This is a genomic window from Streptomyces sp. NPDC031265 (assembly GCF_055570295.1).
The window spans coordinates 316,336-365,843 of record NZ_JBVIHM010000001.1 but is presented as its reverse complement, the minus strand read 5'-3'; the positions used below and the strand labels follow the sequence as shown (position 1 = coordinate 365,843).

The 49,508-nt window shown below is 72.4% G+C and carries 47 protein-coding genes and 3 pseudogenes (1 of these 50 running past the window's edge); 20 read left to right on the top strand and 30 right to left on the bottom strand.

Annotated features, from left to right (window positions below):
* The coding region (locus ACZ499_RS01715) for a TetR/AcrR family transcriptional regulator (RefSeq protein WP_468671082.1) at window positions 1-569 on the bottom strand (569 nt) is incomplete at its 3' end.
* A 130-nt stretch (window positions 570-699) separates the two neighbouring features.
* Between ACZ499_RS01715 and ACZ499_RS01710 the strand changes: the two genes are divergently transcribed.
* On the top strand, window positions 700-1,380 hold the full coding sequence (locus tag ACZ499_RS01710; RefSeq protein ID WP_468671080.1) for an FMN-dependent NADH-azoreductase: 681 nt from the start codon (window positions 700-702) through the stop codon (window positions 1,378-1,380).
* Between the two features lie 2 nt (window positions 1,381-1,382).
* Complete coding sequence (locus ACZ499_RS01705; protein WP_468671078.1) at window positions 1,383-1,706, top strand: DMT family transporter; 324 nt, start codon at window positions 1,383-1,385, stop codon at window positions 1,704-1,706.
* 12 nt (window positions 1,707-1,718) lie between these two features.
* Here ACZ499_RS01705 and ACZ499_RS01700 read toward each other — a convergent pair whose 3' ends face one another.
* The 3 genes from ACZ499_RS01700 to ACZ499_RS01690 all read right to left on the bottom strand — a co-directional run bounded on the left by ACZ499_RS01700 (window position 1,719) and on the right by ACZ499_RS01690 (window position 3,990).
* Entirely contained in the window at window positions 1,719-3,080 is a 1,362-nt protein-coding gene (locus tag ACZ499_RS01700) for a cryptochrome/photolyase family protein (protein WP_468672059.1), read from the bottom strand.
* Between the two features lie 66 nt (window positions 3,081-3,146).
* Window positions 3,147-3,605, bottom strand: coding sequence for a pyrophosphohydrolase domain-containing protein (locus ACZ499_RS01695; RefSeq protein ID WP_468407978.1), 459 nt, complete (start codon window positions 3,603-3,605; stop codon window positions 3,147-3,149).
* 55 nt (window positions 3,606-3,660) lie between these two features.
* A complete protein-coding gene (locus ACZ499_RS01690; protein WP_468671075.1) occupies window positions 3,661-3,990 on the bottom strand; it encodes an alpha/beta fold hydrolase in 330 nt (109 codons plus the stop codon).
* 355 nt (window positions 3,991-4,345) lie between these two features.
* Between ACZ499_RS01690 and ACZ499_RS01685 the strand changes: the two are divergent.
* From ACZ499_RS01685 to ACZ499_RS01670, 4 genes and pseudogenes are all read left to right on the top strand, one after another.
* Window positions 4,346-4,823, top strand: a pseudogene (locus ACZ499_RS01685) (hypothetical protein).
* Between the two features lie 281 nt (window positions 4,824-5,104).
* A complete protein-coding gene (locus ACZ499_RS01680; RefSeq protein WP_468407984.1) occupies window positions 5,105-5,671 on the top strand; it encodes a toxin in 567 nt (188 codons plus the stop codon).
* Window positions 5,672-5,752: 81 nt separating this feature from the next.
* Complete coding sequence (locus tag ACZ499_RS01675) at window positions 5,753-7,000, top strand: MAB_1171c family putative transporter (protein WP_468671073.1); 1,248 nt, start codon at window positions 5,753-5,755, stop codon at window positions 6,998-7,000.
* Window positions 6,997-7,614, top strand: coding sequence for a hypothetical protein (locus ACZ499_RS01670; protein WP_468671071.1), 618 nt, complete (start codon window positions 6,997-6,999; stop codon window positions 7,612-7,614). The genes ACZ499_RS01675 and ACZ499_RS01670 overlap by 4 nt, the downstream gene beginning before the upstream one ends.
* Window positions 7,615-7,813: 199 nt before the next feature.
* On the opposite strand, the gene ACZ499_RS01665 is transcribed toward ACZ499_RS01670, so the two are convergent.
* From ACZ499_RS01665 to ACZ499_RS01645, 5 genes and pseudogenes are all read right to left on the bottom strand, one after another.
* A complete protein-coding gene (locus ACZ499_RS01665; RefSeq protein ID WP_468671069.1) occupies window positions 7,814-7,990 on the bottom strand; it encodes a hypothetical protein in 177 nt (58 codons plus the stop codon).
* A 33-nt stretch (window positions 7,991-8,023) separates the two neighbouring features.
* Entirely contained in the window at window positions 8,024-8,224 is a 201-nt protein-coding gene (locus ACZ499_RS01660) for a hypothetical protein (protein WP_468671067.1), read from the bottom strand.
* A gap of 149 nt (window positions 8,225-8,373) precedes the next feature.
* Window positions 8,374-8,544, bottom strand: a pseudogene (locus ACZ499_RS01655) (helix-turn-helix domain-containing protein); the annotation flags it as partial.
* An 84-nt stretch (window positions 8,545-8,628) separates the two neighbouring features.
* Window positions 8,629-8,889, bottom strand: coding sequence for a DUF397 domain-containing protein (locus tag ACZ499_RS01650; protein WP_468671065.1), 261 nt, complete (start codon window positions 8,887-8,889; stop codon window positions 8,629-8,631).
* A complete protein-coding gene (locus ACZ499_RS01645) occupies window positions 8,849-9,700 on the bottom strand; it encodes a helix-turn-helix domain-containing protein (protein WP_468671063.1) in 852 nt (283 codons plus the stop codon). The genes ACZ499_RS01650 and ACZ499_RS01645 overlap by 41 nt, the downstream gene beginning before the upstream one ends.
* Window positions 9,701-9,835: 135 nt before the next feature.
* On the opposite strand from ACZ499_RS01645, the gene ACZ499_RS01640 reads away from it, so the two are divergent.
* Window positions 9,836-10,213, top strand: coding sequence for an ATP-binding protein (locus ACZ499_RS01640; RefSeq protein ID WP_468671061.1), 378 nt, complete (start codon window positions 9,836-9,838; stop codon window positions 10,211-10,213).
* 24 nt (window positions 10,214-10,237) lie between these two features.
* On the opposite strand, the gene trpS is transcribed toward ACZ499_RS01640, so the two are convergent.
* The 6 genes from trpS to ACZ499_RS01610 all read right to left on the bottom strand — a co-directional run bounded on the left by trpS (window position 10,238) and on the right by ACZ499_RS01610 (window position 17,197).
* Complete coding sequence (trpS, locus tag ACZ499_RS01635; protein ID WP_468671059.1) at window positions 10,238-11,212, bottom strand: tryptophan--tRNA ligase; 975 nt, start codon at window positions 11,210-11,212, stop codon at window positions 10,238-10,240.
* Window positions 11,213-11,442: 230 nt separating this feature from the next.
* Window positions 11,443-11,574, bottom strand: a complete 132-nt coding sequence (locus ACZ499_RS01630) for a DUF6126 family protein (RefSeq protein ID WP_385539054.1) — start codon at window positions 11,572-11,574, stop codon at window positions 11,443-11,445.
* 488 nt (window positions 11,575-12,062) lie between these two features.
* Window positions 12,063-14,027 carry an FUSC family protein gene (locus ACZ499_RS01625; RefSeq protein ID WP_468671055.1) on the bottom strand — a complete coding sequence of 655 codons (1,965 nt, stop codon included), beginning with the start codon at window positions 14,025-14,027 and terminating at the stop codon, window positions 12,063-12,065.
* Between the two features lie 276 nt (window positions 14,028-14,303).
* Entirely contained in the window at window positions 14,304-15,233 is a 930-nt protein-coding gene (locus ACZ499_RS01620; protein ID WP_468671053.1) for an NADP-dependent oxidoreductase, read from the bottom strand.
* Between the two features lie 103 nt (window positions 15,234-15,336).
* On the bottom strand, window positions 15,337-16,377 hold the full coding sequence (locus ACZ499_RS01615; RefSeq protein ID WP_468671050.1) for an endonuclease/exonuclease/phosphatase family protein: 1,041 nt from the start codon (window positions 16,375-16,377) through the stop codon (window positions 15,337-15,339).
* Window positions 16,378-16,441: 64 nt separating this feature from the next.
* Window positions 16,442-17,197: an alpha/beta fold hydrolase gene (locus ACZ499_RS01610; RefSeq protein ID WP_468671048.1), complete on the bottom strand. Its 756-nt coding sequence runs from the start codon at window positions 17,195-17,197 to the stop codon at window positions 16,442-16,444.
* Window positions 17,198-17,255: 58 nt separating this feature from the next.
* Between ACZ499_RS01610 and ACZ499_RS01605 the strand changes: the two genes are divergently transcribed.
* Window positions 17,256-18,617, top strand: a complete 1,362-nt coding sequence (locus ACZ499_RS01605) for an aminotransferase-like domain-containing protein (RefSeq protein ID WP_468671046.1) — start codon at window positions 17,256-17,258, stop codon at window positions 18,615-18,617.
* Here the strand turns inward: ACZ499_RS01605 and ACZ499_RS01600 are convergent.
* Entirely contained in the window at window positions 18,520-18,825 is a 306-nt protein-coding gene (locus ACZ499_RS01600) for a hypothetical protein (RefSeq protein WP_468671044.1), read from the bottom strand. The two genes, ACZ499_RS01605 and ACZ499_RS01600, sit on opposite strands and share 98 nt — an antisense overlap.
* A 76-nt stretch (window positions 18,826-18,901) precedes the next feature.
* Between ACZ499_RS01600 and ACZ499_RS01595 the strand changes: the two genes are divergently transcribed.
* On the top strand, window positions 18,902-19,315 hold the full coding sequence (locus ACZ499_RS01595) for a hypothetical protein (RefSeq protein ID WP_468407998.1): 414 nt from the start codon (window positions 18,902-18,904) through the stop codon (window positions 19,313-19,315).
* A gap of 925 nt (window positions 19,316-20,240) precedes the next feature.
* Here ACZ499_RS01595 and snpA read toward each other — a convergent pair.
* The gene (gene snpA, locus ACZ499_RS01590) at window positions 20,241-20,915 is read right to left on the bottom strand and encodes a snapalysin (RefSeq protein WP_468671040.1); all 675 of its coding nucleotides are present in this window, start codon (window positions 20,913-20,915) and stop codon (window positions 20,241-20,243) included.
* A gap of 172 nt (window positions 20,916-21,087) precedes the next feature.
* Here snpA and ACZ499_RS01585 point away from each other — a divergent pair, with 172 nt between their 5' ends.
* The 4 genes from ACZ499_RS01585 to ACZ499_RS01570 all read left to right on the top strand — a co-directional run bounded on the left by ACZ499_RS01585 (window position 21,088) and on the right by ACZ499_RS01570 (window position 26,496).
* Window positions 21,088-22,059, top strand: coding sequence for a LysR family transcriptional regulator (locus ACZ499_RS01585; RefSeq protein ID WP_468671038.1), 972 nt, complete (start codon window positions 21,088-21,090; stop codon window positions 22,057-22,059).
* Between the two features lie 198 nt (window positions 22,060-22,257).
* The gene (locus ACZ499_RS01580) at window positions 22,258-23,739 is read left to right on the top strand and encodes an APC family permease (protein ID WP_468671035.1); all 1,482 of its coding nucleotides are present in this window, start codon (window positions 22,258-22,260) and stop codon (window positions 23,737-23,739) included.
* Between the two features lie 38 nt (window positions 23,740-23,777).
* Complete coding sequence (locus tag ACZ499_RS01575; protein WP_468671033.1) at window positions 23,778-24,737, top strand: hypothetical protein; 960 nt, start codon at window positions 23,778-23,780, stop codon at window positions 24,735-24,737.
* A gap of 208 nt (window positions 24,738-24,945) precedes the next feature.
* Window positions 24,946-26,496: a VWA domain-containing protein gene (locus ACZ499_RS01570; RefSeq protein WP_468671031.1), complete on the top strand. Its 1,551-nt coding sequence runs from the start codon at window positions 24,946-24,948 to the stop codon at window positions 26,494-26,496.
* A 164-nt stretch (window positions 26,497-26,660) separates the two neighbouring features.
* On the opposite strand, the pseudogene ACZ499_RS01565 reads toward ACZ499_RS01570, so the two are convergent.
* Window positions 26,661-26,866, bottom strand: a pseudogene (locus ACZ499_RS01565) (two-component sensor histidine kinase); the annotation flags it as partial.
* Between the two features lie 179 nt (window positions 26,867-27,045).
* Here ACZ499_RS01565 and metG point away from each other — a divergent pair.
* Both metG and ACZ499_RS01555 read left to right on the top strand, forming a co-directional pair.
* Entirely contained in the window at window positions 27,046-28,653 is a 1,608-nt protein-coding gene (gene metG, locus ACZ499_RS01560; RefSeq protein ID WP_385543635.1) for a methionine--tRNA ligase, read from the top strand.
* Between the two features lie 131 nt (window positions 28,654-28,784).
* Window positions 28,785-28,934: a hypothetical protein gene (locus ACZ499_RS01555; RefSeq protein ID WP_468671027.1), complete on the top strand. Its 150-nt coding sequence runs from the start codon at window positions 28,785-28,787 to the stop codon at window positions 28,932-28,934.
* A gap of 15 nt (window positions 28,935-28,949) precedes the next feature.
* Here the strand turns inward: ACZ499_RS01555 and ACZ499_RS01550 are convergent, their stop codons facing one another.
* The 4 genes from ACZ499_RS01550 to aspS all read right to left on the bottom strand — a co-directional run bounded on the left by ACZ499_RS01550 (window position 28,950) and on the right by aspS (window position 33,042).
* The gene (locus ACZ499_RS01550) at window positions 28,950-29,726 is read right to left on the bottom strand and encodes a L,D-transpeptidase family protein (protein WP_468671024.1); all 777 of its coding nucleotides are present in this window, start codon (window positions 29,724-29,726) and stop codon (window positions 28,950-28,952) included.
* 65 nt (window positions 29,727-29,791) lie between these two features.
* A complete protein-coding gene (locus ACZ499_RS01545) occupies window positions 29,792-30,616 on the bottom strand; it encodes a hypothetical protein (protein ID WP_468671021.1) in 825 nt (274 codons plus the stop codon).
* Entirely contained in the window at window positions 30,609-31,115 is a 507-nt protein-coding gene (locus ACZ499_RS01540; protein ID WP_385543626.1) for a SigE family RNA polymerase sigma factor, read from the bottom strand. Before ACZ499_RS01540 ends, ACZ499_RS01545 begins: the two co-directional genes overlap by 8 nt.
* A 148-nt stretch (window positions 31,116-31,263) precedes the next feature.
* Window positions 31,264-33,042 carry an aspartate--tRNA ligase gene (gene aspS, locus ACZ499_RS01535; protein ID WP_468408026.1) on the bottom strand — a complete coding sequence of 593 codons (1,779 nt, stop codon included), beginning with the start codon at window positions 33,040-33,042 and terminating at the stop codon, window positions 31,264-31,266.
* 107 nt (window positions 33,043-33,149) lie between these two features.
* Between aspS and ACZ499_RS01530 the strand changes: the two genes are divergently transcribed.
* A complete protein-coding gene (locus ACZ499_RS01530; protein WP_468671018.1) occupies window positions 33,150-35,318 on the top strand; it encodes a SpoIIE family protein phosphatase in 2,169 nt (722 codons plus the stop codon).
* Here ACZ499_RS01530 and ACZ499_RS01525 read toward each other — a convergent pair.
* From ACZ499_RS01525 to ACZ499_RS01515, 3 genes are all read right to left on the bottom strand, one after another.
* Entirely contained in the window at window positions 35,264-36,349 is a 1,086-nt protein-coding gene (locus ACZ499_RS01525) for an AI-2E family transporter (protein WP_468671016.1), read from the bottom strand. The genes ACZ499_RS01530 and ACZ499_RS01525 overlap by 55 nt on opposite strands.
* A gap of 618 nt (window positions 36,350-36,967) precedes the next feature.
* Complete coding sequence (locus ACZ499_RS01520) at window positions 36,968-37,924, bottom strand: pirin family protein (protein ID WP_468671014.1); 957 nt, start codon at window positions 37,922-37,924, stop codon at window positions 36,968-36,970.
* Between the two features lie 191 nt (window positions 37,925-38,115).
* A complete protein-coding gene (locus ACZ499_RS01515; protein ID WP_361376051.1) occupies window positions 38,116-38,565 on the bottom strand; it encodes an SseB family protein in 450 nt (149 codons plus the stop codon).
* 122 nt (window positions 38,566-38,687) lie between these two features.
* Between ACZ499_RS01515 and ACZ499_RS01510 the strand changes: the two genes are divergently transcribed.
* The gene (locus ACZ499_RS01510) at window positions 38,688-40,517 is read left to right on the top strand and encodes an acyl-CoA dehydrogenase (protein WP_468671012.1); all 1,830 of its coding nucleotides are present in this window, start codon (window positions 38,688-38,690) and stop codon (window positions 40,515-40,517) included.
* A 99-nt stretch (window positions 40,518-40,616) separates the two neighbouring features.
* Complete coding sequence (locus ACZ499_RS01505) at window positions 40,617-41,906, top strand: M18 family aminopeptidase (protein ID WP_468671010.1); 1,290 nt, start codon at window positions 40,617-40,619, stop codon at window positions 41,904-41,906.
* 559 nt (window positions 41,907-42,465) lie between these two features.
* Here ACZ499_RS01505 and ACZ499_RS01500 read toward each other — a convergent pair.
* Window positions 42,466-44,283, bottom strand: a complete 1,818-nt coding sequence (locus ACZ499_RS01500) for an NHL domain-containing thioredoxin family protein (RefSeq protein ID WP_468671008.1) — start codon at window positions 44,281-44,283, stop codon at window positions 42,466-42,468.
* 289 nt (window positions 44,284-44,572) lie between these two features.
* Between ACZ499_RS01500 and ACZ499_RS01495 the strand changes: the two genes are divergently transcribed.
* On the top strand, window positions 44,573-45,076 hold the full coding sequence (locus ACZ499_RS01495) for an LURP-one-related/scramblase family protein (protein WP_468671005.1): 504 nt from the start codon (window positions 44,573-44,575) through the stop codon (window positions 45,074-45,076).
* Between the two features lie 38 nt (window positions 45,077-45,114).
* Here the strand turns inward: ACZ499_RS01495 and ACZ499_RS01490 are convergent, their stop codons facing one another.
* Window positions 45,115-45,912, bottom strand: coding sequence for a carbon-nitrogen family hydrolase (locus ACZ499_RS01490; protein ID WP_468671003.1), 798 nt, complete (start codon window positions 45,910-45,912; stop codon window positions 45,115-45,117).
* Window positions 45,913-46,052: 140 nt separating this feature from the next.
* Between ACZ499_RS01490 and ACZ499_RS01485 the strand changes: the two genes are divergently transcribed.
* Window positions 46,053-46,877 carry a maleylpyruvate isomerase family mycothiol-dependent enzyme gene (locus ACZ499_RS01485; protein WP_468408044.1) on the top strand — a complete coding sequence of 275 codons (825 nt, stop codon included), beginning with the start codon at window positions 46,053-46,055 and terminating at the stop codon, window positions 46,875-46,877.
* Window positions 46,878-46,911: 34 nt separating this feature from the next.
* Here ACZ499_RS01485 and ACZ499_RS01480 read toward each other — a convergent pair whose 3' ends face one another.
* From ACZ499_RS01480 to ACZ499_RS01470, 3 genes are all read right to left on the bottom strand, one after another.
* The gene (locus ACZ499_RS01480) at window positions 46,912-48,225 is read right to left on the bottom strand and encodes an MFS transporter (RefSeq protein ID WP_468671000.1); all 1,314 of its coding nucleotides are present in this window, start codon (window positions 48,223-48,225) and stop codon (window positions 46,912-46,914) included.
* Window positions 48,222-48,905, bottom strand: coding sequence for a GntR family transcriptional regulator (locus ACZ499_RS01475; protein WP_468670998.1), 684 nt, complete (start codon window positions 48,903-48,905; stop codon window positions 48,222-48,224). Before ACZ499_RS01475 ends, ACZ499_RS01480 begins: the two co-directional genes overlap by 4 nt.
* A 126-nt stretch (window positions 48,906-49,031) precedes the next feature.
* A protein-coding gene (locus ACZ499_RS01470; protein WP_468670996.1) for a dihydrolipoamide acetyltransferase family protein crosses the window boundary here: on the bottom strand, window positions 49,032-49,508 show its 3' portion. Its footprint extends 906 nt past the window's final position; 477 of the gene's 1,383 nt are visible here — the last part of the coding sequence; the start codon falls outside the window, past its right edge; it ends in the stop codon at window positions 49,032-49,034.

Here is a 49,508-nt window from a genome sequence, read left to right as displayed (position 1 = left end):
CCCACTCGGGGGCCCATGTTCGGGGTGGGACGAACCGGTGTGGGGCCCAGTGGGTCCGGCGTTGGTTCAGCGAGGTTCTCTGGGTCGGCGCGCCCCCCCCCCCGCACCAGGTGGGCGACGTGCGCGCGCCAGAAGCCGTACGCGCCCGTCCCGTACCGCACCGCCCCCGTCTCCGCGCCGAGGGCCAGGGGGAGGTGGGCCTCCAGGAGGGCGGCCATCTCGGCGTAGAACGCGGCCAGCCGCTCGCCCGGTGACGCGGCCCGCCCGCCCGGCTCTCCGGGGCCGAGCGGCGGTGCGCCGCGCAGCAGTTTCTCCTGGAGGGCCCGCTCGTGCTCGTCCAGCAGTGCGCGGGCGATCGCCGCACGGTCGGGATAGCGGCGGTACAGCGTCCCGCGGCCGACTCCGGCGGCCTTCGCGATGTCGTCCATGGTCACCGAGGCGGGGTCGCGCTCGGAGAACAGCCGCTCGGCGGCCGAGAGGATCCGGGCCCGGTTGCGGGCCGCGTCCGCCCGCTCGGACGGCGCGGTGGGTGCGGTCCCGGCCTGGGGCAGCAGCGGACGTTCACTCATGACATCACCCTAGGAGAGAAGTGGACACCATGTCCACTTAGGGGTACGGTCCCGGAGCGAGGATAAGTGGACATGCTGTCCACTTACTCGCACTGGCCAGCAACCCCCCATACCCGCAAGGGAGTTCTCCATGCCGCACCTCCTCCACCTCGACTCAAGCGCCCGCCGCGACTCCTTCTCCCGGCGGCTCGGGGCGTCGTTCGCCGCCACGTGGCGGGCGGCCGGCGGCGGCACCGTGACGTACCGGGACCTCGCCGCCGAGCCGGTGCCGCCGATCCGGGAGGCATGGACCCGCATCTGCGACACGCTCCTGCGCGAGGGCATCACCGACATCGACCGCTACGCCGAGGCCGTCCGCACCGACGAGGAGCGTGCCGCGTGGGCGGTCGTCGAGCCGCTCCTCGCCGAACTGGTCGCCGCCGATGTCGTCCTCATCGGGGCTCCGATGTACAACTTCGGGGTCCCGGCTGCCCTCAAGGCGTGGATCGACCAGATCACCTTCCCCAGGATGGTGCTCGCACCGCGCAAGTTCGTGGTCGCCTCCGCACGCGGCGGCGCCTACGGCCCCGGCCTGCCGCGCGAGCCGTTCGACCACCAGGGCCGCTACCTCCTCGACTTCTTCCGCGGCCACTACGCCGTCGACGACGCCGAGATCATCAGCGCCGAGCTCGTCAACGCGCTCGTCGACCCCACGCTGGCCCCGCGCCTTGAACAGCACCGCGAGTCGTCCGCCGAAGCCACCCGGGCGGCACGTGAACTCGCCGAAAAGCTCGCCCACTTCACCATCGGAGCCATCGGCAGGGAGGACTGACCGTGCCGTGGATCTGGCTGCTGCTCGCGGGCCTCGTCGAAGTCGCCTGGTCGCAGAGCATCGGACCGACCGCGGGGTTCACCAGGCTCCCGCAGACCGTGCTCTGCCTCCTCCTCATGATGGGCGCGGTCTACCTGCTGTCCCGCGCCATGGCGGACCTGCCCCCGGGGATCTCGTACGCGATCTTCACCGGGATCGGAACCGTGGGAGCCATCGTGCTCGGCGTGGTGCTCCGGCACGAGCCGCTCGGACCCGGCCGGGTCGCGGCCCTGCTCCTGATCGTGGCCGGGCTGACGCTGGCCCGGCTGGCGACGGGGGAGCAGTGAACACGGGACCCCTCACCCTCCCCCGCGAGCCCGCTCGAACCGGGCCCGGCCCTCGGCCAGTTCGACCAACGGCCCGGGGTAGCCGGTGGCGGCCAGTTCCGCCGCCGGGAGTTTCCACGGCTCGTGGATGTGCCGGGCCTCCACCTCCGCCAGCTCGGGGATCCAGCGGCGTACGTACGTGCCGCGTGGGTCGAGGCGTCTGCCCTGGGTCACCGGGTTGAGGACCCGGTTGGGGCGGGTGTCCGTGCCCGTGCCCGCCACCCACTGCCAGTTCAGCTGATTGTTGGCGATGTCCCCGTCGACCAGCAGGTCGAGGAAGTGGCGGGCGCCCACCCGCCAGTCGGCGTACAGCGTCTTGGTGAGGAAGCTCGCCGCCAGCATCCGTCCCCGGTTGTGCATCCAGCCCTCGTGGGCGAGCTGCCGCATCGCCGCGTCGACCAGCGGATAGCCGGTGCGGCCCGCCCGCCAGGCGGCGAGTTCGCCCTCGTCGTGGCGCCACCGGTCGCCCCGGTCGCGGTAGTCGGCGCTCGCCGCGTCGGGGCGGGCCGCGAGGACCTGGTGGTGGAAGTCGCGCCAGGCCAGCTGCCGTACGAACGCGTCGGCGCCCGGGGAGCCCTCGTGCCGGGCCAGCCGTACGAGCTCGGCCGCCGACAGGGCGCCGAAGTGGAGGAACGGCGAGAGCCGGGAGGTGGCGTCGCCCGCGAGGTCGTCGTGGCCCGCCTCGTACCCGGCGAGCCCGTTCTTCAGCCAGGCCCGCAGCCGCTTGCGGCCCGCGGTCTCACCGCCTTCGGCGAGGCCCGGCGAGGTCCCGGCGATTTTCGCGCGGGGCAGCGGCGGCTCCGAGCCGACCTCGGCGACCGGCACCCGGCGCGGGGCCGGCACCGCATCGCGTACGCCCTCCTGGGTCCAGCGCCGGAAGTACGGGGTGAACACGGCGTAGTGGTCGCCGCCCGCCGGGGTCACCGCGCCCGGGGCGAGCGCCGTCACCACCGCGTCGTGCACCGTCAGGGCGCACCCCGCCCCGGCGACCGCGGCCCGCAGCGCCGCCTCGCGCCGCACGGCGTACCGGCTCGGCCCGCCCGCGACGTGCACCCGCCGGGCCCCCGTCTCGGCCACCACGGCGCACACCTGCGCCACCACGTCACCGGAGCGCACCACAAGCCGCCCGCCGCGCGCCCGCAGCCCGGCGTCCAGATCGGCGAGGCAGTCGGCGAGGAAGGCCCGCCGGTTGGGCGCGTCGAACCCCGCCGCCCGCACCCCGTCGTCGTACACGAACAACGGCACGACCCGCTCGGCCCCACGCACGGCGGCGTGCAGCACGGGGTTGTCGTGCAGCCTCAGATCGGCGGTGAACAGCACGATCGCCACGGACAGAGGAGCGGTCATCCGCCGATCCTCCCGGACACCCGCCCTCGGGGAGCGGACGCGGGGCCGGTGGCGTCAGCCCTCTCCGCCCCGCTCCCACCCCTGCCCCCGCAGCACCCCCGCCACATCCGGCGCCCGGTAGTGCTCGCCCTTGAGGACCTTGCCGTCGGCGCGTAGGAGCGGGCGGCCGTCGGGGCCCAGTTTGGTCATGTTGGCCCGGTGGATCTCCGCGATGACCGCGTCCAGGTCGATGCCGTGGACGAGGGCCGTGCCGTACGCGACGTAGACGACGTCCGCGAGTTCGTGGGCCAGGTGGTCCAGGGGGCCCTCGACCGAGACCTCCGCCGCCTCGGCCGCCTCCTCGACCAGGAGGTCGCGGCGGTGGGCGGCGAGGTCCGGGGGGACCTCGGTGGGGGTCGTGCGGGCGTCCAGGCCGAACGTGGTGTGGAATTCCCGGACCAGCGGGGCGGGGGATGCCGGGCTCGCCGTCGTCGCGGGTGTGGCTGCTGTTGTTCGTTGTGCGGGGGTGCTCATTCGGGTCAGTTTACGTAACCCCGGCAGGCCCCAAGTAGGCCTCTCCGTACGCCCGTTACGCCGTCATCAGGATCAGACGGCTCACCAGGTCCGGGCGGCGGGACGCCACCGACTCCGCCACCGGGGAGCCCTTCGCTATGCCGAGGAGTTCCACCCGGCCCTCGCCCATGTCCTCGATCACGGCTATGAGTTGGTCTTCCGCCAGGCTCTCCGTGGTCGGGGAGAGGTACGGGGTGATCAGCGTGTGGCCGGACGTCACATCCGCCACCGCGTAAGGGACTTCCGGCGGGGCGCCCCCACCCCCCTCGTGCACCAGCACCAGCGGGCGGCCCGTCCCCGCGCGCTCGTAGTGGATCTGTGCATCTGCTATCGACACGATCGGCATGACTGCCCCTCCCGTTGGCACTGGCGCACAGCCTGCCCGGGGCCGGTCACCGGCGGGAGGTCACTGCTGAGGCTGGGATCGGCGGTCCCTGGATGCGGACGGCTGCGTACGAACGTACGCATGCGCTATCGGCGGGGCGACTGTCCCTGGCGCCTGACTCGGTGTCATAATGTATGGGTAGCCCTTCGTGCATCCCCCGTCGCGAAGGGCTACATCTATGTGCGGGCACGTGTACGGGCACCGTCGTGCGCACACCCTGCCCGGTTCCGGGCATGGCGTGGCCTTCACACGGGCAAGGGACTCCCCTCGTGGCCCCCTGCCCGTGTTTTTTCGAGTTAACAGTGGCGTAGAGTCTTTGTGCAAGCCCAGTTCTGACCAGACGGGGTGGGGGACCGATGGAAGACGACACACCTGACACTCCTGAGCTGACGACCTTGCAGCAGAAGGTCGCCTACATGGTGGAGAAGACCTTCCCCGGCGAGAACATCTCGGGGCGGATGTTCTCCGACCTCGTGAAGGAGCGCGGCGGGCACCTGTCCCACAGCTACTTCTCCAACATCCTCGCGGGCAAGGTCACGCATCCCTCCGAGGACATCCTCAAGGCGCTCGGGCTCGGCTTCGGTGTCGACTGGCGGTTCTTCAAGGAGGAGTCCGAGGTCGTCGACGACGTCGTGGCCGGACTCCAGTTCCTCGCCAAGCGGCGTACGGGTGAGATCAGCGGCATCGCCGGGCGCGGGCTCGACGACGACGGTCTGTCCGCCGAACTTCTTCAGTTCGCCCTCTCCCTCCTGGAGGAGAGCAGCGGCAAGAAGGACAGCGGCTCCGGCTCCTAGGGCGTGTTTCGAAAGTAGCGTCGTCCGCCCGAAGGGCGGGCCCGGCGGCGTCTGGTGCGTGCGATCGCAAGGCGGAGGGTCGCCCCGATACTGGTTGTATCGGGGTGATCCCGACAACGCGGCGAGCGTGCGTGCCAGACGCCGCCGGGCAGACGGGACTTTCGAAACACGCCCTAGCGTCGCCGGACCCCCCGTATTCATTCTCGTTCGTTAAGATGCGCCGATCGATCGCATGTCCATACGCACGCGTGACTACGCCCCAGAGGGACCCAGAGACTTCCATGTCCATGCGCGAGCTGCGGAGAGAGTGCGAGGCCGGGCTGGCCGACCTGCCGATCCCCGCCCCGTTCAGCATCGAGGGCCTGGTCGCGAACATGGAGAAAGCCCGTGGGCGCACCATCGTGCTGCGGGAGCTGCCCGACCGGCTGGCGCGGGTCAACGCCGCCTGCGGGCTCCGGCTCAAGGCCGGTAACACCAGCTTCGTGCTCTACCGGAAGCGGCCCACCGACTACCAGACCCAGCACGTCATCCTCCACGAGCTGTGCCACGAGTGGTTCGACCACGGCACCAGCCTGGACGCGGGGCAGCTCAAGGCCCTGCTGCCGATGTTCGACACCTCTCTCATCCAGCGCGTCGTCAGCTCCGGCGCCACCGTGCAGGCGCGCGCCCAGTACGACACCCATGACGAGCGCGTCGCCGAGTTCGGGGCCTCCCTCATCCCCCGTATGGCCATGGACGTGACCAGCGACGACATGGTCGGCCGGCTCGCCAACTCGCTCTCGCGGCCCGTCGCCCACCGCCGCCGAGGCCTCGGCTTCTTCCGCAGAGACTCATTCCGCAGAGACTGAGTCCGCTGAGAACGCATCCCCCCGCGCTCCCCGGCGCGCGGCCCCACCGTCCCCCATTCCTGCCCCCGAGGAATCCCCCCGATGACTCCGCTCGACCTCGCCGGCTATCTCATAGCCGCGCTGATGACCGCCGTCGCCCTGTGGCGCATGCCCGCCGCCCTGTGGGGCGACGAGGAGGACAAGCGCCGGCGCGCCCTGTGGGGCTGTTATGCCGGGTTCGCCGTCGCCCTGTGGACCAAGACCAAGTTCGTACGGATCACACTGAACGACAGTGAGGTCACGGACCTCGCCGTCCTCATCAAGCACTACACCGCCACCATCGCCATCCTGGCGATCCTCAGCTACATCGTGGCGATCTACGGCCACTTCCCGGACGAGGGCGCGATCCCGAGGCACGTGCGGTTCGCGCGGACCGTGCAGCGGGTCGCCACCAAGGCGTCCGTGGCCACGCTGATCCTGCTGACCGTGCTGTTCTTCACGGTCGTCGACCGTTCCGTCCCCTCCGACCGGTTCGTTTCGGACCATGCGGGGCAGTGGGGCGCGACGCTCTATATGAGCGTGTTCTACCTGTACTTGGGCGCCTCCTCGGCCGTCTGCGCGTACCAGTGGGCGCTGGCCACCGGCAACACGCAGGTGCGGCATCTGCGCGTCGGGCTCGGCATGATGACGTTCGCCATGTTCATCGGCGTGGCCTACACCCTCAGCCGGACGCTGTTCCTGTGGGTGAGCGTGGCCGACCGGCCGAGCAAGTCGTTCGCGCTGGAATTCGACGAGATCACCGAGGCCTCGCAGATCGTGCTGTTCGCGTTCTTCGCGCTCGGCGCGTCCGTCCCCGCGTGTCACAAGGGCTGGCGCCGGGTGCGGCTGTGGCGGGCGCAGGCGCGGCTGCACCCGCTCTGGTACGAGCTGATGACGGCCTTCCCTGACCAGCCGTTCGAGCCGCCGGCGCCGCTGCTGCGGGAGCTGACGCGCTTCGACACCCCGGCCGACCTGCGGATCGACCGGTGGGCGGCGGACATCGCGGATGCGGTGGAGAAGCTGCGCCACTATGTGCCGGACGAGCTCCTGGACGCCGCCAAGGAGGCCGCCGGGCCCGAGGCGGCCGGGCCGCTCGCCGACGCGCACTGGATCAAGGCCGCGCTGGCCGCCAAGGCCGACGGCGCTCCCGCGGGCCGGGCCGCCGCCATCGAGCCGCAGCACGCCACGGACCAGGACGGCGAGGTCGCCTGGCTGGTGCGGGTGGCCGCCGCGTACCAGACGATTCCGTACGACCGGGCCCGTCAGGTCCTGGCGTCCACCCGAGCCCAGGCCCAGGAGACCTCCGCGTGACCAGCAGCACCGAAAGCCGCACCGCCGGGCTCGACGATCCCGCCCGGCGCCCCGTCGCCCTCGCCGTCACCGATGTGCTCCAGCCCCGCAACTGCCTCCTCGTCGGCATGCTCGGCATCGGGGTCGCGGCGGCGGGCGACTGGACCGGGCTGCTGTGGGGGTTCCTCGGGGCGCTGTGCGCGGGGCTGATCCCGGCCGGGTACATCGAGTGGGAGCGGGGGCGCGGCACCTGGGGCGACCGGCATGTGGTCGACCGTACGAAGCGGGCGCCGATCTTCCTCGTCATCCTCGGCTCGATCGGCACCGGCTCGCTCGTCATGGTCCTCGGGGACGCGCCCGTCGGCATCCTCGCGGCGATGCTCGGGCTGTGGGTGATGACGATCGGGCTGCTCGCGGTGAACACGGTCTGGAAGATCTCGGTGGACGCGTCCGTGGCGTCGGCGGTGGTGGCGCTGCTCGCGGCCGCGCAGCACGAGCCGCTCTGGCTCCTCGCGTACGCGCTGACGATCGCCGTGTGCTGGTCCCGGGTCGCCCTGAGCTACCACACGGTGGCCCAGACGGTGGCGGGCGCGGCGCTGGGGGCGGCGACGGCGGTGGTGTTCGTATTCGTCTGACGTGGCCTGGAGCGGCCGGCCGCGCTCGATGTGGCTCGGCCTTCGACCGCGGGCCGTCGTGGGCTTGTCGCGCAGTTCCCCTCGCCCCTGAAACACGGGCCGATCCACCCTGTCCGGATGCGACGGACCACCCTGAGAGGCGCGGGGAACCGCGCGACAAGCCCCCACCGGCCCGCAGGTGAAACGAGCCGTCACAGCCTCACCTGTGGATCGGGCCCGCGTCTGCGCCCTCCGTCGGGCGCGGATGGGGCGGGCCCTTTCGGTAGAGCACGACGGTGAGCAGCAGGCCGAGGGCGAAGAAGCCGAGATCGCTCTGCGCGGAGGGCAGAGCGATGTTCACGATGGTGGCGTCGAGCACCACGTCGAGCACCACCATGAGCTGGGCGACGCCGATGACCGCGAGGACCAGTCAGCGGTGTTCATGGGCGGCGCCCGGGTGGGCGGTGCGCCCGGCGGCAGCGGCGGCGGCCGTGGCCGCGCCCCCGCCGCGCAGTGGCTGTCCGTCGGGACTCGGCCCGGCCGCCGCTCCGGCACTCTCCTCCGGTGCCGAAGCGGCGGCTATGCGTTCCGCCCTGCCCTCTTCGACGGCGTCCTTGGTGTGACGGCCCATGGCGTACGTCTCCTTACAGGGGATACGCGCCCTTCATCACGCTAAGGCGAGGTACGGGGTTCCGCCACGCGAGTGACACGGGGGGCCAAAGGGGGTGCACCGGGCGCACCGGGCGCCAACGAACCGTCGCGGGGAGCAACCGCGAGACGTTACGGCATGGTGGGCGGCCGGGGCCCGGACACGCCGGGCTCCGGACCCAACAACCGGAACCGCAGGGCCACTTCGAGCTCGAAGCGGGCGTCCGGGTCGTCGAGCGCGGACCCGAAGAGCTGCTCGATGCGGCGCAGGCGTCGGCGTACGGTCTGCGGGTGCAGCGCGAGCCACTCGGCAGAGCTGCGCCTTCACGCATTTCCCGTGCCTGCGCGACGGGCGCGCTCGCGGTGACGGGCCCGGTGATCTGACCTTCAGAGGCTGCGCACGAAGGCGCTGAAGGCGGCGGGGCCGACGACGAAGGCCCCGCCGTCGGGGTTCTTGGAGTCGCGGACGGCGATGCGGTGGGGCTGGGTGGCGATTTCGACGCAGTCGCCGCCGGTGTCGGAGCTGTACGACGACTTACGCCATGCGGCAGCCCCGAGGGGCGCGCACTCGACGCATTCACCTCCGGTGTCGGAGCTGTACGACGACTTACGCCACTGGGCGCTCGCCAGGTTTACGTTGGTCCCCATAACGCTCCTCCATTACGCGGGCGATCAGTGCCGCCGAATCCTCCACGGAGAGGGCAGTGGCCTGCAAGTGATCGTAACGGAGTGAACCCTCCCTGAGCGCTTGCGGGTTGGCGGTCATGTGCCCGCTGACGAAGTCCTCGGTGTACACGAGGTCCGGATCGTCGTCGAACCGCAGGGTGGTGAAGGAGCCAGGCAGCCCGGCGTGCTGACCAGCCTCGAACGGCAGCACCTGCACCTTCACCCACTCCCGCTTCCTGTGCAGGTCCAGCAGGTGCTCCAGCTGCTCCCGCATGACCTTGCGACCGCCGATCTCCTGATGCAGGACCGCCTCGCTCATCACCACCCAGGTCAGCGGTGGGGTCTCGCGGTCAAGGATTCGCTGCCGCTCCATGCGTGCCTCGACGCGCGCGTCGATGTCGCCCTCGTCCCGCACGCCCAGCACCGCACGGGCGTAATCCTCGGTCTGGAGCAGCCCGTACACCAACTGCGCCTGGAACGTGGAGATGTACGCCGCCCGCGCCTCCATCTCCGCGTACTGCTGGAACCATGACGGCAACTGGCTGCGCAGGACCAGGCCGACGAGACGCGCGAAGAACCCCTCCGTGAGGAGCGCGGCATCGAGCCGCTCGGAGATGTCCCGCGTCGGGACCTTCCGCGCCGTCTCGATCTGGCCGATCAACGACGCCGCGCAGAAGATACAGCTCCCGAGCTGCTCCTGCGTCATTCCGGCTGCTTCGCGCTTGCGGCGCAGCTCGGAACCGTAATAGTCCAGCGGTGAGGCGCTGGGATCGAGGTCTCGGATGTTGACCATGACGAAGGGTCACCCCCAACCACACACGGTGGGCAGATTTTTCGGCCCATACCGAACGTAACCAGATCACCGCACTCTGGTGGCGTGAACCACGCAACTCACCCTTCCGAGGCGGAAGTTGGGGGGCGCTACGGCATGAACCTCACCGTGGGCGACCACTCGGCCCGGCATTTACGCCGGATCCTCCGCCAGTATCTGGCCAACTGGTCCATGACCGAGCTGGCCGACGACGCGGAACTCGCGTTGACCGAGCTCATGGCGAACGTCGTACGCCATGTGCCCGGCCGCACCTGCCAGTTGGTGATATTCCAGCGTGCGGGCGGCCTGCGCGTGGAGCTCACGGACGACTGCCCGAAGCTCCCCGCGATGCCCGCCCACCCCGACGAACTGGCCGAATCCGGCCGGGGGTTGCTGATCGTGGCGACGGTGGCGAACCGGTGGGGCGTGGTGTCGCACGCGGGGGGCGGGAAGACGGTGTGGTTCGAGTGCGACACGAGCGGTGAGTCCGAATAGGTGAGCCCGAATAGGTGAGCCCGATCAGCGGAAGCCGCCCATCGCGGCCCGTACCTCGTCGAGGGTGACCTCCGCGATCGCATTGGCGCGTTTGTTGCCCTCGCGCAGGACCTCCCGTACGTACGGGAGGTCGCTCGCGTACTCCGCCCGGCGGGCCCGCATCGGCGCGAGGTAGGTGTTGACGGCCTCGGTGACGTGCCCCTTGAGCGCGGCGGCGCCGCCGTCCCCGATCTCGGCGGCCACGTCGTGCGGGTCGCGGTCCTGGCAGAGGGCGGCGAGCTGGAGCAGGCCGGAGACGCCGGGTCGGTCGGCGGGGTCGTACGTGATGCGGCGGTCCGCGTCGGTCGTGGCGCGGCGGATGAGCGCGGCGGTCTCGTCGGCGGTGGCGGAGAGGGGGACGGAGTTGGAGCGGGACTTGCTCATCTTCGTACCGTCGGTGCCGAGGAGCAGGGGCGCGGCGGAGAGCAGGGCCTCGGGCTCGGGGAAGACCTGCCCGTAACGGTCGTTGAAGCGGCGGGCGATCGTACGGGTGAGCTCCAGGTGGGGGACCTGGTCCTGGCCGACGGGGACGACGTCGGCCTTGCAGAAGAGGATGTCGGCGGCCTGGTGGACCGGATACGTGAACATCAGGCCGCTGACGGCCGACTGGCGCGAGTGCGCGATCTCGTCCTTCACGGTGGGGTTGCGGCCGAGCTCGGCGACGGAGACGAGGCTCAGGAAGGGGAGGAGAAGCTGGTTGAGGGCGGGGACGGCGCTGTGGGTGAAGACGGTCGCGCGGGCGGGGTCGATACCGGCGGCGAGATAGTCGAGGACGAGTCCTTCGGTGTGGCCGACGAGGTTGTCGGCGAGGTCGCGGTCGGTGATGACCTGGTAGTCCGGGATGACGAGGAAGACCTCCACGCCGTCGTTCTGGAGGCGGACGCGGTTCTGGAGCGTGCCGAAGTAGTGGCCGAGGTGGAGGGGGCCGGTGGGGCGGTCGCCGGTGAGCATGCGGGTCATGTGGCTGCCTCTCTGGGTGGCGGGCGGTCGTCGGGGACGGCCGGTCCGGTCCAGAGGGGTCCGGGCATGCGAAAGGGCCGTCCGTATCGAACGGCCCTCGATGGCGTGCAGGTGTCGTGGCCGCTCCTAGAAGGAGCGCCACCAGCAGAGATTGCTGACACGGTGCACGTCGGAAGTCATATGGGGAGTGTAACGGGACGGGGGTCCCGGACGGCAGGGATTTCCGTCACTCACTTGTGCGCGTGATCCCCCACGTAGAAGAGCAGCCAGACGAACCCGGCGAAGAGGTGCGTGCCGAAGATGTAGAACCCGGCGCGGAGGGCGATACCGCGCTCTTTGCTCTTCTCGGTGTCCTCGGCCACGGGGGCGCTCCTTCCGGTGGGCGTCCCTCTCAGGGTACGGGGGCCGGGACAGCTACAGGGCGTCGATGGCCTTGACGATCAGGGCGCGGGCGTCGGCACCCGGAACAGCCGGGTGGTGGGTTGCTCGCGCGGTTCCCCGCGCCCCTTGAATGCCGCTGCGCGGCATCATTGGGGGCGGCCCGAAGGGGTGCGTCTTCAGGGGCGCGGGGAACTGCGCGACCAGCCCCCATCGGGCCGCAGCCGAGGAGCGGCGCACTTCGCGAAGCGGGCCGCCGCGCGCAGGGGTCGACGCCGACGGTGTCGGACCCCCGCGAGAGGCCCGGGCCTCACCAACCCGGCTGCTCCGGCGGCCCGGGTGGGGCAGGCCCCCAGGCCGCCGGAGGCGGGCGCAGCACGCACGCGCGGGCGGACGCCGACGGCGGGGGCCGCCCACGAGAGGCCCGGGCGATCCAACCCCGCCGAACCGGCGGGCGGGTGGGCGTGGTGGGCTAGCGTGGGGACGCGATCGCCCGCGCCGCTCGGACCTCCTGGCGGAGGGGGGCCAGGACGCTCTCCTCCGACCCCGTCAGGGACGCCCGTACCTCCACCAGGGTGGACGAGGCCCGGAGCCCGTCCGCCAGAGCGCGCAGCTCACGGGACACCTCCGCCACTTCCGACGCGCCCGGCGCAGCCGCCCCGTGGTTCACCCGCACCCGCGCCGCCGTCGTCGCGTCCACGATCCGTTCCACCGCCACCACCAGCGGCCACCACGCCGCCGCCCGCGCCCCGGTCGGCGGCGGCTCGGTCAGGGCCCGCTGGAACTCGGAGCGGACCACCGACAGGTCCCGGTAGAGCCGGCGCCGCCGCCGCACGCGCTCCGCCTGGTCCCTGCCGGCGAACGCGCATTCCACGTACCCCGCCGCCTCCCCCACCGCGTCCGCCAGCCGGTCCCCGATCCGGGTGTGCCAGCTCTCCGGCCACAGCAGGTACCCGGCCACCAGCGAGATCCCGCAGCCGATCAGGCTGTCCCACAGGCGCGGCAGGATCAGGGCGAAGCCCTGGTGGTTCAGGACGTCGGAGAGGAGCAGGATCACGGGGGTGATCGCCGCCGTCTGGAAGGCGTACCCCTTCGCCGAGAACGCCGGGATCAGGGCCGCGAGCACCACCATCACCGGCACGTCCCACCAGCCCCGTGGCACCTCCGCGAGTACCGCCGCCGCCGTGACCAGCCCCGCCGCCGTGCCGAGGGCCCGCAGCACCGCCCGGGAGAACACCGACCCGAAGTCCGGCTTCAGGACGAACGTGACGGTCAGCGCCACCCAGTACGACCGCTCCACCGCCACCAGCGACACCAGCGCCTGGGCGAGCCCGATGCAGAGCGCGAGCCGCAGCCCGTACCGCCAGGACGCCTGCGAGAACAGCACGTTGCGCGCGCCCCGCCGCAGCCGGATCCGCAGCGCCGCCGGGCGCCCGAGCCGGTCGTCGACGTTGTACGGGTCGGGGTCCGGCTTGTGCACCACCACCGCCGCGTGCCGCAGCGCCGCGTCCACCGCACGCTCCGACGGCTTGGCGGGCTCGGGGAGCGCCAGGTCCGGCACCGGTCCCGTCCGGGCCTGCTCCACCGCCGACGCCAACTCCCGTACGGCCGAAGGGATTTCGGCGGGCAGCGGGCGCCCCCGCAGATGCGCGGCCGGGGCCGCCTCCACCAGCGGGATCACCACGTTCAGTTGCGCCAGCAGCCGTACCAGCGGGCTGCGCCGCCCGTGGTCGCGGGTGCGGCGCGCGAGCACCAGGTCGTACGCCGTGTTGAGCGACTGCGTGACCGTCTGCCGCCTGGCGTCGTACGCCGGTGTGCCCGCCGCTTCGAGCAGGTCGGCCACCGACCGGTAGGTCGCGGCGACGGCGGCCCGTTCCGGGACCCGGTTGCGCAGCGGCCAGCCGAGCAGGGTGAGCAGGAGGACGAAGAGGCCGCCGAGGGTGAGCAGCAGCGGCGCCTTCCACCACGGCGAGGGCATCGGAAGCCCGGCCCCGACCACCGCGTTCAGCAGGAGCAGCAGCCCTGACACGGAGGCCACCGCGCCGATGGACGAGATCATTCCGGAGACGAGCGCGACCAGGGTGAGCACGGCGACGGCGAGCCAGCCGTCCCCGTACACCAGGGCGCCGAGCGTGACGCCGATCGCGCCGAAGAGCTGCGGCACGGCGATGTTGAAGACCCGCATCCGGTACGCGTCGGCCGTGTCGCCGATGACCCCCGACAGGGCGCCCATCGACACCAGCGCGCCGTACGCCGGCTGGTCGGTGGCGAAGCCCACGGCGAGCGGGGCCGCGAGGCCGATCCCGGCCCGGGCGACGGCGGGCCACACGATCGGCGTGCTCTGCGGGCGCAACCCGCTGACCAGCCACTGCGGCGGCGCCAGCCGCACCCGCCCCCGGTCGCCCGGGTCCTTGTCCACGTCGAGCTGTCCACCCATGGCATCAGTATGCGATCACGGTGATTCAGGCCTTTTGGGCGGGTCTTTCGGCACAATGGATCTTCGCGGGTGTTCGTCTGCGGGCCGTCTGCGGCTGGTCGCGCGGTTCCCCGCGCCCCTTGGGTGGTCCGCCGCAGTCGGAGAACCGAGCTCAGCCACAGTCCTGTCAAGGGCGCGGGGAGCTGCGCGACCGGTCCCCACCCGCCTGCGGACGCGTGTCCGATGGACGAATACTTATCCACAGGGTGTGGATAAGTATTTCGGAAATCCGAACTCCTACGGCACGAACAGCGTCTTCCCCCGCGCCCCGCCCGCCCGGTTCCGCTCCAGCGCCTCCGGCACCTTCTCCAACGGGTACTCCCCGTCCACCGGCACGTGCACCTCGCCCGCCAGCGCCGCCGCGGCCAGCGCGTCGAGCAGCGCTCCCGACGCCGTGAGCCGGAAGTTCACGCCCTTCCCGGGCGGGGCCGCGCCCCGGGTGCTCAGCGCGGCCCCGCCCGGACGCATCAACGACGCGTACGCGTCGAAGGCCTCCGCGTCGGCCGACACCAGGTCGACCACCGCGTCCACCCCGCCCGGCGCGGCCCGCGCGCACGCCTCGCGCACCGACTGCTCGGTGGAGTCGATCGCGACCGCCGCGCCCAGCGCCCGCATCCGCTCCCGCTCGTTGCCCCGCACCACCGCCACGACCCGGACGTCCCGCGCCGCCGCCAGCTGGGTCAGCGCGCTGCCGACCCCGCCCGCCGCGCCCACGATGAGCATGGAGTCGCCCGGTTCGAGCGCCACCCCGGTGCGCAGGATCTGGAGCGCGGTCATCCCTGCCGTGGGCAGGGCCGCGGCCGCCCGCAGCGCGAGGCCGTCCGGCACCCCGGCGATCGTCGAGTCGTGCGGCATCGTCACGTACTCCGCGTACGTTCCGGTCCCCACCGGTGGCCGCGCCGCCTGCCCGTACACCGCGTCGCCCACCACGAACCGGTTCTCGCCCGGGCCGACCACGTCCACGCGGCCCGCGAAGTCGAGGCCCAGGACCAGCGGGAAGACGTGCGGGAGGCGGCCGTCGAGGAGACCGTCGGCGACCTGCCAGTCGAACGGGTTGAGGGCGGCGTAGTCGATCTTCACCAGGACCTCGCCGGGGCCGGGCACCGGCTTGGGGACATGGACGACCCCCGGCGTGGCCCTGAAGGCCTGGACCGCGACAGCGCGCATACGCGTACGCCTCCTGCTCGGCCCCCCTGCAACCAGGCCTACGGACGGTCCGATCCTCACCCAGGACTGCGCCGCCCGCACCCCGGGGAGCCGCCATCCGGCCTTAGGGCCTGCCCTGACCCTCGAACAGTTCGAGGTCGACCACGAGCGCCCGGTGGTCGGTCCCGCGCAGGGTCAGGAACCGCGCCGACCTGACCGTGAAGTCGTCGCCGCTGACCAGCACATGGTCGATCTGGGTCCGGAACGGCGTGGTGCGGTCGGCGGGCCAGGAGTACGCGCGGGACTCGCCCACGAGCCGGGCGCTGTCGTGCAGGGCGCCCGCCTTCAGGACCGACCGGAACGCGGCGTGGTCCTGGGTGGCGTTGAAGTCCCCGGCGACGATCACCGGCTCCCCCTTCACCGACGCCGCGAAGTCCCGTACCCGCCCGAGCTCCCGGTGCCACGTGCCCTCCCGGCCCGGCAGCGGCGGCTCCGGGTGCGCGAGCTGGAGCCGTACGCCGCGCCCCGCGACCAGCGCCACCGCGCCCGGCATGGCCATCTCGGAGGGGATCGTGGGGGCGGCCGTGAGCGGGTACTTGCTGAGGATCGCGGACCCGGCCGAGCCGTCCTCGCGTACGACGTTCCGGTACGGGTAGTCCGCCTTCGCCACCCGCTGCTCCAGCGCGTCCGCGCAGACGAAGGCGCACTCCTCGACGAAGACGAAGTCCGGCTTCTCGCGCCGCACCGCCGCGACCAAGTCGTCCGTCGCCCAGCCGAATTCGGTGTTGGAGGTGAGGACGCGCAGCTCACCGAGGGGGCGGCCGTGCGGCCGGGTGATCTCGGCGCCGTACGGCTGGGTGTACCAACCGGTCACCGCCAGCACCACAAGCGCCCACGCCAACCCGGTCCGCCACCGCCCGAACGCGGCCAGTACGAGCCCGGCGCCGCCCGGCACCAGCAGCCACGGCAGGAACGCGAGCAGCTGCGGCACGGGCGTGACCCCGTCCGAGGCCGCGGCCCGGCACCCGACGACCGCGCTGACCCCGGCGAGCACCAGCCCGCCCAGGACCGCACTCGCCCGGCGCCACGGGTGCCCCCGCCCCCCGGGCGGCCCCGCCGCCGCGTCCGTGGCGGGCCAGGGCGGTGCGGTGCCAAGGGCGTCCAAGGGACCCTCCCGGTCGACGGTTCGACAGGCCGTTGTGCCCTCAAGTATCCGCCGGTGTGCGCCGTCAGCCCGTCAGATGGGCGCGCAGGGCCGCGTTGAACTCGGCGGGCCGCTCCAGATTGGGCAGATGGGCCGCCGACTCCACGACGACGAGGGTGGATCCGGGGACCGCCGCGTGCATCGCCTCGGCGTCCTCGACCGGCGTGTACGTGTCGTCGCGCCCCACGACGATCAGGGTCGGGACGGTGACGGTGGTGAGCAGCTCGCGGTAGTCGGGCCGCTCGGCGCGCCCGCGCAGCGCGGCGGCGGCGCCTTCGGGATCGGTGGCGGTCATCATCCGGTGGACGTGCGCCTTCACTTCGGTGTCCGCGTACGGCGCCACCATCTTCTCCAGGACCTCGTCCGCGTACGGCTTCATGCCCTCGCGTACGAGCCGGTCGGCCATCTCGCGGCGGGCGATGCGCCCGGCCGGGGTCTCGGCGGCGGGAAAGGTGTCGGCGAGGACGAGCGAGCTGATCCGCTCCGGGAAGAGCCGGTAGCACTCCATGACGATCTGGCCGCCCATGGAGAGCCCGCCGAGCCCGAAGCGCGCGATGCCGAGCCGGTCGGCGAGCGCGCGGACATCCTCGGCGAAGTCCGACAGGAGGGTGGTGCCGGGGGTGCCGGGCGCGCTGCCGTAGCCGCGCAGATCGGGGGCGACGACGCGGTGCGTACGCGCGAACTCCTCGATCTGGGGGTCCCACATCGTGCGGTCGAAGGGATGGCCGTGGACCAGGAGCAGGGCGTCGCCGGTACCCCGGTCGGTGTAGGTGGTGGGCATGCCAGGAGGCTAGGCGTGCTCAACTGCTCGGTGCAATAAGATCTTTGCTCTCGGTGCAATGCGGGAGGGGCTGGCAGAGGTGGACTACCGGCGGCTGGCGGACGGCGTGGCGAAGGCGATAGCCGATGGGAGGCTGCGCCCGGGCGACCGGCTGCCGCCCCAGCGGACGTTCGCGCGCCGCCACCGGGTGGCGGTCTCCACGGCGATACGGGCGTACGGGGAGCTGGTGCGCCGGGGCCTGGTGGTGGGGGAGGCCGGGCGCGGCACGTTCGTACGGGCGGCGCCGCCGCACCCCGGGTCGGTGCTCGCGGAGGACAGCGGCCGCACCCCGGTGAACCTGGAGCTCAACTACCCCGTGGCGGACGGCCAGTCGGAGCTGATGGCGCGCGGACTCGCGGCCCTGGCCCGCCCGGACGTACTCCTGGAGGCCACCCGCCCGGCGGCGGCGGACGGCACACCCGGGGCGCGGGAGGCGGCGGCCCGGGTACTCGCCCGCCCCGGCTGGCGCCCGGACCCGGACCGGCTGCTGTTCGCGGGCAACGGCCGCCAGGCGATCGCGGCGGCGCTGTCGGCGCTGGTGCGGCCCGGGGGCCGGGTGGGGGTGGAGGAGCTGACGTATCCGCTGGTCAAGGCGGTGGCGGAGCGACTGGGGATCATCTTGGTACCGATCGGGACGGACGGGTCGGGGCTGCTGCCGTCGGCCCTTGAGGCGGCGCACCGGCGTACGCCGCTGAGCGCGGTGTACGTACAGCCGACGCTGCACAACCCCCTGTCGCTGACGATGCCGGGGGCGCGCCGCGAGGAACTGGCCCGGGTTCTGCGGGAGGTGGGGCTGGTGGCGGTGGAGGACACGACGTGGGCGTTCCTGGCCGCCGCGGATACGCCCGCGCCGCTGGCGGCGTACGCGCCGGAGCGGACCCTTCTGGTCGACAGCCTGTCGAAGCGGCTGGCGCCCGGGCTGACGGTGGGGTTCCTGAGCGTCCCCGAGGCGTACGGGGAGGAGGTCGCGCGGGCACTGCGGTCCGGGGCCTGGACGGCGGGCCGGTTCAACCTGGAGGCGGCGGTGCGATGGGTGGAGGACGGGACGGTCGAGGCGGTGACGGCGGCGAAGCGGGCGGAGGCGGGGGCGCGGCACGCGCTGGTGGCGGGGCATCTGGGGGACCACGCGATTCGCACCGACCCGTGCTCCTACTACTGCTGGTGGGAGCTGCCGGCGCCGTGGCGGGCGGAGACGTTCGTGGCGGCGGCCGCGGAGGAGCTGGGGATCGCGGTCACGCCCGGTTCGGCGTTCGCGGTGGGCGCCGCTTCGGCGCCGGACGCGGTCAGGGTGGGTCTGGCGTCGCCGCCACGGCCGGTGCTTGACGCGGCGCTTCGTCGGCTGGCGGAGCTCGCCGTACGCGGCCGCTCAGCCAGGCCGTGAGAGCCAGGGCGAGACCCACGGCTACGGCGCCCCAGGCCGCGCTGCGCAGGATCGCGGTGAGCGTGTCGTAGACGCCCGCGGCGGTGCCGGGGTCGGCGTGGGCCGGGAGGTCGGCGAGGGTGAGGACACGGCCCAGGGCGACCAGGGCGCGCAGCCCGAGCCCGCCCGCGGCGATGCCGAGGCCGACTGCGGTGACGGAGGAGCGCACGGGTCCAGCCAACCCCGGGTTGCCGGGTGGGGCGCGCGGGTGTGGGCTGTATGGGGGAAGTGGAAGGAGTTGCGCCATGTCCGCACACGCAGCGATGCCGGCACCGTCCCGGCCCGGCCCTCTCTCCGGCCTGACCGCCCGTCTCGGCCTGCCGGTGGCGCTGATCGCCCTGCCGGTGGTCATCGGGATCTTCTACGGCTTCTGGGCCGCGTCCATCAACCGGCGGGGCGGCGAGGTCACCGGCGGCAACATCGCGCTCGGGCTGGTGTCCGGAGTGGTGATCGCCGCGCTCGGGCTGGGGTTGCTGATGATCCAGGGCCGGTTGCCTCGGGAGCTGCGGGCGGTGGCGTTCGGAGCGTTGTTCGGGGCGGGGACGGGGTTTCTGTATGCCCAGTCGGGCGAGAGTGTGTTCGGGGCGTCGATGATGGGGGCGCTGCTGGGGGGCGGGATGATGGCGGCGGCGTTCTACGCGTTCTACACGCGGGAGTAGGCCGGGGGCGGGACCGCCGGTTCGGCGGGGCTGCATCGCCCGGACCACGCCCGCCGGTTCGGCGGGGTTGGATCGCCCGGGCCTCTCGTGGGTGGCCCCCACCGTCGGCGTCCGCCCGCGCGTGCGTGCTGCGCCCGCCTCCGGCGGCCCGGGGGCCAGCCCCACCCGGGCCGCCGGAGCAGCCGGGTTGGTGAGGCCCGGGCCTCTCGCGGGGGTCCGACACCGTCGGCGTCGACCCCTGCGCGCGGCGGCCCGCTTCGCGAAGTGCGCCGCTCCTCGGCTGCGGCCCGGTGGGGGCTGGTCGCGCAGTTCCCCGCGCCCCTGAAGACGCACCCCTTCGGGCCGCCCCCAATGATGCCGCGCAGCGGCATTCAAGGGGCGCGGGGAACCGCGCGAGCAACCCACCACAACCCGCAGACAGCCAACCCCTCAGGGGCGCAGGCAACGCGCGAGCAACCCTCCACGGCCTGCGGAGGGCAACCCGAGGGGCGTGGGGTGTGAGCCGCAGGCGGCGGGCGGGCACCCGGCGGAGGCCCGGGCCGTGCCAACCCCGCCGAACGGGCGGGCGGGTGGGCGAGGGCCGGGTCAGAACAGGGGCAGCTGGCCCGGGAACAACGCCACTTCGTAACCGTCCAGCGTCCGCTGGCCCGCGGACGCCGGTGCCCGGCGTTTCGAGCCAGGGCAGAGTGTCAGCTCCCCGCCGCCCCCCGTGCGCGTGCGCGGATCGTGGCGCACGTACTTGCCCGCCACCACGGCCACGGCACGGCCGCACGACGGACACGGACGGCGGGGAGAGACACTCGGCATGCGTTCATGCTGCCAGAGGGGAACGACACCCGGGTGCCCCACCGGCCCGCCCGGCCGCATGCCGAGTCGGAGGTCATCGGTATCGGCGCGGCTCAGGCCGAGCCCGCCCCCGTACCCCTCACGCCGCAGGCACCGCCGCCGGCTTGAACGCCGACGCCAGGCCGTTCCGCCACAGGCTGTTCACCCGCGACCGCTCCGTGCTGTTCGGGTACGCGTTCCTGCACGACGTGCCCGGCCCGCCGCCGGACATCAGCTCGCTGCACGGGCCCGAGTAGTGGTCCGGCAGACCCAGGACGTGGCCGGTCTCGTGGGCGACCACGCGGACCGAGTAGTACTGCTGGTTCTGCTGGTAGTCGAGGAAGATGTACCCGCCGCCGTGCCCGTCCGTGGACGCGTACGAGCCGTTCGGGTCGTTGCCCTCGTAGTACGAGAAGTCGGCGCCGGAGGAGGACTCGGCGAGGCGTACGTTCTGCACCGAGGAGTTCCAGATCTGCGCGGACTGCGATATCTGGGAGCGGAAGCTCGGCGCGTTGCGGGTGCTGTAGTAGACGGTGACGGAGGCCGCCAGCGGGTTGGCGGCCCGCTTCTTGGCCACCGACTTCATCACGGCGTCGTAGAACGCCTTGTTGTTGGCCGCCTCCTTGGCGGAGCCCGCGTACGTCGAGCCCTGCGCGTACGCGGAGGTGGCGGCGGTGGACGGGGAAGGGGCGGCGGCCGTGGCGGGGATCGCGCCGAGGCCGGCGAGCGCCAGACCCAGTGCGGTGGACAGGACGACAGTCCTCTGGTGTCTCATGGGGGGCTCCTGGTCGTTCTCGTGGGGGTGGCCCCGGTGGGTTGCCGGGACCAGGGCGAGTGTCGGGGAGCCGGGTGCGCGCGGGGATGATGGCAATCGGCGATAACTCGGCGTTATCGGCGGGGAATCAGCCGTCTAGTGCGGGACATGACAACCCCTTTACCCTCGGGCCATGGAGCTCGACGTGAGGCACCTCCGCGCCCTCTGCGCGATCGCCGACACCGGCAGTCTGCACAGGGCCGCGCGGCAGCTCGGAACCAGCCAGCCGGCCCTGACCACCCAGCTCCGGCGCATCGAGCACTCACTGGGCGGCCTGCTCTTCTCCCGGGAGCGCACCGGCTGCCGGCCGACCCCCCTCGGCCAGACCGTCCTCAGCCGCGCCCGCCCCCTGCTCGCCGGGATGGACGCGCTGGTCACCGAGGTGCGGGCGGCCGTCGACGGGGTGGACGGGCGGCCCCGGCTGCGCATCGGCTCGACCGCCAGCCGCGCCATCCCCGGCTGGCTGAGACGGCTGCGCGAACGCCTGCCCCACGCCGAGACCCAGCTGCACGTCGCCGTCTCCGCCAACGCCCTGCTCGGCCTGGTCGCGGCGGGCGAGCTCGACGTGGCCTTCGTCCACCAGGTGGAGGGCTGCCCGCTGCGGGTGCCGGACGGCCTCGACGTGCGCGTACTCGTCGAGCGCGAGCCCCAGTTCATCTCGCTCGCCGTCGACCACCCGGCGGCCGACGGCGAGGTGGTGGACCTCACCGATCTGGCGGACGACCGGTGGATGGTCGACCCCAGCGTGGACGGTGAGTGGGACGGGCTGCGGCGCGTGTTCGCCGCCGCCGGGCTCAACCCCCGTGTGCTGCACGGCGATTACCTCACCGCCGCCTCCCTGGTCGCCACCGGCGAGGTCGTCACCCCCTGCCAGCCGACCTCCCGCCCGCGCCCGGACATGGCGATCCGGCCGCTGCGCGGCGACCCCCTGGCCGTACGGCTGCTGCTCGCCGCGCGGGCGGGGGCGTACGAGGAGGCGCTGTACGGGACGGTCCACTCCGCGCTCGACGGGGCGTACTGGGAGGCGGCCCGGATGTCCGCCCCCTACCGCGCGTGGCTGGCCGGGCCGCTACGGACCCCGGCCCCCCGGCCCTGTCTGCGATAGTCGCCTCGCGGCAAGGCGGACGCACCGACTCCGTATGACTGGATCCGTCCTCGTATGCGGGGGAAGCGCGGCACCCCCTGCCCGCTCCGGAGCCCACTACGATGCACGCGGCTTCCGGATGCGCGTGGGCAACACCCGTTCCGGTGGCCGGAGTTCTGACATACCGCCATATGTCACGCAGCAAAGGACGTTCTGGTCATGAGCAGCAGCCGCAGCACGGGCAGAGGGCTACGCTCCAACGCCCTCGGCACGTTCGACACCGTCGTCATGGCCGTCGCGGGCAGCGCGCCCGCGTACTCGCTGGCCGCCACCACCGCCGTACTGACCGGGGCCGTCGGCCTCGCCGGACCCGCCGCGCTGCTCTACTGCGCGATACCCATGCTCGGCATCGTCCTCGCCTTCGGGCGCCTGGGGCGCATCGACGTCAACGCGGGCGCCGCCTACTCCTGGGTGGCCCGGACCCTGCACCCCTTCCTCGGCTTCATGAGCGGCTGGGCGCTGGTCGTGGCCGCCACCATCTTCATGGTCGCCGGATCGCTGCCCGCCGGGCAGATGACCCTCGCCCTCCTCGACCCCGAGCTCGCCCGCCACACCGCGCTCGCCACCGCCACCGGCGCCGGCTGGTTCCTGGTGATGCTCGCCGTGGTGCTCGGCGGCGCCCGGCTCTCCGCCCGCGCCCAGGTGATCGTCTCCGGCGTGGAGCTCGCCATCCTCGTCGTCTTCGCGGTCGGCGCGCTCCTCCACCACGGCGGCGCCGCCCCCTTCGACTGGTCCTGGCTGGGGTTCGGCCACTTCGACGGCCTGCGCGGCTTCGCCTCCGGCACCCTGATCGCCGCGTTCTACTACTGGGGCTGGGACGTCACCAGCAACCTCAGCGAGGAGACCCGCGACAGCCGCCGCACCGCCGGGCTCGCCGCCCTCGTCGGCCTCGCCGTCGTCTTCCTGCTCTTCGTCGGCTTCACCGTCGCCGTCAACATGACGCTGACGCCGGGCGCGGTCGAGCAGCACGGGTCCAACGTCCTCGCCGTGCTCGGCGAGACCATCTGGCCCGGCGTCGGCGGCAAGCTCATGGTGCTCGCCGTGGTCCTGTCCACGATCGCCACCCTGGAGACCACGCTGCTCCAGGTCACCCGCTCGCTCTTCGCGATGGGCCGCGACCGTACGCTGCCCGCCGCGCTCGGTACCGTGCACCGCCGCTGGAACACGCCCTGGGTCGCCGTCGTGGTGGTCGGCGCCGTCGCCCTCGCCCTGTTCGTCGCCTCCAACGCGCTGGGCTCGGTCGAGGACATCATGGCCGACGCACTCGCCGCGATCGGCCTCCAGACCACGTTCTACTACGGCCTCGCGGGCCTGGCCGCGGTCGTCGCGTACCGGGGGACGCTGACCAGATCGGTGGGCTCCTTCGTCTTCGGCGGACTGTGGCCCGCGCTCGGCGCCGTCTTCATGTTCTGCGTCTTCGTCGCCTCCCTCTCCCAGCTCAGCGCCGCCGCGATCGCCATCGGCCTGGGCGGACTGGCCGCCGGGCTCGCCCCGATGCTCTGGTACTGGCGGCGCGGCAGCGCCTACTACCGGCCCGCCGCCCTCGACGCCGGCCGGGCCATCGCCGTCGACGAGGTGTACGCGGCCTCCGGCGCGGGCCGCCCCGAGTACGCGGGCGCGGCCCTGCCCACCGACTTCTGACCACCTGGCCCCGACCCACCGACCAGAGAGGGGTGTTGATGGCCGCTGCCCGCCGCCGCTCCCCGGCCGTCCGCTTCGACCCGGACCTCGGCGACCGCCCGCTCGCCACCGCCCGGCACGACATCGTGATCGGGCGCTGGCAGGGCGTACGGGACCTGCTGCGGGCGACCGGCGAGAACTGGCCACTGCGCACCCACCGGATCCGGCTGCTCGCGCCCGCCGTCGCGGGCTCCACCGTCGTGGAGGCCTGGCGCGCCGCCGAGCCCGACAGCGCGGACGCGGCCGTACTGCGGGCCGCCACCGAAGTGGTCCGGGTCTTCCACCTCGCCATCGCGGCCGGGCGCGGTGCGGCGCCCGACCGGGACCGGCTCGACGTGGCGGTGATGGCCTGCCTGGGCGCGGCGGACGCGCACCCCGGCGACCCGATGCCGTGGGCGTCGCTGCTCACGGTGGCCCGGCTGTACGAGGGCGGGGTGGGGCGGCGCGATCTGCGCGGCTGGTGGGACGAGTTGCGCCGGCGCGACCCGTACCACGTGGAGGGCCATGTGCAGATGCTGCGCTACTTCTCCGCCCGCTGGCACGGGACGCACGGCACGATGTACGACTTCGCCCGGGACGCGGCGGGCGCGGCGCCCGAGGGCTCCGCGCTGCCGGTGCTCGTGCAGATCGCCCGGGTGGAGGAGTACCGGTACGCCGCCGAGGGCGCCAAGGGGCAGCCGGTGCGGGGGTTCGGGCAGCACTGGAGCGGCGAGCTGGCGGTGACCGAGCTGCGCCGCACCTACGACCGCTGGCTGGGCGGCCGCTCGCCCGGCCCGGTGCCGGTCGCGGAGGCGGCCGAGCTCAACTACCTCGCGCACGCCGCGTGTTGTGCCGGGCTGAGCCTGGAGGCGCGTTCCCTGGTGGGGCTGCTGGGGGAGCGGGCGGCGCGGGTGCCGTGGGTGTACACGGGCGATCCGGAGCAGCAGATCACGCGCTGGCGGATGCCGTCCGGGGCCTAACCGGTACCGCGTCGTCCGCCCCCTGCCGAGGTTGACCGGATCGGATCGCTAACCTTACGTGTCCACGCTCGTGGTCCCGCTCACGCGACGTGGATACGTATGGACACGTAACTGGCTGCCAATCGGATACGTAACGCCATGCAACGCATATCGCACCCAACTCATGCGAAAGGCCTCGCCCATGGGCATTCGGAGCTTGCTGCGCAAAGTGTTCGGACGCGATCGCGACGCGGAGAGCGCCGACCTGACGGCGGCTCCGGCGGAGGAATCGGCACCGGCCGCGGCCACCGTGCCGGCCCCCGCCGAGGAGTCCGCGCCCGCGACCCCGACGGTGCCGGCCGCGGCCCGGCGCGACCTCTCCCCCGCGGAGGAACTGGTCGCGGCGGCGTTCGACGCGTCCTCGTCCCGCCCGGCGGTCCCGTCCCCGGCGCGCCCGACGGAGGACACCTCCCTGACTGAGGCCCCGGCCCCCGCCACGCCCCCGGCCGGCTCCGACGTCCCGCAGCCGCGGGGCGAGTCCCCGCTGTCGGAGCCCGCCGCCCCGGCGGAGCCGGAAGCCGTGGAGGCCGAGCCGGTGGTGACGGAGGCCGTCGAGCCCGAGCCGGTGACGGAGGCCGTCGAGCCCGAGCCGGTCGTTGCGGCCGAGCCGGAGCCCGCGGTGGCCGAGCCCGTCGTCGTGGCCGAGCCCGAGCCCGCGGTGGCCGAGGCCGAGGTGGCCGAGCCCGTCGTCGTGGACGAGCCCGAGCCCGCGGTGGCCGAGGCCGAGGCCGAGGTGGCCGAGCCCGAGCCGGTGGCGGAGGCTGTCCAGCCCGAGCCCGTCGTTGCGGCCGAGCCGGAGCCCGCGGTGGCCGAGGCCGAGGCCGTCGTCGTGGACGAACCCGAGCCCGCGGCCGTGGTGGCCGAGCCGGAACCGGAGACCGAGCCGCAGGCCGCGGAGCCGGACCCGGAGCCCGTCGCTGTCGTGGCGGAGCCGGACCCGGAGCCCGTAGCCGTCATGGCCGAGGCCGAGCCCGTACAGGCCGAGGCCGAGGCCGGGCCGGAGCCCGTGGCGGCAGCCACGGACGCCGAGCCCGAGGCCGTGCAGCCCGCCGCCAAGGCGTCCGCGGCCGTCGCCCTCCCCCGTATCAAGTCCCGGGCCCCCGGCCTCGTGGAGCACTACAAGGCCGCCGGGGCGCAGCTGCGCACGGCCGGGCTCGTCGGGGCGCGGGCCAAGGTGTACCTCGTGCTCGACCGGTCCGGGTCGATGCGGCCGTACTACAAGGACGGCAGCGCCCAGCAGCTCGCCGAGCAGGCGCTCGCGCTCGCCGCGCACCTCGACGAGGACGCCGCCGTCCACACCGTGTTCTTCTCGACCGAGCTCGACGGCACCGCCGACCTCTCCCTCGGCTCGTACGAGGGCGTCGTCGACGACGCGCACGCCGCGCTCGGCCGGATGGGCCGCACCAGCTACCACTGCGCCGTCGAGGCGGTCGTCGAGCACTACGAGAAGAGCCAGTACGACGGCCCCGCGCTTGTGGTCTTCCAGACCGACGGCGCCCCGGACGCCAAGGTGGCCGCCCGCCAGGCGCTCGCGGACGCGTCCGGCAAGCAGCTGTTCTGGCAGTTCGTGGCGTTCGGCGAGGACGACAGCAAGGCCTTCGACTTCCTGCGCAAGCTGGACACCGAGAACGCCGCGTTCTTCCATGCCGGGCCGGCTCCCCGCGAGCTCCCGGACCCCGCGCTCTACGCCGGGCTCGTCGGCGGGTTCTCCCGGCGGTAAGCGCTCCTCGCGGAGGGCGGTTCCTCGCCTGCGGGCCGTCCGTGGCTGGTCGCGCGGTTCCCCGCGCCCCTGAAAGGCTGTGGCTGAGCCGGGTTCTCCGGCTGCGGCGGACCACCCGAGGGGCGCGGGGCTGTGACATGTGCGGCTCCGCCGCGTGGGCGCGCTCAGCCCCCACCGGCCCGCAGACGGACCCCGGGCCCAAACAGTGTCACCGTCACCGCCAGGCCGCCCTCCGGGAGCGGGGCGGCCGTTGCCGCCCCCCGTGCGCCAAGGGCCACCGAGCGGACCGTCGACAGGCCCAGCCCCGCCCCGGCCCCATCCGGTCCCGGCCCTCCCCCCGCCGGAACGGCTGGGCGAGCCCGCCCTGATCCGTACCGTCCAGGGCGTCGGCCACGCGCTGTTCCCCTTGCCGTACCCCGCCCACGTACGCGCCCCCTCCTCCCAGGACGCGTCCTTCGTACAGGACCGGATGTTTCGCGGACCTCTCCACCGGCCGCCGCGGGTTTATGCGGGTGAGTGGATCTCCCCGCGGCCGTTAGGATTTCGACCATGGCGGCCACTGGATCCGAGAAGCAGGGGGCGAAGGCGTTTTACGTCTCGACCCCCATTTACTACGTCAACGACGCTCCTCACCTGGGCCACGCCTACACGACCGTCGCAGGCGACGTGCTCACGCGCTGGCACCGTCAGCGCGGCGAGAAGGTGTGGTACCTCACCGGCACGGACGAGCACGGTCAGAAGATCATGCGCACTGCCGACGCCAACGGGGTGACCCCGCAGGAGTGGTGCGACAAGCTCGTGGAGGAGGCCTGGAAGCCCCTCTGGGAGCACCTGGAGATCGCGAACGACGACTTCATCCGTACGACGGAGAAGCGGCACACCGACCGTGTGCAGGAGTTCGTCCAGGACCTGTACGACAAGGGCGAGATCTACAAGGGCGGCTACGAGGGCCCGTACTGCGTGGGCTGTGAGGAGTACAAGCTCCCCGGCGACCTCATCGAGGCGGAGGACGGCACCAAGCTGTGCCCCGTCCACAAGAAGCCGGTGGAGATCCTCAAGGAGGAGAACTACTTCTTCAAGCTGAGCGAGTACGGCCCGAAGCTGATCGAGTTCTACGAGGCCAACCCCGGCTTCATCCAGCCCGAGTCGGCCCGCAACGAAGTCGTGAACTTCGTGAAGCAGGGCCTTGAGGACCTCTCGATCTCCCGTTCCACCTTCGACTGGGGCGTACCGGTCCCGTGGGACGACAAGCACGTCATCTACGTGTGGATCGACGCGCTCCTGAACTACGCCACGGCGGTCGGTTACGGGGCGAACCCGGAGAAGTTCGACGAGACGTTCCCGGCCAATGTCCACCTGATCGGGAAGGACATCCTCCGCTTCCACGCGGTCATCTGGCCCGCGATGCTGCTGGCCAACGGCCTGCCGGTGCCCGGCAGGATCGCGGCCAACGGCTGGCTGATGGTCGGCGGCGAGAAGATGTCGAAGTCCAACCTGACCGGCATCAAGCCGCAGGACCTGACCTCGCACTTCGGCGTCGACGCCTACCGCTGGTACTTCCTGCGCGCCATCGCCTTCGGCCAGGACGGCTCGTTCTCCTGGGAGGACTTCACCGCGCGGTACACCTCGGAGCTCGCCAACGACTACGGCAACCTCGCCTCGCGCCTGGCGGCCATGGTCGGCAAGTACTTCGGCGGCACGCTGCCCGCGGCGACGGCCTCCGGCCCGGCCGAGCAGGCCATCGCCGACGGCCTGACCAGGGCCGTCACCGAGGCGGACCGCAAGATCGGCGAGGAGCTGGACTTCCAGGGCGGCATCCTGGCGGTGTTCGACTTCGTGAAGCAGGTCAACGGCTACATCACGGAGCAGGAGCCGTGGAAGGTGGCCAAGGACGAGTCGGAGGAGGGCCGCGCCCGTCTCGCGACCATCCTCTACACGGCCGCCGAGGCGCTGCGCGCCGTCGCCGTCCTGCTGAACCCCGTCATGCCGGACACCTCGCAGAAGCTGTGGGAGTCGCTCGGCGCCGAGGCCGCAGGCCTCGGACCGCTGGCGGACCAGCGGGTCCAGGACGCGGCCCGCTGGGGGCAGCTCCCGGTCGGCGCGACGGTGACGAAGGGCGCGGTGCTGTTCCCGCGTCTGGAAGAGAAGCCGGCGTAGGCGTTACGTACGTGTGAAGGGCCCGGAACCGGCCAGGTTCCGGGCCCTTCGCGTGCGGTCTGCGGTTGCGGGGCGCCTCCTGTGGGCGCACGCTGCACGTGAATATGTACGTGCATGAGGGGGTGCGCGCCATGACCAGGAGTACGGACCAGCAGCGGGCCGAGGAAGAGGCCCAGCGCCGCGAGGAACTCATCCGCAAGGTCCGCGAGGCGAATCGCCAGAGCGTGAATCGCCCCACGGGACCGCCGTCCCCGGACTCACCGTCCCGGGACGAGGACTGAGGCGGGCGAACAGGATCAGCGGGACAGGGCCGCCGCGTCCCCCATCACGACCACCGGGGTGCGCGCCGGGTCGAGCGTGCGCAGCAACTGCCGCATGCGGTCCCGGGGAAGAGCCACACAGCCCTGCGTCGGGCCGCCGTGGTCGACGTGCAGCCAGATTCCGCCGCCGCGCCCGGCGCCCAGCGGCCGGGTCCAGTCCAGCGGGGTGGTGCCGGGCGCGCGGTTGTAGTTGATCGCCACCACGTAGTCGAAGGACCCGGCGAGCGGCTCGCCCTCGACGCCGGTGCCGCGCGCGGTGAACCCGGGCCCGTGGTCGTACGGGAGACGGGTGCCGGGGTCGGCGAGGCGGCCGCCCGCGTCGGTGAGGCCGAACACTCCGACGGGCGAGCGCAGATCGCCCGCCCGGTGCTCGCCGGTCCAGCCGCGCGCCGCGTTGCGTGCGGGCCAGGGGCCTTCGGCGGGCAGCCAGCCCTTGACCCGGTCGCGGGTGTAGAGGACGGCGGTGGCCCGGTTGGCGTCGGGCCCCTCGCCGGTGACGACGAGCGCCTGGGTGCTGGCGGCGGGGATACGGGCGCGGGTGGCGGGGCCGAGCGCGGGTATCTCGCGGGGGCGTACGGGTTCGGGCGCGGCCCGCCCGGCGTGCGCGCCCACGGCGTCGGTGCTGACGTCGGCGAGCGTGCCGGGCCCGTCGCCCTCGTCCCGGACGCCCTGGCCGTCGTTCCCGCACCCGGTCAGCAGCAGGGTCGCCAGGGAGAGGGCGGCCCAGGCGCCCCGGGTGGCACGCACGGACATGGCGGGGCCCTTCTTCGCAGGGACTTTCGTGGGGGCTTTCGTGGGGACTTTCGTGGGGGCGGCGGTCACTTCCGCCTCCCCTCGGGGGTGGGGTTCCTGGTGGCCGGGGGGGTGTCCCAGGTCGCGGTGTCCAGGACCCCGCGGACCTCGTCGGCGAGGCGGTCGGTGCCGGTGCCGGCACCGCCCGTACACAGGTTCGCGAGCAGGACCGTTCCGGGGTTCCCGGTGGCGCGCAGGGTCGTGTACTGCGCGGTGCCGCCGATCCGGCGGCAGCCGAACCACACCTCGCTGGAGCGGACGAACGCCGCCCCGGTCGGCGGCACGTTGGTGCCGAAGTCCGCGCCCCGCACCAGAGTGAGCGAGAGCAGGACGCCCCCGGGGCCCAGCCGCTCCACGGGCTGGCAGAGCATGCCCGACCCGCCCGGCCTCTTCAGCTCCGGGCAGGTCCGCTCGTACGGCTGGAGCCGCTGCGAGGCCACGAAACCGGTCGCCTGGACCTTGCGGGTCTCCTCGCCCGGCAGCCACAGCGCGTCCCAGGACGCGGGCAGCCGCAGCACCAGGCCGTCGAGCTCGGGGAAGGGCGCCCGCACCCCGGCGGTCCCGGTCACCGCCTGCGGCGGGGTCGCGGCGGGGGGCACGCTGTGCCGCTCGGTGCGCAGCGCGTCGGGCAGCAGCGCGCCGGCCGCCACCAGCGAGACCACCGTGACGGCCGCACCCCCGGCGGCCCGCCGCCGCCTGCGCCGCGCCAGCCGCTCGCGCACCTTGTCGAGGCGGCTCGCGGGGACGGGCGGCTGGGGAACGGCTCGCTCCAGCAGGATCCGCAGCGCCTGCTCGTCGTCGGGGAGGCCGTGGCCCAGGGAGCCGTGGCCAAGGAAGCCGTCGTCACTCATGGCGCTCCTCGATCAGTACGGGCAGCAGCGTCCGCAGGGTGCGCAGCGCCTTGGCGGCCTGGCTCTTGACCGTGCCCGGCGCACAGCCGAGCACCGCCGCCGTCTCCTCGACACCCAGGTCCTCGAAGTAGCGCAGCACCACGACCGCGCGCTGGCGGGCGGGCAGCGCGCGGACGGCCGCCGCCAGCGACTGCTCCAGGTCCACGCCCTCGTACGCGTCGAACGGCCCGGCGGCGTCCGGGAGTTCGCCGTGCGGGACCTCGCCCCGCCAGCGCCGCCGCCACCAGGAGGTGTAGGTGGTCACCAGCGTCTTGCGCAGATACGCCTCGGGGTGGTCGTCGGCTATCCGGTGCCACTTCGGCCAGACCTTGGCGAGCGCCGTCTGGAGCAGGTCCTCCGCCAGGTGCGCGTCGCCGGTCAGCAGCCAGGCCACCCGCAGCAGCCGGGGGCCCCGGGCGGCGACGAACTCCTCGAATCCGTCGGGTGCGTCGGGGGCCATCGTCGTGTCCTCGTCTGTCTGTCCGGGCTCTCACACCTGTCGAACGCGGTGGGGTGCCCGCCAGGTTGCCCCGGGCACGCGGAAGGGCCCGGATCCGCAGGAGGATCCGGGCCCTTCGTGACGCGTGCGGCGGACTACTTCTCCGTGCCTACTTCTCCGTGCCCTTGGCCACGACCGGCTTGCGGAGCTGGATGTTGAGCTCGCGCAGACGCGACTCCTCCAGCTCGCTGGGCGCGCCCATCATGAGGTCCTGCGCGTTGCCGTTCAGCGGGAACGCGATCGTCTCGCGGATGTTGGGCTCGTCCGCCAGCAGCATCACGATGCGGTCGACGCCCGGGGCGATGCCACCGTGCGGCGGGGCGCCGAGGCGGAACGCCTTGAGCATGCCGCCGAACTCCCGCTCCACGGTCTCCCGGTCGTAGCCCGCGACCTCGAACGCCTTGAACATGATGTCGGGCTCGTGGTTGCGGATCGCGCCCGAGGACAGCTCGATGCCGTTGCAGACGATGTCGTACTGCCATCCCAGGACGTCCAGCGGGTCCTGGGTCTCCAGGGCCTCAAGGCCGCCCTGCGGCATCGAGAAGGGGTTGTGCGAGAAGTCGATCTTGCCGGTCTCCTCGTCCTTCTCGTACATCGGGAAGTCGACGATCCAGCAGAACCGGAAGACGCCCTCCTCGAAGTGGCCGGCGCGCTTGGCGGCCTCGACGCGGACCGCGCCCATGATCTTGGAGACCTCGTCGTACTCGCCCGCGCCGAAGAACACGGCGTGACCGGCGGCCAGACCGAGGCGCTCGGTGAGGACCTTGATGTTCTCCTCGGTGAGGAACTTGGCGATCGGGCCCGCGAACGTGCCGTCCTCGCCGACGCGGATCCAGGCCAGGCCCTTGGCGCCGTGCTCCACCGCGTACTCGCCCAGGCCGTCGAAGAACTTGCGGGACTGGCCCGCCACGTCCGGCACCGGCAGCGCGCGCACGTGCTTGCCCGCGAACGCCTTGAACTCCGAGCCCTCGAAGACATCGGTGATGTCGACGAGTTCGAGCTGGGCGCGCAGGTCCGGCTTGTCGTTGCCGTACTTCAGCATCGACTCGCGGAACGGGATGCGCGGGAACGGCGAGGTGACGTGGCGGCCGCCGCCGAACTCCTCGAACAGCTCGGTCATGAGCTTCTCGATCGGCTGGAAGACGTCCTCCTGCTCGACGAAGCTCATCTCGACGTCGAGCTGGTAGAACTCGCCCGGCGAGCGGTCCGCGCGGGCGTCCTCGTCGCGGAAGCAGGGCGCGATCTGGAAGTAGCGGTCGAAGCCCGAGATCATCAGCAGCTGCTTGAACTGCTGGGGGGCCTGCGGCAGCGCGTAGAACCTGCCGGGGTTCAGCCGGGACGGGACGACGAAGTCGCGGGCGCCCTCGGGGGAGGTCGCGGCGAGGATCGGGGTCGCCATCTCGTTGAAGCCGAGCGCGGTCATCTTGTGGCGCATCGCCGAGATGACGGCGGAGCGCAGCATGATGTTGCGGTGCATGCGCTCGCGGCGCAGGTCGAGGAAGCGGTACTCCAGGCGCCGCTCCTCGTTGACGCCGTCCTCGGCGTTGATCGTGAACGGCAGCGGGCCGGCCGCGCCGAGCACCTCGACCTCGCCGACCTCGATCTCGACCTCGCCGGTCGGCAGGTCCGCGTTCACGTTCTCCGCGCCGCGCGAGACGACCTTGCCGTCGACCCGGACGACGGTCTCCTTGGAGAGCTTGTCCAGGACCTCCGCGCCGGCCGTGCCGGGGCGGGCGACGAGCTGGGTGATGCCGTAGTGGTCGCGCAGATCGATGAAGAGGATGCCGCCCAGGTCTCGGCGATTGTGCAGCCAGCCGCTCAGCCGGACGTCGGTACCGACGTCGGAGGCGCGGAGCTCGCCGCAGGTGTGGGACCTGTACCGATGCATTTCTTCATCCAGTTCTTCGCGTGACAGGCGGGAAACAGTCCCTCCAGGTTACCGGCCGGGCCGAACACCTCTCGCCGGTATAAATCCGGCTGCCTAGAGTGGGGATCATGCGCACCGAGGACGTCCTGGCTGCGATCGCCACCGGGCTGTGGCGCTGGGACAACGCGTCCGGAACGGTCACGCTCGACGCCGAGGCCGCCCGCCTGCTCGGCCTGCCCCCCGAGCGTGCCGAGCTCACCGGGGCCGCCGTGCGCTCCCGCTTCCACCCGGTCGACTGGAACGAGGTCGACCAGATCGTGGCCCTCGCGCTCGCGGAGGGCACCCTCGCCGAGGCCCGGCTGCGGATCATGGACGAGAACGGCCGGGTGCTGCGTACGGTACGCAGCCGCTCCAAGCCGCTGCGCAAGTCCGCCCCCGGGAACAGCAGGGACGGTCTGGACTACGTGCTGGTCGGCACCCTCCAGGAGGTCGCGGAGCCGCAGCCCGGCACCACGGCCGCGCACACCTCCATCACCGGTGACTGGCGCCGCTCCCGCGAGGCGTTCCTGCTGGACGCGGGCCGCGCGCTGGCCGAGGCCCGCTCCACGGCCGAGGTGCTGCGGGTCGCGGCCTCCCTGTCCATGCCGGGCTTCTCGCCGGACGGCCTCGCCGTCTTCGGGGTCGCGGGCGACCGCCTCTCGATCATCGGCCACCACGGGCACAACCCGGGCGACGACGGCCCCTTCGCGGACATGCAGCTGGACACGGACTACCCGGCCGCCGACGTCGTACGGACCGGCCGGGCCATCTACCTCCCCAGCCCCGAGGAGTACCGCCGCCGCTACCCGGCCACCTGGCCGCTCGCCCGGCGCTTCGACCGCCAGTCCTGGGCCTTCCTGCCGCTGATCGTGGCCGGCAGGACCATGGGCACCTGGATGGCGGCATTCAAGCACCCGGTGGCGTTCACACCCGACGAACGCTCGGTCCTGACGACGGTGGCGCGGATGCTGGCCCAGGCGCTGGCGCGGGCGGGCGAGGCCGAGTCCGAGCGGGAGCTCTCGCTCGGACTCCAGCGCTCGATGATGCCCACGCTCGGCCCGGAGATCCCGGGGATGACGGTCGCCGCGCGCTATGTGCCGACCGGCGGCGGACTCCAGGTGGGCGGCGACTGGTACGACATGATCCCGCTGCCGTCCGGCCGGTTCGCCCTGGTCATCGGGGACGTCCAGGGCCATGACGTACGGGCCGCCGGGCTGATGGGCCAGCTCCGCATCGCCCTGCGGGCGTACGCGAGCGAGGGTCACCGCCCCGACGCGGTCCTCTCGCGCGCCTCGCGCTTCCTGTACGGGATCACCGAGTCGTACGGGGAGTCCTACGCGGGGGACGACGACCACCCGCGCTTCGCGACCTGCCTCTACATCGAGGTCGACCCGGCGACCGGCACCCTCGACATCGCCCGGGCCGGACACCCCGACCCGGTGATCCGCACCGCCGAGGGCACGGCGCTGATCCGCCAGACGTCGGGCGGCCTCCCCCTGGGCATCGAGGCGGACTCGGACTACCCCACCACCCAGCTCGTCCTGGAGCCGGGCGAGACGATGATGATCTGCACGGACGGCCTGATCGAGACCGGCGGCCACGACATGGGCTCCGGCTGGACACGGCTGCGCCCGGTCCTGGAGGAGGACAACGGGGACAGCCTGGAGAATCTGGCGGACGCCCTGGTCCAGGCGGTGCACGGACCCCCCTCGCACCACACCGTGGGCCCGCTGGCCGACCGCCGCGAGGACGACATCGCGGTGCTGCTGCTGTGCCGCAACACCGACGCGTGCGGCTGCGGCACGGACCTGGGCGCCGGGGTGGTCCCGGCCCGCCGCACCGCCGTGACCGTCGCCCAGACCGAGCCGCACCGCATCGCGGGGGTCCGCCGCGAGCTGCGCGAGCTGCTGCACGACTGGGCGGACGACGAGCAGGTGGACGCGGCGGTCCTGATGGTCTCCGAGATGGTCACCAACGTCCTGGTCCACACGGACGGCCACGCGCTCCTGGTGGCCGAGGCCACCGGCACCCCGGGCACACGCTGTCTGCGGGTGGAGGTGGCCGACGCCAGCGACGACCTGCCGCACAAGCGCCGCCCCGGCGAGATGGCGTCCAGCGGGCGCGGCCTGGTGCTGATGGAGATGCTCGCGGACCGCTGGGGGGTCGATCCCAGGGGCGAGGGCAAGTCGATCTGGTTCGAGCTCTACGAGGGGCCGGACGGGGGTTCCGCCGGTGCGGCCGGCTCCTCGGTGGCGTAACGCTTCCGCAGCTCGCTGATCACGCCGAACCCGGCCGCCGCCACGGGCACGGCGAGCAGCATCCCGAGCAGCCCGGCCACGCCGGCCCCCGCCGTGATGGCGATCATGACCATCGCGGGATGCATCTGCACGGTCCGGCTCTGGATCATCGGCTGGAGGATGTGCCCCTCCAGCTGCTGTACGGCGAGGACGACCCCGAGCGCCCAGAGCGCGATGCCGATCCCGCGGTCGGCCAGTGCCACGAGGACGGCGACAGCGCCGGAGACGAAGGCGCCGAGGTAGGGGATGTACGCCCCGATGAACACGAGCGCGCCGAGCCCCACGGCCCCGGGGACCCTGAGGATCAGCAGCCCGACGGTGATGCAGAGGGCATCGATGAGGGCGATGATCGTGGTCCCGCGCATGAACCCTTCCACGGCCTCGAAGGCGCGCCGGGCCATGGCCTCGACGGTGGGCCCGGTGCCGCGAGGGGCGAGGGAGTGGGCGAGGCCGGCGGCCCGGTCGGAGTCCTTCAGGAAGAAGAAGGTCAGGAGCAGCGAGAGCACGCCGGTCGCGATGAGCGAGCCGACGATGCTGAGCCCGGTGAGCAGCCCCGAGGCGGCGCTGGCGCCGAACTTCCCGAGCAGCTCTTTGGCGTTGTCGGCGAGGCTGGACACCCCATCGCCACTGGCGACCCCGAAGTGATCGGCGAGCCACGCGCCTGCCTGCCGCAGGGAATCGATGATCTGGTCACCGGTGTCGACGAGGGCGCTGACGACGACGTACCCGGCGCCGCCGACGACGGCGACGAGCGCGACGCAGGTGAGGCCCGCGGCGAGCGACCGCTTCATCCGCAGCTTCAGCAGCCGCCGGAAGACCGGCCCGAGGAGGGCCGTCCCCAGCAGGGCGAGCAGTACGGGGGTGACGGCCGTCTTGAACACCACGCACAGCCAGATGGCGACGGCGGCGACACCGGTGACGAGCAGCACGACGACGCACCAGGCGGCGAGCCGCCGCGCGGGGTCGGGGAGTAGTGGCTTGCCGAGCTCCACGGGGCCAGCGCACCACGCCCGGCCCCCCGGCGCCCGTGGGGGGCGCCCGCCTGGGTGTTCCCCACCCCGCCCCTTCCCGAGACCCTCCGGGGGCGGGGTGGGGGGCTGAGGTGGCTCTCCCGGGGTCAGGGCCCCGGGCCCCCGTTGCGGGGCCTACGGCCCCTGCACCCTGCTTCGGCGCCCCGGGTATCCCCGCTGGGGCTGCGCCCCCGCCCCCGGTTCGGGGCTCCGCCCCCGGACCCCGTTTGTCTGCAGGCTGTCTGTGGCTGGTCGCGCAGTTCCCCGCGCCCCTGATGGGGCGGGGCCTGCGACCCCTGCCCCGTTCCTCAAGCGCCGGAGGGGCTGAGCTCTGGCCAGGCCCGTTCCTCGTACGCCCGAGGGGCTGAGCATTGGCCGGGCCTCGTTCCTCGTACGCCCGAGGGCTGAATCCTGGCCGGGCCCCCTGCCTTGAGGGGCGCGGGGAACTGCGCGACCAGCCACAGCCGACCCGCGGACAAACACCGGGCCGAAAGGGGCGCAGGCCCCGCACAGGGGGTCCGGGGGCGCAACCCCCGGGAACCCACCTCCGCCCCCTCCCACCCCCGGAGGGTTCAGGGAAGGGGCGGGGTGGGGCCACGCTCACATGCCGTGGACCGCCGGGATCGTCCCCAGACGACCCTTCTGGAAGTCGTCGAACGCCTGCTGCAGCTCATCCCGCGTGTTCATCACGAACGGCCCGTAGTGCGCCATCGGCTCACGAATGGGCCGGCCCCCAAGCAGCACGACCTCCAGATCCGGCGTGTGGCCGTCCTGCGTCGCGTCCGCCCGGACCGTGAGCGACCCACCGTCACCGAACACGGCCGTCTGGCCCATGTGGACAGGCCGGCGCCCCGCACCCACCGACCCCCGCCCGGCCAGCACGTACGCCAGCCCGTTGAAGTCCGACCGCCAGGGAAGCGTGACCTCCGCCCCGGGGCGGATCGTCGCATGGATCATCGTGATGGGGGTGTGGGTGATGCCAGGACCCTCGTGGCCGTCCAGCGACCCCGCGATCACGCGGAGCAGCGCACCCCCGTCCGGCGAGGTGAGCAGCTGGACCTGGCCGCCGCGGATGTCCTGGTAGCGCGGGTCCATCATCTTGTCCGCGGCGGGGAGGTTCACCCACAGCTGGAGGCCGTGGAAGAGGCCGCCCGAGGTGACCAGGGACTCCGGCGGCGCCTCGATGTGGAGCAGGCCGGAGCCGGCCGTCATCCACTGGGTGTCGCCGTTCATGATCGTGCCGCCGCCACCGTTGCTGTCCTGGTGGACGAAGGTCCCGTCGATCAGGTACGTCACGGTCTCGAAGCCGCGGTGCGGGTGCCAGGGCGTGCCCTTGGGCTCGCCGGGCGCGTACTCCACCTCACCCATCTGGTCCATCATGATGAACGGGTCGAGGTACTGGTAGTTGATCCCGGCGAACGCGCGCCGCACCGGGAACCCCTCCCCCTCGAAGCCGCCCGGCGCCGTGGACACGGCGAGCACGGGACGCGGCACCGCACCCTCCGGCGCGGCCACACGCGGCAGGGTGAGCGGGTTTTCGACGGTCACAGCAGGCATGGGACGGCCCTCCTCGCGGGATGCTCAGCATCCAAAGTAGTTGAATGGTGAACAGTCGGCAAGGCGTGCTGATTCCCGGAGGGGTCGCAGAGGGGTTCCGCAGGGGCCCCGCAGGGGTTCCGGGGGCGCCCACCCCCCGTGAAGTCGGCCGGAAATCGGCCGCGAAACGGGCCCGGGCAGCCCGAGTCGCCTCAGCCGTACATCCGCCGCATCGCGAAGTCCACCATCTGCTCGACCGCCTTCGCGTCGAACACCATCCGGTGGTCGCCCTCCATGTCGAGGACGAAGCCGTACCCGGTCGGGAGCAGGTCGATGACCTCCGCGCCGGTGATCACGAAGTACTTCGACTCCTTGCCCGCGTACCGCCGCAGCTCCTTGAGCGACGTGAACATCGGGATGACCGGCTGCTGGGTGTTGTGCAGGGCCAGGAAGCCGGGATTGTCGCCGCGCGGGCAGTAGACCTTCGAGCCCGCGAAGATCTGCTGGAAGTCCTCGGCCGAGAGCGAGCCCGTGGTGAACGCCCGCACCGCGTCCGCGAGCGAGGGCGGCGACGGCTCGGGGTACAGCGGCTGCTCCCCGTAGGAAGGCTGCGGCTGGGCGTACTGCTGCTGAGCACCCTGGTTCTGGTCGTAGCCGTACATGGGCGCAAGAGTAGTGCGCCACATATGTGCCCAGAGGGGTTGCGTCTTATTACCGACGGGTAGCATCATCGTAGCTACTTGCTGGTATAGATGTAACCGATCCTGCTTACGGAGCCGTCGCCATGGGGCACTACAAGTCGAATCTCCGCGACATCGAGTTCAACCTCTTCGAGGTCCTCGGACGCGACAAGCTGTACGGCACCGGCCCGTTCGCCGAGATGGACGTCGACACCGCCAAGACCATCCTCGACGAGATCGCGCGCCTCGCCGAGAACGAGCTGGCCGACTCCTTCGCGGACGCCGACCGCAACCCGCCGGTGTTCGACCCGGAGACCAACACCGCGCCGGTCCCGGCGTCCTTCAAGAGCTCCTACAAGGCGTTCATGGACAGCGAGTACTGGCGCCTGGGCCTGCCGGAGGAGATCGGCGGCACCGTATCGCCGCGCTCGCTCATCTGGGCCTACGCCGAGCTGCTCCTGGGCGCCAACCCGGCCGTCTGGATGTACTCGTCCGGTCCGGCGTTCGCGGGCATCCTCTTCGAAGAGGGCAACGAGGCGCAGAAGAAGGTCGCCGAGATCGCCGTCGAGAAGCGCTGGGGCTCGACGATGGTCCTGACCGAGCCGGACGCCGGTTCGGACGTCGGCGCCGGCCGCACCAAGGCGGTCGAGCAGCCCGACGGCTCCTGGCACATCGAGGGCGTGAAGCGCTTCATCACCTCCGGTGAGCACGACATGGAGGAGAACATCCTCCACTACGTCCTCGCCCGCCCCGAGGGCCACGGCCCCGGCACCAAGGGCCTCTCGCTCTTCCTGGTCCCGAAGTTCCACTTCGACTGGGAGACCGGCGAGCTGGGCGAGCGCAACGGCGTGTACGCGACGAACGTCGAGCACAAGATGGGCCTCAAGGCCTCCAACACGTGCGAGATGACCTTCGGCGACAAGCACCCCGCCAAGGGCTGGCTGATCGGCGACAAGCACGACGGCATCCGCCAGATGTTCATGATCATCGAGTTCGCCCGCATGATGGTCGGCACGAAGGCCATCGCGACGCTGTCGACGGGTTACCTGAACGCGCTTGAGTACGCCAAGGAGCGCGTCCAGGGCAGCGACCTCTCGCAGTTCATGGACAAGACCGCGCCCAAGGTGACGATCACTCACCACCCGGACGTGCGCCGCTCCCTGATGACGCAGAAGGCGTACGCCGAGGGCATGCGCTCCCTCGTGCTCTACACCGCCGCCGTCCAGGACGCGATCCAGGTCAAGGAGGCCGCAGGCGAGGACGCGAAGTCCCTCGTCGGCCTCAACGACCTGCTGCTGCCGATCGTGAAGGGCTACGGCTCGGAGAAGTCGTACGAGAAGCTGTCGTCCGAGTCGCTGCAGACCTTCGGCGGCTCCGGGTACCTCCAGGAGTACCCGATCGAGCAGTACATCCGCGACGCCAAGATCGACACCCTCTACGAGGGCACCACGGCGATCCAGGGCCAGGACTTCTTCTTCCGGAAGATCGTCCGCGACCAGGGCGCCTCGCTCAACCTCCTCTCCGAGGAGATCAAGAAGTTCCTCGCCGAGCAGTCGGGCCACGAGGAGCTGGGCGGCGCGCTCGACTCGCTGGCCAAGGCCGCGGTGGACCTGGAGGCGATCGTCGGCACGATGATCACCGACCTGACCGCCACCGGCGAGGACGTCAAGAACATCTACAAGGTGGGCCTCAACACCACCCGCCTGCTGATGGCGTCCGGTGACGTCGTCGTCGGCTACCTGCTCCTCAAGAGCGCGGCCGTCGCCGTCGAGAAGCTGCCGTCGGCCTCCGCCAAGGACGTCCCGTTCTACACCGGCAAGATCGCCGCCGCGAAGTTCTTCGCCGCGAACATCCTGCCGGGCGTCGGCGCCGCCCGCGCGCTGGCCGAGACCGTCGACAACTCCCTGATGGAGCTGGACGAGGCGGCCTTCTAGACCGTCCCCCGGCCTCCTTCCAGGCCGCCGGACGAAGGGCCCGCTTCCCGCTGGGGAAGCGGGCCCTTGTCTGTCAGCGGCCCTCGTTAAGGTGAACGCATGAGCACACCCTCCCGCTTCGACCGCGGACACACCGACGACCTGATGTCCTTCCTCGCGGCGAGCCCGTCGCCGTACCACGCGGTGGCGAACGCGGCCGCGCGGCTGGAGAAGGCCGGATTCCAGCAGGTGCGGGAGACGGACGCGTGGGACGCGACGAGCGGCGGGAAGTACGTGCTGCGCGGCGGCGCGATCATCGCGTGGTACGTGCCGGAGGGCGCGGCGGCGCACACCCCGTTCCGGATCGTGGGCGCGCACACCGACTCGCCCAACCTGCGGGTCAAGCCCCTGCCGGACACAGGGGCGTACGGCTGGCGCCAGATCGCCGTGGAGGTCTACGGCGGGACGCTCCTGAACACCTGGCTGGACCGCGACCTGGGCCTGGCCGGCCGCCTCACCCTCCGCGACGGCTCGCACGTCCTGGTCAACGTGGACCGCGCGCTGCTGCGCGTCCCCCAGCTGGCGATCCACCTGGACCGCTCGGCCAACGACGGCCTCAAGCTGGACCGGCAGAAGCACCTCCAGCCGATCTGGGGCCTCGGTGACGTCGCGGAGGGCGACCTGATCCGCTTCCTTGAGCAGGAGGCGGGGCTGGCCGAGGGCGAGGTCACCGGGTGGGACCTGATGGTGCACTCGATCGAGCCGCCGTCGTACCTGGGCCGGGACAAGGAGCTGCTGGCCGGGCCCCGGATGGACAACCTGATCTCGGTGCACGCGGGCGCGGCGGCGCTCGCGGCCGCGGCGGCGGCCTCGGATCTGCCGTTCATCCCCGTCCTGGCGGCCTTCGACCACGAGGAGAACGGCTCACAGGCCGACACGGGCGCGGACGGGCCGCTGCTCGGCACGGTCCTGGAGCGGTCGGTGTTCGCGCGCGGCGGTACGTACGAGGACAAGGCGCGCGCCTTCGCGGGCACGGTCTGCCTGTCCTCCGACACCGGCCACGCCATCCACCCCAACTACGCGGAGCGCCACGACCCGACGCACCACCCGCGCGCCAACGGCGGCCCGATCCTGAAGGTCAACGTCAACCAGCGTTACGCGACGGACGGTTCGGGCCGAGCGATCTTCGCGGCGGCGTGCGAGCGGGCCGGGGTGCCGTGGCAGCACTTCGTGTCCAACAACGCGATGCCGTGCGGGACGACGATCGGGCCCATCACGGCGGCGCGCCACGGCATCCAGACGGTGGACATCGGGGTGGCGATCCTGTCCATGCACAGCGCGCGCGAGCTGTGCGGGGCGGATGACCCGTATCTGCTGGCGAACGCCCTGCTGTCGTTCTTGCAGGGCTGACCCAGGGCCGCCGGGGCTGCGCCCCGGATCCCCTGTTCGTCTGCGGGTCCAGTGGGGGCTGGTCGCGCAGTTCCCCGCGCCCCTGGGCATCTCCAGCCCCTCCGGCGTTGGAGGAGCGGGGCCCGGGGCGGAGCCTCAGCGGGGGCGGGGGTGCGGCCCCAGCGGGGGGCCTGGGGCGCAGCCCAGCGGGGGGCCGGGGGCGCAGGCCCGAAGCGGGCGCGGGGGCGCAGCCCCGAAGCGGGGTGCAGGGGCCGCAGGCCCCGCAACGGGGGGCCTGGGGCGCAGCCCAGCAGGGGTACCGGGGGCGCAGCCCCGAAGCGGGCGCGGGGGCGCAGCCCCGAGGCGGGGTGCAGGGGCCGCAGGCGCCGCGACGGGGGGCCTGGGGCGCAGCCCAGCAGGGGTACCGGGGCCGCAGGCCCGAAGCGGGCGCGGGGGCGCAGCCCCGAAGCGGGGTGCAGGGGCCGCAGGCCCCGCAACGGGGGCCGGGGGCGCAGCCCCCGGGAAACCCACCTCAACCCCCACCCACCCCCGGAGGGTTCAGGGAAGGGGCGGGGAGGGGCTAGGCGTCCATGCCCGCCAGGACCAGCGGCAACCGGGAAGCCGCCCCCGCCACCACCCGCACCGGCACCCCCCAGTCCTGCTGATGCACATGACACGCCGGGTACTCGTTCGACGGGTCGTCGTCGCAGGACGCCGCCATCGCGGACACGTGCAGGACGCCCTCCGCGACCGACGGGTTCAGGGTCAGGTCACGGAACAGGTCCGTCCCCGTCCCCTCCCCGGCCTCCAGCAGCTCCGCCGGCGTCGAGGAGACGATCAGCCGCGTCGACGGGCCGTACCGCGTGTCCAGCTTCTGGCCGGCCGGGGCCTGGAAGACCACGTCGAGCCGGAGCGCGCCCGGCGCGACCTCGGTCGCGGCCCGCTGCGTACGGTGCGCCACCGCGTCCACCCGTACCGCCGACTCCGGCAGCCGCAGCCGCGTCAGCCGGTGCCGGGCCGACTCGACGACCACGATGTCGTCCCCGACGAGCACCGCGTCGCTCGGCTCGCGCAGGTCCGTGGCGAGCGTGGTGACTTCCCCGGACGCCGGATCGTAGCGGCGCAGCGCGTGGTTGTACGTGTCGGAGACCGCCACCGAGCCGTCCGGCAGCGCCGTGACACCCAGCGGGTGCTGGAGCAGCGCCTGCCCCGCCTCCCCGTCCCGGTGCCCGAAGTCGAACAGGCCGGTTCCGACCGCCGTGCCCACCACATAGCCCGAACCGTCACGCTCCACGTACCGCAGCGCCGAATTCTCGGAGTCGGCCACCCACAGCCGGTCCCCGTCGGCCGCGAGGCCGGACGGCTGCGCGAACCACGCCTCGGCGGCCGGGCCGTCGACCAGGCCCTCCTGCGTCGTCCCGGCCGCGACCTCGACGGTCCCTGTCCCGGGGTCGTACGTCCACAGCTGGTGCACCCCGGCCATGGCGATCCACACCTTGCCCTGCCACCAGGCGACGTCCCACGGCGAGGAGAGGTCGACCTCCAGGGCCGGGCCGGACGTGGGCGAGCCCTGCCACCACTGCTTGCCGGTGCCCGCGACCCGTACCACCTCGCCGGTCTCCGGGTCGAAGACCCGCAGCGCGTGGTTGACGGTGTCCGCGACGATCACGCGCCCGCCCGGGAGGAGCGCCAGACCCTGCGGCTCCTTGAAGTCGTCGTCGCCGATCCGCCGTACGACCGTCTCCCCGTCCGGCGCGAGCTCGACCAGCTGGTGCCGGGTGGAGTCGGAGACCAGGAAGTTGCCCGAGCCGGGCAGCGACACAGCCTTCCCCGGGAAGCGCAGATCCGTCGCCTCCGGCTCCGGCGGCACATACGGCCCGTCCCCGCGCCGCAGCGTCCCCTTCGCGGCGTGCTCGGCCTCCAGCTCCTCCACGAGCTTCGCGATGGCGTGAGCATGCCCTTCGCCCGCGTGCTGGCCGACGATGTACCCCTCGGGGTCGATCACGACGAGCGTGGGCCAGGCCCGTACCGCGTACTGCTTCCAGGTCGCGAGCTCCGGGTCGTCCAGGACCGGGTGGTGCACCTGGTAGCGCTCCACGGCGTCGACGACGGCCTGGTGGTCGGCCTCGTGCACGAACTTCGGCGAGTGCACCCCGATGATCACCACGGTGTCGCGGTGCTTCTCCTCCAGCTCCCGCAGCTCGTCCAGGACGTGCAGACAGTTGATGCAGCAAAACGTCCAAAAATCGAGGATCAATGTGCGACCACGGAGGTCGGCGAGCTTGAGATCCTTGCCTCCCGTGTTGAGCCAGCCGCCCTTGCCGATCAGCTCGGGGGCACGGACACGGGCACGGCGGGGCGCGGGCGCGGGGGTGGGCGCCGGAGCAGCATCGTTCATGCTTCAAGCTTGCCATTGACCCATGAACACCAGATCACAGCCGTACGACGCGGTTGCCCTGCGCAACTATGGGATCCGCTCCACCACGGCGACCTCCGAGAATTCTCGGCGGTAGGTCATATGCCCGGTCCAGAAGTCGAGGATGACGATCCCCCCAGGTCGGCGAGGCTGTACTGCTGGTCACCGGTGTTCAGCCAGCCGCCCTCGCCGATCCAGCTCGGGGGCCCGAACGCGTGCACGTGTAGCCGTACCCCCATCCAACCCCAAGACCAGGGGTATGCATTCCGCCATGAAATATCTGGTGCGCGACAAGATCTTCGCGATCGGGGACGACTACTGGATCGAGACCGAGGACGGCCGCCAAGCCTTCCTCGCCGACGGCAAGGCGCTCCGGCTGCGGGACACGCTGGAGCTGAAGGACCCGACCGGACGGGTGCTGATCACCCTGCGCAAGAAGATGTTCAGCATCAGGGACGCGATGACCATCGAGCGGGACGAACGGCCGCTGGCCACGATCCGCCGCAAGCGGCTCTCGCTGCTGCGCAACCACTACCGCGTCGCTCTGGCCGAGGGCACCGAACTCGACGTCTCGGGCAGGATCTTCGACCGCGAGTTCACGGTCGAGTACGACGGGGAGCTGCTCGCGCACGTCTCGCGCCGCTGGTTCCACGTCCGCGAGACGTACGCGGTGAACGTCGTCCGCGAGGACGCGGACGCGGCGCTGCTGATCGCGGTGGTGGTGTGCGTGATCCGGATGGACGAGCGGGAGCGGGGACCGGACGGCGACGGCTAGGCCTGTCCGGCGGACAGGCCCCAGCCCCCTGGCTCACGTCACGCCCCCGGCGTCCGCATCCCCAGCCGGCGGTCCTTCAGCGCCGGGAACTGCTCCCGCGTCGCCGCCACCTTCTCCGGGTCCAGCTCGACCGTGAGGACCTCCTCGCCCTCGCCCGCCTCCGCCAGGACCTCGCCCCAGGGGTCGACCACGATGCTGTGGCCCGCCTGCGGGACGCCCGCGTGGCTGCCGCCGGTGCCGCAGGCCAGGACGTACGCCTGGTTCTCGACCGCCCGCGCGCGGGCAAGCAGCGTCCAGTGCGCCAGGCGCCTGGCGGGCCAGCCCGCCGGGATCACGAAGGTCTGGGCGCCCGCGTCGACCAGGCCCCGGAACAGCTCGGGGAAGCGCAGGTCGTAACAGGTCGCCAGGCCCAGCGTGGTCCCCGGCAGCGCGACGGTGACCAGGTCGGCGCCCGCGCTCATCAGCACCGCCTCGCCCTGGTCGAAGCCGAAGCGGTGGATCTTCCGGTAAGTGGCCGTCAGTTCCCCCTCGGGCGAGAAGACCAGGGAGGTGTTGTAGAGCCCGCCGTCCGCGCCGCGCTCGGGGATGGAGCCCGCGTGCAGCCAGACGCCCGCGTCCCGCGCGGCCTTTGACATCGCCTCATACGTCGGTCCGTCAGCGGCCCGTTCCGCCTCGGCCGCGAAGCTCTCGTACGCGAAGGCGCCCACGGTCCACAGCTCCGGCAGCACCACGAGGTCGGCGCCCGCCTGCTCACGCACGAGCGAAGCCGCCCGCTGCCTACGGGAATCGACCGATTCCTGTGGGTCTACACCGAATTGGATGAGGGAGGCGCGCACACTACCACCGTCCTGGCATTCGAGTTGTCAACACGGGCCTACGATCGTCACACGAAAGCACTGCCGGGGTGCCTTTCGGCAGCGTAACTTAACTGCCACAGCGCCCAGCCCGCGTACGTACAGAACCGCCGAGGGGTCCCGTGACCGTCCATCCCAGCCTCCAGACCTACGCCGACGCCTGGACCCACTCCATCGAGGCGATAACCGAGCTGGTGATGCCGCTCGTCGAGGGGGAGTGGAACCGCGCCACACCGTGCCCGGCGTGGTCGGTGCGCGACATCGTGTCGCACATCATCGGGATGGAGTGCGAACAGCTCGGCGACCCTCGCCCGATCCACACCCTGCCGCGCGATCTCTACCACGTACAGAGTGAGTTCGCGCGCTACATGGAGATGCAGGTCGATGTGCGCCGGCACCACACCGCGCCGGAGATGACCTCGGAGCTGGAGTACACGATCATCCGCCGGGCGCGGCAGCTGCGCAACGAGAACCGGGCTCCCGACACCATGGTCCGCGCCCCGCTCGGCGCCGAGCAGACCCTGGAACTGGCGCTGCGGATGCGGGCGTTCGACGTGTGGGTGCACGAACAGGACCTGCGGTGGGCGCTGGGCAAGCCGGGCAACCTCGACTCGCCGGGCGCGTACGTCGTCCGCGACATCCTGCTGCACACGCTGCCGAGAGTGGTCGCCAAGGACGCCGGCGCCCCGCCGAACTCGGCGGTCGTCTTCGACATCCACGGGCCGGTGGAGTTCCTGCGTACGGTACGGGTCGACGCCGACGGGCACGGCACGGTCGACGGCGCGCCCTCGCTCGGCCCGCTCGCCACGATCGCGCTGGACTGGGAGACGTTCGTACGCCTGGCCTGCGGCCGGGTGCGCCCGCACGCCGTCGCGGACCGGGTGAAGACCGAGGGCGACCAGGAGCTGGCGGCGGCGATCCTGCGGGACTTCGCGGTGACGCCGTAAGTGGAGAGGCCGTAAGCCGGTCCGGCAAGGGGTGCTACGCGGGGACGTGCACCGCCTCCACCCGGCTCGCCACCAGGCGTTCCCGTTCGCGGTGCGCCGCTCGGCCGCGCAGCCGCAGGATCTGTGCGACGCCCAGCGCCTGAAGGACGAACACCGAGGCGAACGCGATCCGGTAGTTGTCGCCGGTCGCGTCGAGCAGCACGCCCACCGCGAGCAGCGTCGTCATCGAGGCCGTGAAACCACCCATGTTGACGATTCCCGAGGCCGTGCCCTGACGCTCCGGCGGGTTGGCCGGGCGGGCGAAGTCGAACCCGATCATCGACGCGGGACCGCAGGCGCCGAGCACCACGCAGAGGGTGATCAGCAGCCACATCGGCGAGTGCGGCGCGGGGTAGGCGACGGCGCCGGCCCACAGCGCGGCGGTCGCCCCGACCGTGCCGAGGGCGAGCGGCGTGCGGGCCGCGTGGTGGCGGGCGATGACCTGCCCGTACACCAGGCCCACCACCATGTTGGACAGCACGACCAGGGTCAGCAGCTCACCGGCCGTCCCCCGGGAATGCCCCTGCGCCTCGACCAGGTACGGCATCCCCCAGAGCAGCAGGAACACCATGGCCGGGAACTGCGTGGTGAAGTGCACCCACATCCCCAGCCGCGTCCCCGGCTCGCGCCAGGACTCGGCGATCTGGCGGCGTACGTAGGCGGCCCCGGCGTGGGTGACGGGCGCGGGCTCGTGGCCCTCGGGGTGGTCGCGCAGGAACAGGAGCAGCAGGACGAGGACGGCTACTCCGGCGAGCGCGCTGCCCGCGAAGGTCTGCGTCCAGCCGATCCCGTGCAGCGCGCGGGAGATGACGATGGTGGAGACGAGGTTGCCCGCCACTCCGAAGAGCGCCGCCACCTGCGCTATCAGCGGGCCGCGCCGGGCGGGGAACCAGCGCGAGCCGAGTCGCAGGACGCTGATGAACGTCATCGCGTCGCCGCAGCCGAGCAGGGCGCGGGAGGCGAGGGCGGTGCCGTACGAGGGCGAGAGCGCGAAGCCGAGCTGCCCGGCCGTGAAGAGCACGACGCCCAGGGTGAGCACCTTCTTGGTGCCCAGACGGTCGACCATGAGGCCGACGGGTATCTGCATCCCCGCGTACACGAGCAGCTGGAGTATGGAGAAGGTGGAGAGCGCGGAGGCGTTGACGCCGAACCGGTCGGCGGCGTCGAGCCCGGCGACGCCGAGGCTGGTGCGGAAGATGACGGCGACGAAGTAGACGCAGACACCGACGCCCCAGACGAGCGCGGCGCGGCGCCCGCCGGGAGGGTCGCCCGGCAGGGAAGGGCTCGCTCCTGCTGCGGCGGAGCTCATCGTTCCTCACCCCGGACCAGGACCTTGACCCAGCTCAGGTGCTGGCGCACACAGTGCGCGGCGCGCTCGGCGTCCCCGGCCCGGATGGCCTCCAGCATCTCCTCGTGCTCGGCGATGTTCTTGGCGATCCGGTCGGGCTGGGCGTGCATCACGGCGACGCCCATCCGCAGCTGCCGGTCGCGCATCTGGTCGTAGAGCCGGGAGAGGATCTCGTTCCCGGCGTTGCGGACGATCTCGGCGTGGAAGCAGCGGTCGGTGACGGCGACGGCGGCGAGGTCGCCGGCCGCAGCGTTCGCCTTCTGCTCCTCCAGGAGCTCTTCGAGCCGTGCGATCAGCCGCCCGGGCGCGGGGACCGCCTTGCGGGCGGCGAACTCCTCGACCAGGAGCCGGGTTTCGACCACGTCGGCGGTCTCCTGCGCGGAGACGGCGATGACGAGGGCGCCCTTCTTGGGGTAGAGCCGGATGAGCCCTTCCACTTCGAGCTTGAGCAGCGCCTCGCGCACGGGCGTGCGCGACACCCCGACGGCTTCGGCCAGCTCGCCCTCGGTGAGGAGCGTCCCGCCCTCGTACCGCCGGTCGAGTACGGCCTGCTTGACGTGCATGTAGACGCGGTCGGCGGCGGGCGGCTGCTTCATGGAGGCCGGTGCGGGCGTGACGGCGGAGGCGGGAGCGGACGGCATGCGCACAGGATAGATACAACAGGTGTCCATCAGAAAGGGGCGTCCGGATGCCGAAACGCCCCTCGCCTCCTCGGCCGCACGGCAGTGCCCCCGGACGCACCGGCGTCCGGGGGCACTGACACGCGCTTACGCCCAGGTGATCAGCCGCTTGGGCTGCTCCAGGACCGCCGCCACATCGGCCAGGACCTTGGAGCCCAGCTCGCCGTCGACCAGGCGGTGGTCGAAGGACAGCGCCAGCGTGGTGACCTGGCGGGGCTTCACCTTGCCCTTGTGGACCCACGGCTGGAGCTTTATCGCACCGACCGCGAGGATCGCGGACTCGCCCGGGTTCAGGATCGGGGTCCCCGTGTCGATGCCGAACACGCCCACATTGGTGATGGTGACCGTGCCGCCCTGCATCGCCGCCGGAGACGTCTTGCCCTCGCGGGCCGTCGACACCAAGTCGCCCAGGGACGAAGCCAGTTGCGGCAGCGTCTTGTCGTGCGCGTCCTTGATGTTCGGGACGATCAGACCGCGCGGGGTGGCGGCCGCGATGCCCAGGTTCACATAGTGCTTGAGGACGATCTCCTGCGCCGCCTCGTCCCACGACGCGTTGACGTCGGG

Excerpts from the sequence above, each read along its gene's own strand:
- aspS (WP_468408026.1), bottom strand. The coding sequence starts at position 33,042 with ATGCATCGGTACAGGTCCCACACCTGCGGCGAGCTCCGCGCCTCCGAC.
- ACZ499_RS01575 (WP_468671033.1), top strand. The coding sequence starts at position 23,778 with ATGGCCGCTGCCCGCCGCCGCTCCCCGGCCGTCCGCTTCGACCCGGAC.
- ACZ499_RS01595 (WP_468407998.1), top strand. The coding sequence starts at position 18,902 with ATGTCCGCACACGCAGCGATGCCGGCACCGTCCCGGCCCGGCCCTCTC.
- ACZ499_RS01545 (WP_468671021.1), bottom strand. The coding sequence starts at position 30,616 with ATGAGTGACGACGGCTTCCTTGGCCACGGCTCCCTGGGCCACGGCCTC.
- ACZ499_RS01690 (WP_468671075.1), bottom strand. The coding sequence starts at position 3,990 with ATGCCGATCGTGTCGATAGCAGATGCACAGATCCACTACGAGCGCGCG.
- ACZ499_RS01580 (WP_468671035.1), top strand. The coding sequence starts at position 22,258 with ATGAGCAGCAGCCGCAGCACGGGCAGAGGGCTACGCTCCAACGCCCTC.
- ACZ499_RS01620 (WP_468671053.1), bottom strand. The coding sequence starts at position 15,233 with ATGCGCGCTGTCGCGGTCCAGGCCTTCAGGGCCACGCCGGGGGTCGTC.
- ACZ499_RS01515 (WP_361376051.1), bottom strand. The coding sequence starts at position 38,565 with ATGTACGGCTACGACCAGAACCAGGGTGCTCAGCAGCAGTACGCCCAG.
- ACZ499_RS01680 (WP_468407984.1), top strand. The coding sequence starts at position 5,105 with ATGTCCATGCGCGAGCTGCGGAGAGAGTGCGAGGCCGGGCTGGCCGAC.
- ACZ499_RS01605 (WP_468671046.1), top strand. The coding sequence starts at position 17,256 with ATGCGGGAGGGGCTGGCAGAGGTGGACTACCGGCGGCTGGCGGACGGC.
- ACZ499_RS01645 (WP_468671063.1), bottom strand. The coding sequence starts at position 9,700 with ATGGTCAACATCCGAGACCTCGATCCCAGCGCCTCACCGCTGGACTAT.
- ACZ499_RS01505 (WP_468671010.1), top strand. The coding sequence starts at position 40,617 with ATGAGCACACCCTCCCGCTTCGACCGCGGACACACCGACGACCTGATG.
- ACZ499_RS01475 (WP_468670998.1), bottom strand. The coding sequence starts at position 48,905 with ATGCCGTCCGCTCCCGCCTCCGCCGTCACGCCCGCACCGGCCTCCATG.
- ACZ499_RS01640 (WP_468671061.1), top strand. The coding sequence starts at position 9,836 with ATGAACCTCACCGTGGGCGACCACTCGGCCCGGCATTTACGCCGGATC.
- trpS (WP_468671059.1), bottom strand. The coding sequence starts at position 11,212 with ATGACCCGCATGCTCACCGGCGACCGCCCCACCGGCCCCCTCCACCTC.
- ACZ499_RS01695 (WP_468407978.1), bottom strand. The coding sequence starts at position 3,605 with ATGAGCACCCCCGCACAACGAACAACAGCAGCCACACCCGCGACGACG.
- ACZ499_RS01625 (WP_468671055.1), bottom strand. The coding sequence starts at position 14,027 with ATGGGTGGACAGCTCGACGTGGACAAGGACCCGGGCGACCGGGGGCGG.
- ACZ499_RS01495 (WP_468671005.1), top strand. The coding sequence starts at position 44,573 with ATGAAATATCTGGTGCGCGACAAGATCTTCGCGATCGGGGACGACTAC.
- ACZ499_RS01675 (WP_468671073.1), top strand. The coding sequence starts at position 5,753 with ATGACTCCGCTCGACCTCGCCGGCTATCTCATAGCCGCGCTGATGACC.
- ACZ499_RS01650 (WP_468671065.1), bottom strand. The coding sequence starts at position 8,889 with ATGGGGACCAACGTAAACCTGGCGAGCGCCCAGTGGCGTAAGTCGTCG.
- ACZ499_RS01660 (WP_468671067.1), bottom strand. The coding sequence starts at position 8,224 with ATGGGCCGTCACACCAAGGACGCCGTCGAAGAGGGCAGGGCGGAACGC.
- ACZ499_RS01520 (WP_468671014.1), bottom strand. The coding sequence starts at position 37,924 with ATGCCTGCTGTGACCGTCGAAAACCCGCTCACCCTGCCGCGTGTGGCC.
- ACZ499_RS01480 (WP_468671000.1), bottom strand. The coding sequence starts at position 48,225 with ATGAGCTCCGCCGCAGCAGGAGCGAGCCCTTCCCTGCCGGGCGACCCT.
- snpA (WP_468671040.1), bottom strand. The coding sequence starts at position 20,915 with ATGAGACACCAGAGGACTGTCGTCCTGTCCACCGCACTGGGTCTGGCG.
- ACZ499_RS01555 (WP_468671027.1), top strand. The coding sequence starts at position 28,785 with ATGACCAGGAGTACGGACCAGCAGCGGGCCGAGGAAGAGGCCCAGCGC.
- ACZ499_RS01540 (WP_385543626.1), bottom strand. The coding sequence starts at position 31,115 with ATGGCCCCCGACGCACCCGACGGATTCGAGGAGTTCGTCGCCGCCCGG.
- ACZ499_RS01710 (WP_468671080.1), top strand. The coding sequence starts at position 700 with ATGCCGCACCTCCTCCACCTCGACTCAAGCGCCCGCCGCGACTCCTTC.
- metG (WP_385543635.1), top strand. The coding sequence starts at position 27,046 with ATGGCGGCCACTGGATCCGAGAAGCAGGGGGCGAAGGCGTTTTACGTC.
- ACZ499_RS01510 (WP_468671012.1), top strand. The coding sequence starts at position 38,688 with ATGGGGCACTACAAGTCGAATCTCCGCGACATCGAGTTCAACCTCTTC.
- ACZ499_RS01665 (WP_468671069.1), bottom strand. The coding sequence starts at position 7,990 with ATGGTGGTGCTCGACGTGGTGCTCGACGCCACCATCGTGAACATCGCT.
- ACZ499_RS01500 (WP_468671008.1), bottom strand. The coding sequence starts at position 44,283 with ATGAACGATGCTGCTCCGGCGCCCACCCCCGCGCCCGCGCCCCGCCGT.
- ACZ499_RS01550 (WP_468671024.1), bottom strand. The coding sequence starts at position 29,726 with ATGTCCGTGCGTGCCACCCGGGGCGCCTGGGCCGCCCTCTCCCTGGCG.
- ACZ499_RS01585 (WP_468671038.1), top strand. The coding sequence starts at position 21,088 with ATGGAGCTCGACGTGAGGCACCTCCGCGCCCTCTGCGCGATCGCCGAC.
- ACZ499_RS01610 (WP_468671048.1), bottom strand. The coding sequence starts at position 17,197 with ATGCCCACCACCTACACCGACCGGGGTACCGGCGACGCCCTGCTCCTG.
- ACZ499_RS01530 (WP_468671018.1), top strand. The coding sequence starts at position 33,150 with ATGCGCACCGAGGACGTCCTGGCTGCGATCGCCACCGGGCTGTGGCGC.